Origin of the sequence: Yersinia alsatica, assembly GCF_025133195.1 — a bacterium.
Lineage (GTDB): Bacteria > Pseudomonadota > Gammaproteobacteria > Enterobacterales > Enterobacteriaceae > Yersinia > Yersinia alsatica.
In genome coordinates this window covers 1614800-1672470 of sequence record NZ_CP104006.1, presented here as the reverse complement: position 1 = coordinate 1672470, position 57671 = coordinate 1614800, and the positions used below count along the sequence as shown (strand labels likewise).

Below are 57671 nucleotides of genomic sequence, written 5' to 3'. Positions count from 1 at the left end.
GCAAAAAACCAAGTAACAGAGGCAGTTACGGCACCAAACGCAAACCAAGGCCGAACATCAGGCAGTAGCTGACCTCCGAGGCTCCCCAACACCACAAAGGTATCAAGATAAACATGTGGATTGAGCCAGGTTACTGCTAATAGTGTCACGATGATGCGCCAGCGCCCCTGAGCACCAGCGGCAGCAGAGGAGGCGGTATTATCCCCCCGCCAGGCGGCTAACAGTGCTCCCCAGCCATACCACAGCAGGAATGCGACTCCGCCCCAAGTTACCAGCGCCAGCAGCAATGGTGAGCGGCTCAGTAAAGCACTGCCACCAAAAATACCGGCGCAAATCAAGATGATGTCACTGAGAGCACAAAGCCCGGCACTCATTAAATGGTGTTGCCGCTTAATTCCCTGATTCATCACAAAGGCATTTTGTGGCCCAAGGGGCAAAATCATGGCGGCACTGAGAGCAAAACCTTGCAAATAGACGGCTAACATACTGTTACCTTTGGATAATCCTCAGTATTAACCGAGGGAATAGGAAAGCAATTAGCAGCATATTACGGGGAGATAATCATCAGAGGAAATTGATATTTCTTATCAACTATAAGTAAAACTAATAATTGGTAAATAGGGGTCGATGAGAGGGACGAAAATAAGAGAAACGGGCCGAATGGCAGCCCGTATCAACATCATTTATTTTATGCTGGCTTATTAGATTCAGCGGTTGCTACCTGATGTAAATGCACATCCATCTGCGGGTAAGGAATACCAATTTTATTAGCATCCAGCGCGCGTTTGAAATTCTCCATCAGATCCCAATACACATCCATTGCATCGCCGTTGGTGGTCCAGACACGTACGGTGAAGTTCAATGATGAAGGTGCCATCTCATTCAGACGTATCGTCACCCCTTTGTCGTGCATGATGCGTGAATCAGCGGCGATGATGTCGCCCAATACTTTTTTCACCACATCAATATCAGCATCATAAGCCACACCAACCACCATATCAGTACGGCGATTCGGCTCACGGCTGGTATTGATGATGTTGTTGGCAATAATTTTGCCATTTGGCACCACGATGATTTTATCGTCTACGGTGCGGAGAGTGGTTGAGAAAATCTGCACCTGCACCACAGTACCGGCAACACCGCCCAGATCGACATACTCACCCGCTTTAAACGGACGGAAGGCCACCAGCAACACACCCGCAGCAAAGTTGGACAGCGAGCCTTGCAGCGCCAAACCGACGGCCAAGCCCGCGGCACCGATGACTGCAATCACCGAGGCGGTTTGCACACCAAGACGGCCAAGCACCGCCACAATGGTAAAGGCCAGAATACTGTAGCGCACCATGGCCGCCAGAAAATCAGCAACCGTGACATCAATACCACGTAATTTCATGACTCGGCCAAGCATGCGAGAGACGACCTTGGCAATGATCGACCCGACAACCAGGATCAACAGCGCAGCAACCAGATTGACGGCATATTGAATCAGCAAATCCTGATTATTGATAAACCAAGAGCTGGCCTCATTAATACTATCAACTACATTTAACTCTTCCATTTTAACCATCCTACAAAAAATTCCCCGCAGGGGAGATTACGCAAAAATTACCACCAATTGATGACTAATATGGCAGTCATACCCGTTTAGGGTAACGAACAATAGGATGTGTTGCCAATTTTGATAGTAATAAATAAATATCAATATTCCTGCTTGAAGCTGTATCAGCAAATTTTCAACCCATAGAAAAAATAGAATATTTATAGAATAAACATTAGCTGGACAGATTTAGCATGAGGGGGGTAGGTCATCCTATTCACTCATTGAGAGAAAATCCATGCCTAGAATTAGACCATCCCACCTTACCCTCAACTTGAATCCTATTAAAGATAGTCAGCCCCAAACAGACGCCGAAAAGCTCCTGGAGTCGCTTAAAATCCATCAGCAGGGATTAATATGGGAAGAGAGTAATCAAGCAATAATACCCAAAGAGAATCAAAGATATAGAGACATTACCACACCGAAAACAACCGCTATCATGGCACCTAACAATACTGCTCTACCCGCTAACCATATAGAGCTAGGAACAGATAAGGGGGTGATACGTAGCCAATATCCGACAAAACAATCGGTTACTCCATATATTGAGATGTTGGGAGAAAGGCGAGCAACAATATTGGTGGTAATCGGTGAGGAAAATATATTTAGCAATGACAATATTAAACCAAAACCTTATCCCCCTTACTTTAAAACAGTGGAAAAGGATGCCTCTTACGAGATAGATATTCGGACTGAAATACACCCTGGTGCCGAAGGTTATACAATCAAAATACCTTATGATGAATCACACCCAAAACTCAAGATTGCAGTTCCAGTTATTCACATTACTGATTGGAAGGATAAAACAGCATTACCTGCTAATGAAATGGTGACACTGGCGAAACGTATCGTTGAGTTACACGATGATAAGTTTAATTTTTATGCTAATCCGGAAAAAGAGGGATTCGCCAGTAGAGCGGTTAAAGCTGAATATAAAGCACTTCCAGTAATTCATTGTAGTGCCGGTGTTGGGCGTACCGGGCAACTTATCGCTGCGATGGAATTGATCAACCCAGAATCATCACAAAGCCTGGAATTAATCATTAAAACCCTGCGAGAACAAGGTGGGCCGTATATGGTACAGACCGACGATCAAATGAAGGCATTAATTGCTTTGGCTCAAAAACTCGATAAGCCGCTGATGTAAAGACGAGCAAACATAAAGAATCTTCAATTTACTGACAAAACGGAAAAAGGCCCCGTAGGGCCTTTTAGGTCAGTCAAAGCTAAGCTGAATTACAGTACGTCGACTGCGTTCAGTTCTTTGAATGCCAATTCCAGACGGGTAATCATGCTAGTCTGGGCAGAACGCAACCACACACGTGGGTCGTAGTATTTCTTGTTCGGCTTGTCAGCACCTTCTGGGTTACCCAGTTGGCCTTGCAGATAGCCTTCGTTCTTCTTGTAGTAGTTCAGAATACCTTCCCATGTTGCCCACTGGGTATCGGTGTCGATATTCATTTTAACTACGCCGTAGCTTACTGCTTCTTTGATTTCAGCAGCAGTAGAACCTGAACCGCCATGGAACACGAAGTTCAGGCTGTTGTGCGGCAGATTGTGTTTCTTAGAAACATAATCCTGAGAATCACGCAGAATAGTTGGGGTCAGTTTCACATTACCTGGTTTGTAAACACCATGTACGTTACCGAAAGAAGCAGCGATAGTGAAACGTGGGCTGATTGCGTTCAGTTTTTCGTAAGCGTAATCAACGTCTTGCGGCTGAGTATACAGGGAAGATGCATCCATATGGCTGTTATCTACGCCATCTTCTTCACCACCAGTACAACCCAGTTCGATTTCCAGCGTCATACCCAGTTTTGACATACGAGTCAGGTACTTGCTACAGATTTCGATGTTTTCTTCCAGGGACTCTTCAGACAGGTCGATCATGTGAGAAGAGAACAGTGGTTTGCCAGTGGCAGCAAAATGTTTCTCGCCTGCATCCAACAAACCGTCTAACCATGGCAGCAATTTCTTGGCGCAATGGTCGGTATGCAGAATAACGGGAACACCATAGTGCTCAGCCATCTGATGTACATGATGTGCACCAGAAATAGCGCCCAGAATTGCCGCGCCTTGTGGCACGTCAGTTTTCACGCCTTTACCTGCGATGAATGCTGCACCACCGTTAGAGAACTGAACGATAACTGGCGCACGCACTTTGGCTGCTGTTTCCAGCACTGCGTTGATAGAGTCGGTGCCGACACAGTTAACTGCTGGCAGAGCAAAGTTGTTTTCTTTTGCTACCGCGAACACTTTCTGCACGTCATCACCTGTGATGACACCTGGTTTTACGAAATCAAAAATTTTAGACATGTACGTTGTCCTGTTTCGTCGACTGAAGATAGCAGCTATCCGGGAGGATAGGCCCTAAATGTAAATCGGTTTTCGCACAACTCAAAGCCCGCAGGCGATGAGCTAAAAGCGAAACGGGCGGCTCTCGCCCCCCGTTATCTAAATTACTGCTTAGCGCGCTCTTCCAGCATCACAACCGCTGGCAGTTTTTTCCCTTCTACGAACTCAAGGAAAGCACCGCCGCCGGTAGAGATGTAAGAGATTTGGTCAGCAATGCCGAACAAGTCGATTGCTGCCAGAGTGTCACCACCGCCGGCGATAGAGAATGCTTCGCTCTCTGCGATGGCGCGAGCCACAATCTCGGTCCCTTTACGGAAGTTAGGGAACTCGAATACACCCACTGGACCATTCCACAGAATGGTTTTGGCGTTTTTCAAGATCTCAGCCAGACGTTCCGCAGATTCGTCGCCCAGATCCAGAATTTGCTCATTATCTTTGATTTGGTTAGCAGGTTTCAGTGTTGCAGCTGCAGTTTCAGAGAACTCGGTAGCAACACGAACATCGGTAGGGACTGGGATATCGCAAGTTTCTAACAGACGTTTAGCTTCTGGAATCAGGTCTGCTTCATACAGAGATTTACCCACATTGTTGCCTTGAGCGGCAACGAAGGTATTGGCGATACCGCCACCAACAATCAGTTGGTCTGCAATTTTAGACAACGCACCCAACACAGTCAGTTTGGTAGAAACTTTAGAACCACCAACGATAGCAACCATTGGACGCGCTGGGTTACCCAGTGCTTTACCCAAGGCTTCAAGTTCTGCTGATAACAGCGGGCCAGCACAGGCGATAGGCGCAAATTTACCAACACCGTGAGTAGAAGCTTGTGCGCGGTGAGCAGTACCAAAAGCATCCATTACATACACATCACACAGTGCGGCATATTTCTTGGACAGAGTTTCGTCGTCTTTCTTTTCGCCTTTGTTAAAGCGAACGTTTTCCAGAACAACCAACTCGCCAGCTGCAATCTCAACGCCGTCCAGATAATCTTTCGCCAGACGTACCGGAGCAGACAATTTGTCTTTCAGGTAGTTAACCACTGGCAGCAAGGAGAACTCTTCGTTGTACTCACCTTCGGTCGGGCGACCCAGATGAGAGGTAACCATTACTTTAGCGCCCTGCTTCAGTGCCGCCTCAATGGTCGGCAGAGATGCACGGATACGCGCATCAGAAGTCACTTTGCCATCTTTTACCGGAACATTGAGGTCCGCACGGATCAGCACGCGAAGGCCTGCCAGATCCAGATCGGTCATCTTAATTACAGACATGGTGAATCCTCTTGTTGATTCTCTTTAAAGTTGCATAAGCTGCACATCAACGTTGTAGAGACCGCAATAAACCACGGAAAAACAAAACGTTAACATACCATACTAGAAACCACTTCTGGCCATCGCCAATGTCGTATCCAACATTCTATTGGCGAAACCCCATTCGTTATCGCACCATACCAACGTCTTAATCAGGTGCTGCCCACTGACCCTTGTCTGAGTACAATCGACAATAGCACTGTGCGGATCATGGTTAAAATCCGTCGACACCAATGGTAATTCCGTATAGTCAACTATACCACGAAATGAACCTCTTGCTGCCTTTTGCAAAAGCTGGTTAACCTCAGCCACGCCAACTGGGCTTGTCACGCTGACACTTAAATCGATCGCCGTGACATTGATTGTAGGCACCCGCACCGAGATAGCTTCGAACCTGTCGCAAAACTTCGGAAAAATACGGGTAATCCCTGCTGCCAGTTTGGTATCAACCGGGATAATTGACTGACTTGCTGCTCGGGTACGACGTAAATCCTGATGATAAGCATCAATAACCGGCTGGTCATTCATTGATGAATGAATAGTGGTAACAGTGCCGGATTCAATGCCATAAGCCACATCCAACAACTGAATAATAGGAATAATACAGTTCGTGGTACAGGAAGCGTTGGAAACAATTCGATGCTCTGCCTGTAAATCCTGATGATTAACACCATAAACCACCGTAGCATCCAAATCATGACCACCGGGATGGGCAAACAGTACCTTTTTGGCACCGGAGGTTAAATGCGCCTCGCCATCTGCACGGCTGCCATACACACCGCTACAATCCAGAACAACATCAATTCCTAACTCACCCCAGGGTAACTGCTCAACTTCTGGCTGATGTATCAGCCGGATAATATCGTCCCCGACGTATAATTTGTCACATTCCTGACGAACATCCCAAGCAAACCGCCCATGGCTGGAGTCATACTTCAACAGATGGGCCATCCCTTCTGCATTAGCCAACTCATTAATAGCAACCACTGAAATTTCTGCCCGGCGACCTGATTCATACAATGCGCGTAAAACGCTACGACCAATACGGCCAAAGCCATTTATCGCTATACGGATTGTCATGCTACTCCCTGTTTCTGGTTATTATCATGCAACCCCATAGCGTACTTCAGCGCACCCTAAGATGTTAATCGTCTTATCACAATTCAGCCAGAATACTCCCGGCTTTTTCCTCAGCGAAATGAGCTGAAATGGAAACTGAATTATGACTGAAACGCTTCAGCCAGAATAAACCAAACTAATCATAAAAGGAATATCTGCCTGATAAAGGGCACAATTCATCCATCAATTGGTGAAAAAAAAGACTGCCGAAGCAGTCTTTTAACAGGTGTATTACCGGGATTATCATCACCATTTACACCCGACTATAGCTTCTTACTTAAAGCTACAGCAGGTGTTGGTCGCGTTGCGGCTTATTTCAACAACGCCTGAGCTTTCGCCACCACATTTTCGACGGTGAAACCGAACTCTTTGAACAGCAATTCCGCTGGAGCAGACTCACCGAAGGTGGTCATACCCACAACTGCGCCATTCAGGCCAACATATTTGTACCAGTAATCAGCAATACCCGCTTCAACAGCAACGCGAGCGCTAACCGCTGATGGCAATACAGATTCACGGTAAGCCGCGTCTTGTTTGTCGAATGCATCGGTGGATGGCATAGAGACAACACGCACTTTACGACCAGCAGCAGTCAGTTGATCGGCAGCAGCAACCGCCAGTTCAACTTCAGAGCCAGTAGCAATAAAGATCAATTCTGGCTGACCCGCACAATCTTTCAGCACGTAAGCGCCTTTAGAAATGTTCGCTAACTGCTCAGCTGTACGTGGCTGTTGTGCCAGGTTCTGACGGGAGAAGATCAGCGCGCTTGGGCCATCTTTACGTTCCAAGGCGTACTGCCATGCTACCGCAGACTCAACCTGGTCACATGGACGCCAAGTGCTCATGTTTGGTGTGACACGCAAGCTTGCCATCTGCTCAACTGGCTGATGGGTTGGGCCATCTTCGCCCAGACCGATAGAGTCATGGGTGTAAACAAAGATGCTGCGGATTTTCATCAGCGCAGCCATGCGTACTGCGTTACGGGCATATTCCACAAACATCAGGAAGGTTGCGCCGTAAGGAATGAAACCGCCGTGCAGCGCGATACCATTCATGATGGCAGACATACCAAACTCACGGACACCGTAGTGAATATAGTTACCCGCCAGATCATCGCTCAGTGATTTAGAGCCAGACCAGATAGTCAGGTTACTTGGTGCCAGGTCAGCAGAACCGCCGAGGAATTCAGGCAAGACCTTACCGAAAGCTTCCAGTGCATTTTGTGATGCTTTACGGCTAGCAATCTTGGCAGGGTTTGCTTGCAACTCTTCGATGAATTTCTTGGATTCAGTCGCCCAGTTAGCTGGCAGTTCACCACTTACACGACGCTTGAATTCAGCAGCCAGTTCTGGATACGCTTTAGCATAAGCAGCGAACTTCTCGTTCCAGGCCGCTTCTTTAGCTTTGCCCGCTTCTTTGGCATCCCATGCAGCATAAATATCCTGTGGGATTTCAAATGCCGGGTATTTCCAGCCCAATGCTTCACGGGTTGCAGCAACTTCATCAGCACCTAATGGTGCGCCGTGGGAGTCATGAGTACCGGCTTTCTTCGGTGAACCAAAACCGATAATGGTTTTGCACATCAGCAGTGATGGTTTGTCGGTAACTTTGTGGGCTTCTTCGATGGCCGCTTTGATGGAATCAGCGTTATGACCATCAACACCACGAACAACATGCCAGCCGTAAGCTTCGAAACGGGCAGCAGTATCATCAGTGAACCAGCCTTCAACATGACCGTCGATGGAGATACCGTTGTCATCATAGAAAGCGGTCAGTTTGCCCAGCTTCATGGTACCCGCCAGAGAACAAACCTCGTGCGAGATCCCTTCCATCATGCAGCCGTCACCCATAAAGGCATAGGTGTGGTGATCGACAATATCATGGCCTGAGCGGTTAAACTGCGCGGCCAGTGTGCGTTCTGCAATGGCAAAACCCACCGCATTGGCGATGCCCTGACCCAGTGGGCCAGTGGTGGTTTCTACGCCCGCGGTATAGCCATATTCAGGGTGACCTGGCGTTTTAGAATGCAGTTGGCGGAAGTTTTTCAGTTCTTCCATTGGCAGATCATAGCCAGTGAGGTGCAGCAAGCTATAGATCAACATGGAGCCGTGACCATTCGACAAGACGAAACGGTCGCGATCAGCCCAGTGTGGATTGGTTGGATTATGGTTCAGGTAATCACGCCACAGAACTTCGGCAATATCTGCCATACCCATAGGGGCGCCGGGGTGGCCGGAATTCGCTTTTTGCACTGCGTCCATGCTTAGTGCGCGGATCGCGTTGGCAAGCTCTTTACGAGAGGACATGTTTTACTCCAGGTCGGATTAAAAAAAGCGTTCAAGTTTACCATTTTCTCAGACTCAGCATTGAAACGGCAATCACTAAAACCAAATGAGCTATAACTTCCATATTAATGGCCAATGGAATCTGCTGATTTTCAGAATAAAGCTATAGCTGTAACGCCCAAGGCGCGTTAACCTCGCAACGTTTTTAGCCACACAATGAGCATGTTAAACGCTCGATGGCTGGAAGTGCTCGTTTTTGCAAACAGACCAGTACAAACCATACTTTGCAACAACATTTTTGGGCAAGACCTATTGCCGACAGAGTAGAACAACCGCCGTCGTTTCAACAGCTATTAATGCAATAGATGGTGAGAATGTAAAAATGGTTATAGGCCGAGAAGCATGAATAGATAACCACAGTTAATACGTTGTCCTCACTTATAGAACTGCCCCATCCAATGATAAAAATGGCATAACCACAGGAAGAAAGTGTTATGAAAATTCGTACCTCAATGATTGCACTGAGCCTTACGGCGCTGCTTAGCGGCTGCCAGAATATGAATACCGATGGCTTAATGCAGTCCGGTGCCCAAGCATTTCAGGCGGCAACCCTGAGTGATGCTGATGTAAAAAATCTCAGTGAAAAATCTTGCGCAGAAATGGATCAGAAGGCCCAGATAGGTTCGGCTGATAGCGCCTACGGCAAACGCCTAGCAAAAATCTCAGCCGCATTAGGTGACAATATCAATGGCACGCCAGCCAACTATAAGGTTTACATCACTAAAGAGGTTAATGCCTGGGCGATGGCAAATGGCTGTATCCGTGTATATAGCGGCCTAATGGATATGATGACCGACAATGAAGTGGAGGCGGTACTCGGCCATGAGATGGGCCATGTAGCATTAGGGCATACCCGCAAAGCGATGCAAGTGGCTTATGGCACTACCGCCCTGCGCACTGCGGCCGCCTCCGCCGGTGGCATTGCTGGCCAACTTTCTCAGTCTCAGTTGGCTGACATTGGCGAGAAACTGGTTAACGCGCAATTCTCTCAGAAACAAGAAAGCGAAGCCGATGACTACTCATTCGATCTGCTGAAAAAACAGGGAATTGATCCGCAAGGGTTAGTCACCAGTTTTGAAAAACTGGCAACCATGGAAGCAGGCCGCACCAGCAGCATGTTTGATGATCACCCGTCCTCACAGGCCCGCGCGGATCATATCCGCCAGCGTATTGCCAGCGGCCAGTAACCTGAATCAGCATAAATTCACTCTGCCTGCTCAACGCAGGCATTTTTACCTTCGAGCCCCCCTAGCTTTCACTGAGATCAATCTGGATCTGTCCGGCATCCACTCGTACCTGGTACGTTTGTAAATCGCGATCCCCTGGCTCCCGCAAACATTTGCCAGTTTTCACATCAAATACGGCACCGTGTAATAAGCATTCAATGGTGCCTTCATCAAAAAAACCCGGGCTAAGTAATGCGTTGGCATGAGGGCAAACATCGTCCATCGCGAAATACTCACCATTAATAACATAAACGCCAATACGTTTATCCCCGACACTCGCCGAAAAAGGCGAGTCTGGTTTAACGTACGATGCTTTGCATACGCTGACCCATCCCATACTTAAACCTCCGCAGACATATCATATTGATTAAAGATAGCTGACTAATAGGTAAGCAATAAGAATCTATTTTTCTCATCCTACCTGGCACTGGATAAGTACCCCACATAATAGTACCGGGTCATGCTGTGATGGATTGGAACATTGCATGGATAGCGCATATAGCAATGCCTGACGAAATGATTCGTCATCAAGAATGGGCGATTATCAGGGGGAAAAGAGAGAGAATTGAATAAGATGTGGGTATCCAGATTGATACCCACATTGAGATTATTTATTTACTCATCTTCAAGATAAGTATAACCGTACAAACCAGACTCAAACTCTTCCATAAACTGAGCCTGGAGCTCGGTATCCAGATCGGTTTCTTTCACTTGATCGTGGAACTGTTTCAGTAATTTTTCTGGGTTCAACTGAACATATTCCAGCATATCCGCGACGGTATCGCCTTCGTCAGTCTGTTCAAATTCAACCGTACCATCAGGGAAAACATACACATCGACAGCGGCAGTATCGCCAAACAGGTTGTGCATGTTGCCCAAGATTTCCTGATAAGCCCCAACCATAAAGAAGCCCAACAGCGGCGGATTCTCTGCATCATACGGCGGCATTGGCATGGTGGTTGCTACCCCATCACCATCAATATAATGGTCAATGGTGCCATCGGAATCACAAGTGATGTCCAGCAAGACGGCGCGACGCTCTGGTGGCTTATCTAGCCCTTCCAGTGGCAAGACCGGGAAAAGCTGGTCGATACCCCATGCATCCGGCATTGACTGGAACAGCGAGAAATTGACATACAGCTTATCAGCCATACGTTCTTGCAGCTCATCAATGATTGGCCGGTGTGCTCGGTTGCTCGGATCTAGCTGCTTTTGGATCTCATTGCAGATACTCAGGTATAGCTCTTCAGCCCAAGCGCGTTGAGTCAGTTCCAACATGCCATGAGCGTACTGAGTATGGACATCGTGCAAGTCCATCTGGCTATCGTGCAGCCATTCGCGCAGTGAGCGGCGATTTTCTGGCTCTTGCATTTCCAGCCAGGTATCCCACAGGCTTTCCAGTGCGCGCGGCGCATCAGCAGCCGGTGGTTGTGGCTCGTTGAACTCATTGCGTTCTACGCCGATAACATTGGAAACCAGCACAGTGTGGTGTGCGGTAACGGCGCGGCCCGACTCGGTAATGACGGTTGGATGCGGTAAACCGTGTTCATTACAAGCATCCCCGATACCCCAGATAACGTTGTTGGCATATTCATTCAGGCCATAGTTAACTGAGCAATCTGATTGAGAGCGCGTCCCTTCGTAATCTACGCCTAAACCGCCACCCACATCGAAGCACTGAATATTGACACCCAGTTTGTGTAGCTCCACATAAAAACGGGCGGATTCGCGCACGCCGGTGGAGATATCACGGATGTTGGAAAGCTGAGAACCTAAATGGAAGTGCAATAATTGCAGGCTTTCCAGACTGTTGGCTTCGCGCAGCATATCCACCAACTGCAATACTTGAGTCGCGGACAAGCCAAATTTGGATTTTTCACCGCCGCTGGCCTGCCATTTGCCAGAACCCTGTGATGCCAGACGTGCACGAACACCCAAGCGTGGCACGACATTCAGGCGCTCGGCTTCTTCCAGTACCATTTTGATTTCTGACATCTTTTCGATAACCAGATAAACCTTATGGCCCAGTTTTTCGCCGATCAATGCCAGACGGATATATTCACGGTCTTTATAACCATTACAGACGATAACTGAGCGGGTCATACCGGCATGCGCCAGAACGGCCATCATTTCCGCTTTAGAACCCGCTTCCAGCCCTAAAGGCTCGCCAGAATTAACCAGAGATTCAATCACCCGACGATGTTGGTTTACTTTAATTGGGTAAACCAAAAAGTAATCGCCTTCATAACCAAACGACTCACGTGCACGTTTAAACGCACCATTAATTGAGCGCAGGCGATGCTGTAAGATTTGTGGGAAACAGAATAGTGCAGGCAAGCGTTGCCCTTGCTCAAGCTGCATTCTTTTGACCAGTTGAGCCAAATCAACACGAGCCTCACGAACATCGGGATCTGGGCAGACACTGATATGACCCAGTTCATTGACGTCATAATAGTTGCCACCCCAGTAGGCGACGTTATACGTGCTCAGCATCTTGCTGGCATTACGATCATTCATGGCAACCTCCTGCATGGAGCGTAAAGAAACATGTGCGCCCGCAGCTGACGGACGGTCAATCAAGTTATCATCAGACATAATTCGCCTCTATTGCGATACTGACGATAAAGTCAGCCACTATCGCAGCTACAACCAGCAAGGACAACCCGCGCGAATGCCAAATTGGCAGAATATTACGCTAAAAAGCGCGACTCACGAGCGGTTTATCACCCAGCTATTCATTACCCAACAGGGTAAAACACGTTTAAATGAAGAATACGTTTGACTGTAAATACGTATTGAGATTTTGTGAATCGGATTAGCCGCAAAGTCGCCAGGCCAGTCGGATTCAGTGCTTCAGGCAGTGATTAACCCGCCCGCGAATCCTGAGTTGCACCCATGTGGGTATAACATCGGGTTGATGGCGCACAAGAAAGGAAGGTTGCAAGGGGAGATTGAACGTCAGAACGACGCAGCTGTTGATGTGCAGCAACCAGTAGACAACGGATCATTAATCCAACCACCTCCACGCAAGCCGTTCAAGCTGAACGGACAAGACTTAATATAAATAGACAATTTAGGTAACAGTTCGATGACGCTGCCATTTCAGTGCTTATTTGTGATTACGCCCCTTAAACATTGGGAACCCATCACTAAGTGCAAAACACTGAAAATCTAACAATGAGCTAATGTCATCTTCTGCCATCTTCATCATTGTGTATCAAACAAGCTGCGCGCGCAGTTTATACCTATAACGCGGGCAAAATGCAAAATGAAAATGACCTGTAACTGTATCAAGCGGTAAATAAATCAACTGACAATCAAAGCGAGAAATATCTTGATGCAAAAAGGGCTGGCATTAATAGCAAAAGCTGACCTAAAATAGACGTCCAGATGTTAATACATCCATACGCTTTAATTGCTAGAATGCCTATTGCGCTGTAAATACAACAGGCTTCTTGATAGATAGACTGCTAAAGGCTTTGCCTAAAGGGGCATTGTAAGGCGCAACGCAGCATGAAACTGGTTCAAATTTGGGTTTCTGTTGTCTGCCCTTAATGCTATGCAGTGACTTTTCACTTGTATTCAAGGTAAAGAAAATAATGGCTAAACACCTATTTACGTCAGAATCGGTTTCTGAAGGGCATCCTGATAAAATTGCTGACCAGATTTCAGATGCGGTACTTGACGCAATTCTTGAACAAGATCCTAAAGCACGTGTTGCCTGCGAGACCTATGTCAAAACGGGTATGGTATTGGTTGGCGGTGAAGTAACCACTAACGCATGGGTTGATATCGAAGAGATCACCCGTCGTACTGTGCGCGAAATCGGTTATGTTAATTCTGAGATGGGTTTTGACGCTAACTCTTGTGCCGTCTTAAGCGCAATTGGTAAGCAATCTCCTGATATCAATCAAGGGGTTGACCGTGCGGACCCACTGGAGCAAGGTGCAGGTGACCAAGGTTTGATGTTTGGTTATGCCACCAACGAAACCAGCGTATTAATGCCAGCGCCGATTACTTATGCTCACCGTTTGGTTGAGCGCCAGGCTGCTGTACGTAAAAATGGCATCTTGCCATGGCTGCGTCCAGATGCAAAAAGCCAGGTTACTTTCCAGTATGACGACGGCAAAATTGTTGGTATTGATGCAGTAGTGCTGTCAACTCAGCATTCAGAAGATATCAATCAGAAAGATTTGCATGAAGCGGTGATGGAAGAAATCATCAAGCCGGTTCTGCCTGCCGAGTGGATCACCTCTGCCACCAAATACTTTATCAACCCAACAGGCCGTTTTGTTATCGGTGGCCCAATGGGTGACTGTGGTCTGACTGGTCGTAAAATTATCGTTGATACCTACGGCGGCATGGCGCGTCATGGTGGCGGTGCATTCTCTGGTAAAGATCCATCCAAAGTTGACCGTTCAGCAGCTTATGCCGCTCGCTATGTTGCTAAGAATATTGTGGCTGCTGGCTTGGCTGACCGCTGTGAGATTCAGGTCTCTTACGCCATTGGCGTAGCAGAACCGACCTCCATCATGGTAGAAGCGTTTGGTACCGAGAAGATCCCTGCAGATCAACTGACTGCATTGGTGCGTGAGTTCTTTGATTTGCGCCCATATGGTTTGATCAAAATGCTGGATCTGCTGCACCCGATCTATCGTGCAACCGCCGCTTATGGTCACTTTGGTCGTGAAAGTTTCCCTTGGGAAAAAACCGACAAAGCGGCATTGCTGCGTGATGCTGCTGGCTTGAAATAAATTTCAGCGTCGGAATTTAAATAATAAAAAACCCGCATTGCGGGTTTTTTTTATCCCTAAGGTTCTATTGAGTCCGACGTCGGCGCTCGATAGCACTGAATATCGCCATTCCTGCCAGCATAGCGGCAACAAAGATGATGCCCTTATACATCCCTGCCCCCAATAATACCAAGGCCGGCCCAGGGCATATCCCCGCCAGCCCCCAGCCGATGCCAAATAACAAACTGCCGCCAATTAATCGTTTATCGATGTTTGTCGCCATCGGTAACTGAATAGGTTGCCCCAGCAAACTGGTTTTGCGCTTTTTAGCCCAAGTAAAACCTAGGGTGGCAACGACAACTGCCGCTGCCATCACCAGAGCCAATGACGGGTCCCACGCCCCACTAATATCAAGAAAACCAAGCACCTTAGCCGGATTAGCCATACCCGCAATAATCAAACCCAGCCCAAAAATTAGCCCAGCCATCAATGAGAAAAATAAATTCATATTCCCTTCCTAAGTTATTCTATTGGCTAAGAAAATAGATGGCGAACCAGCCATACCGTGACAAAACCGGTGAACATAAAACTGAGTGTCGCGACCAGTGAGCGCGGCGAAAAGCGCGCCAATCCACAGACCCCATGCCCACTGGTGCAGCCAGCGCCATAGCGCGTTCCGATGCCTACCAGCAATCCAGCCACTATCAGCGTGGGTAAGTTGGCTTCGATCTGGATAACCGGTAGCTCGGCAAAGAGTGAATAAACCAGGGGAGAAATAATCAAGCCGATGATGAAAGCAGCCCGCCAGGCATTATTATCCCCACGTTTTGGCGGTAACAATCCCCCCAAGATGCCACTAATACCAGCAATACGGCCATTCCAGAGCCATAAGATAGTTGCAGCTGCGCCCAATAATGCCCCACCCGCCAATGCGCTATAGGGGGTAAAGTTGGCCCAATCGATAGTCATACGCCCTCCTTCTCTTGCGGGCAGTAAAGCTGATAGAGAACCTCCAGCAGCGCCAATATTTTGCTGTCGGCGATGGAGTAAAATATTCGTTTGCCTTCTCGGCGAGTGTTCACTAACCCATCACTACGCAGCACACCAAGCTGCTGCGAAAGAGTTGGCTGATGAATGCCTAGTGTGGCCTCCAACTCACCAACCGCTTTTTCTCCCTGGCTCAATTGGCATAACAATAACAATCGATCCTCATTTGCCAATATTCGCAGTACGTCACAAGCCTGCCCTGCCGCCAGCCTCATCAAATCTATGCTCATTCTTTTATCGTCATTCATTTGCTTCTCTGATATTCATTTTCATTATATATTTTTATATTATATCTTTTTACATAATGATCAACTAAAAATAGTCCTGTCTACTCGCTTGCATCTGGATATCTGGCGTTTTATTCTTCCGCAATATGAGTTCATTAAGAATCCCCATCGCGTTACAGCAAGCGGTTATGCGCTGTTTACGCCATAAATTACAGCTGGCAAATCAGCATCTTGGCACCGATTATCCGGAGCCAAAAATCAACTATCATCAGCGCGGTACCAGCGCGGGTAGCGCCTATCTGCAATCGTTCGAGATTCGCCTTAACCCCGTGTTGTTACTAGAAAATCAACAACCTTTTATTGATGAAGTTGTGCCCCATGAACTGGCACATTTGCTGGTTTATCGTCAATTTGGCCGCGTTGCCCCCCATGGCAAAGAGTGGCGCTGGATGATGGAGCACGTACTGCAAGTCCCGGCTAGCCGCACTCATCAATTTGAAGTGACCTCAGTACGCAGTAAGACCTTCAATTATCAATGCAAATGCCAGCAGCACGCTTTAACCATTCGCCGCCACAATAAAGTGCAGCGCGGCGAGAGCGAATATCGCTGCCGACAATGTGGCGAAAAGCTGCAATTTATAGCTGCAAAAAACTATTAGTAATTATCGTTACTTGTTATAAAACAGCACGTTAACTTGCTATCCATAATCATTATCTATAACCTGCCTGCTTTTCATCATCAGGCTGTTTTGAGATATGTTACGCAAACTTTTGTTCTTGCTGGTTTTATCCTCCCCACTGCTGGCGCTCCCTGGCTACAGCCAAAGCATTAATAACTTTTCCCAAGCCAAAACGGTCGCCGCGAAAATTAACCAAGATGCACCCGGCAGCTTTTATTGCGGCTGCAAAATTGACTGGCAAGGCAAAAAAGGTATTCCAAACCTGAAGAGTTGCGGCTATCAACCGAGAAAAAATGCCCAGCGTGCAGCACGAATTGAATGGGAGCACGTGGTTCCAGCCTGGCAATTTGGCCATCAACGCCAATGCTGGCAACAAGGTGGGCGCAAGAATTGTGCTAAAGACCCGGTCTATCGCCAGATAGAAACTGATTTGCATAACCTGCAACCGGCTATTGGCGAGGTCAATGGTGATCGCAATAACTTCATGTATTCCCAATGGAATGGTGGCAATGGCCAATATGGTCAATGTGAGATGAAGGTCGACTTCAAAAACAAACTGGCAGAACCACCAGCACGGGCACGCGGGGCAATAGCACGTACCTACTTTTATATGCGTGACCAATATCAATTGCGGCTTTCCAGTCAGCAAAGCAAACTGTTTGATGTCTGGAATCGTCAATATCCTGTCACCCAATGGGAGTGCCAGCGTGACGAGCGAGTGGCAAAAGTACAAGGGAATCATAACCCTTATGTACAACAGGCTTGCCAGCAGCAAAAAGGCTAATCTAGTATACTGGTCAATATTTTCGTTTCGGGACCTAACTCATGCGCATACCCCGCATTTATCATCCACAGCCTTTGCAGGCAAATACCGAACTGGCGCTGAGCGACGAAGCAGCCAATCACGTGGGCCGCGTACTGCGTATGGGCGAAGGACAAAGCCTGCAATTATTTGATGGTAGTAATCAGGTATTCGCGGCTGAAATCATTCGGGTCGATAAAAAAAACCTGATTGTCCGGCTGGCTGAAGGGCAACAAGAAGATCGTGAATCTCCCTTGAATCTGCATTTAGGCCAGGTGATTTCCCGCGGGGAGAAAATGGAGTTTACGGTACAAAAATCCATTGAACTGGGTGTCAACGTGATTACTCCGCTGTTTTCTGAGCGCTGCGGCGTTAAGCTGGATGGCGAACGTCTGGCGAAGAAAATTCAGCAATGGCAAAAGATTGCTATCGCCGCCTGCGAGCAATGTGGCCGCAATACTGTGCCAGAAATTCGCGAAGCCATGCAGCTCTCTGACTGGTGCGCGGAGCAAGATGACAGTCTGAAACTCAACCTGCATCCACGCGCCAGCAACAGCATTAATACCCTTCCCGCATCACTCAATAAAGTACGTTTGCTGATTGGCCCGGAAGGCGGCCTCTCTGCTGATGAAATTGCCATGACCTCGCGCCTTGGATTTACTGATATCCTGCTAGGACCGCGCGTTTTGCGTACCGAAACTACCGCCCTTACCGCCATCACTGCTTTGCAGGTGCGGTTTGGCGATCTGGGATAAATTTCGTTCCCATTAGGAGAGAATAATGATCAAGCTCGGCATCGTAATGGACCCAATCTCGTCCATTAATATTAAGAAAGACTCCAGCTTCGCTATGCTGTTGGAAGCACAGCGCCGTGGTTGGGAACTGCATTATATGGAGATGGGGGACCTTTATCTGCGTGGTGGCGATGGTCGCGCCCGCACCCGCCTGCTGAGTGTGAAGCAAGACAAAGAGAGCTGGTTCAGTTTTGGTGCGGAGCAAGATCTGCCGCTGCATGACCTTGATGTCATTTTAATGCGCAAAGATCCTCCATTTGATACTGAATTCATCTACGCCACCTATATTCTGGAACGCGCGGAAGATAAAGGTACGCTGGTGGTAAATAAGCCACAGAGTCTGCGCGACTGTAACGAGAAGCTGTTTACCGCGTGGTTCTCAGAGCTGACCCCAGATACGCTGGTGAGTCGCAGTAAAGAGCACATCCGCAAATTCCATCAGGAACATGGCGACATTATCCTTAAACCTTTGGATGGTATGGGCGGTACGTCGATATTCCGCGTGAAGCAGGATGACCCTAATCTATCCGTTATTATTGAGACCCTGACCGAACTGGGTAGCCGCTTCTGTATGGCACAAAACTTCCTGCCCGCCATTAAAGAGGGTGATAAACGGGTGTTGGTAGTAGATGGCGAACCGGTGCCTTACTGCCTGGCGCGTATCCCGGCTCAGGGTGAAACTCGCGGTAATCTGGCCGCTGGTGGTCGTGGTGAAGCTCGTCCACTCAGTGAAAGTGACTGGAAAATTGCCCGTGCGGTGGCTCCGGTGCTGAAGCAAAAAGGCCTGATTTTTGTCGGATTGGATATTATCGGTGATCGTCTAACTGAAATTAACGTTACCAGCCCAACCTGTATACGCGAGATTGAAGCCGCCTTCCCGGATGTTTCTATTACCGGCATGCTGATGGATGCCATTGAAGTTCGTTTGGCTAATAAAAAAGCGTAATTCGCCTCTCCAAAGAAATTGAAGTTGCAGTCAATCCCGATGAGCTTACTCCGGTAAGTGATTCGGGTTCTTCCCCAAGCCCCCTGTAATTTGCAGCATCATAAGCATCTAAATATAAAAACAGAGTTAAAATTTCTTTCTAGGAAATATTCTATATTTAATTAAGAAAAAATAGCCTACTAATACCCCCATCGTAATTTTTAATAAATAAAAAGACTGATTCAGCATGATTACTTTCTAGGAAATATTCTCGGTTTTATTGAGAATAATGTCTGAATCAACAACAGCACTTCAATAATTTTATTTTAAAGCTCACTTTTAATGTTCTTTTAATTCCATATAGACACAGAACTTAAATGAAAGAACACTTTTCATCTCTGATATAGCAACCACCTGCACAAAATGAAAAATAAACAAACAAAATCAATATTTTAATCAACATTAAAACTAACAACCATGATGTCACAATCGAGAATTAATCCTGAAAAAAAATATTAAAAAAATATTAAATACAAAAAACAAACTCTGTAGCACACGAGTAACGTGTTGAGTGGGTTATTTTTAACCTATATCTTTGCCGCATCGATTGTTAAGCAATCCTCCCTATTATATTTAATATCTTTAAATCAGGATTAAACGAAACCATGAAAAAGCAAACTGTATTGCATACTCGCGTATTGCCATTATCACTTATTGTCTCTTATTTAGTTTCCGGTAATGCTTTCGCTAATACTGGTATCCCTATTGCGAATAACAGTAACGTTAATATCGTGGCTACAGTAGAAAAAGACCTTACTAATGCAATAGATAATGCCACCGAAGAAATGGAGAAAGCGAAGAAACAAGCACAATCAGCCATCAAAAAATTTGCCGGTATAAAGGCCAAGGCTGATGTCTTGGATGTGAAAATAAAAGAGAAACAACAACAACTGGACAATGCCACTCAGTTAGAAAATGAGGTCAAAGCCCAGTTAGCTAATCACTTGGCGTCATCAAAAGAGATCAAAAGCAGTATCGCCGCCCTGGACGAAAAAAAAGCAATCACAGAACAGGCGATAGCTTCAGCTCAACAGGTTAAAGACAACGCGGATAACCAACTCTATAACACAAGTATGCCTTTGGATTTGAACACTAAGGCGAAAGCAGCAGCAGAAAACAAATTACAACAAGCTGAAGAGACCCTAAATACAAAAACTACCGAGATGGCACAATTACAGTCAACTCTACAGCAAGCTAAAAGTGATAGTCAGCAGGCAGAGATAGCTAGAGCTGACTATCTGGAAAAATTCAGAGCCACCACTGATAGTGCTGAAAAGAAATCGTATGAAGGTCTGTTTAAAGCTGAAGCCGACAAGTTAAGCAACGCACAAACAACCATTAGAACGACAAACTGGCAGATGGAGAACACACAAGAAGAGATTGATGCAGCCATTGCAGATAAAACGTTACATAGCAATGCAATCATCAAGCACAATTCAACCATTGAACAAGCCCAGAAAGAGATCGTATTAGCGAAGCAGGCACAAAAAGAAGCCCAAGCATTGCTAGAAGAGTCAAGCAAACAACTCGCCACACTTGAAGAAGAAAAAAACTCTAAATTGCAGCAAAAAAATGCTATCGATGCCGACTATAAAGTCGCAACTGACAAAGTGGGCGATACCGTTTTTGCACGCAGCAACGCGGAAAATGCATTTAAAACAGCAGAAAACGAAAAGAATAACTATGCACAAACACTCGCTGATGCTCAAACTGCAAGAAATGCCGCATTAAAAGTGCAACGCGACCTTGAGAAAGCAAAAGGCAGCATGGTTGCTACAGAGCAAGATGAAATCGATTTATCCGCCGCGAAAAACGAGGCTTTAACAGTAGCGAAAGATGCCAGCACACTGGATGCCAAAATTAACGGTGGCACTCAAAAGGTGCTAGCCGGTGGCGTAGCCAAAGGCAGTGTTATCACTGACGACGGCAAAGTAGATCTGGGAACTGATTCTCTGGCGGAAAATACCGTCGTTGAAAACGGCACCCTAACCAATGACTCGGGCACTGATATCGGCACTGTCGTCTTAGTTGACGGCAAATATATTCTGACCGGCAGCGCCGTCTCTGAAAATGCCGTGATTTATGGTGACGAAGCCACCTTGTATAGTGGTGATTACACTGTCGATCCCAACTCACTGAATCCAGGGGTGCTGATCTCTGACCAGACCCAGACCAAAGGCATGACGATTAACACCCGTGCCATGGCGATGCTGAACAGTAAAGACGCTAACATGGCCAACACTCAGGTGTCCGGCATGTTGTACAACGAAGCCGGTACTGACACCGGGACAAACATCCTTGCGGGCGGTGTACTTATCGTCAACGGCACTGATGCCCTTTCCGTTAATGCCAATATTGCTCAGGGTGGCGAGGCAGTAGTGGTTAATGGCGGTACGGCCAGCAATATGGTTAGCGCCGGTAAAATCATTGCGGCTGATGGCGGTATCATTAACTCATTAACTATGCACGGCGGCTCCTTTGATTTAGTGAATGGCGCTCAGGCCCGTGACGTAAAAACAACCCGTGGTATGGTGAAAGCTTTCGGCTCATTAAATGGCGCTGAACTGCATGAATCCGCACTGAATATCGCTAACAGCGCGATGGTATCGGGTGTACTGAAGGCGGATAAAAGCAGCATTATCAATATTGCTGCTGGCGCTAACACCGCTAATACCGACCTGACTCTGGCTGGGCAGATGACATTTTTTGCCGCCGAGCCAGAAGAAGCCACAGGTTTGCGCACTAAGCGCAGTATCGCCCGTGCCGCTGCTGCACCGCAAAGCCCGCACCACAGTTTTAAGTCAGTGGTGCTGAATGGCGGGACTGTCGATTTAACTCAGGTAGCCAGCAATACCCAACTGAAAATGGGCACCCTGAGCGGCAAAGGCCACTTTAAGCTGAACACTCTGAGCAATGCCACCGGCGCACCTATTCAGGTAATCGGTAAAGCTGACGGCAGCTTTGATATTGAAATTCAGGACAGTGGTGCCACGCCAACCAACCTGAATGTTATCCAGACCGGCAACGGCAGTAATGCCAGCTTTAAGCTCAACCGCAAAACCAGCCAGGGTAACTACCAATACGACCTGATAGATAATGGTAACGGCACCTTCCGGTTAGTGGCCGATACTCACAAACTGACGGCCAGCACTGCCGGTATTTTGGCAGTGGCGAACACCAGCCCGGTCATTTTTAATGCCGAACTGAGTTCCGTGAATAACCGTCTGGACCGGCTGGCGACCTTCTCTCATGAAGATGGCATCTGGCTGACTTACCTGAACAACAGTTTTAAGGTTAATGGTACCGCGACCAACTTTAATCAAACCTTAAACGGCGTAACACTGGGCGCAGATAAAACCGCCGAGATGGATAACGGCAGCATGACACTGGGTGGCTTTTTTAGTCACAGCAATTCATCAATTAAAACGGATTATCAAAGCTCTGGCAAAGTGGATAGCTATGCACTGGGGGCTTATGCCCTGTATCAGCACCGCAGCGGTTACTTTGTTAACGGCGTGCTGAAAGGCAACCAATTTAGCCAGGATGTTAATGTAGAGATGCGTGGTGCAGACACTGCAAAAGGCAATGCCAGATTTACGGGCTTGGGTCTGGCCATTAAAGCCGGTAAAAACATCGAGCACGGCGCATTAACCGTGACACCTTATGCAGGTATCAGCGGCTTCAATGGCTTTGACAGTGACTATCAGTTATCCAACGGCATGAAGGCGCAGAGCAAAGGTAACCGCTCAGTTATCGGCACTGTTGGCGTGAATACCGGTTACCAAATTAACCTGAAAAATGGTGTCGCTATCAAGCCTTACACCACGTTATCAGTGGATCAGGAATTTGCGAAAGGTAACAAGATGGTGATTAACAATGAACAATTTAGTAATGATCTGTCTGGCACCCGCGCCAATGTAGGGCTGGGGATGAATGCTCAGTTGAGCAAGAATATTTCAGTGACTTCTGAAGTGAAATTCGCCAAGGGCAAGAATATCTCATCCCCAGTCACGGCAAATGTCGGTATCAGCTACAGCTTCTAATCTTACCCAGCAATAAAAGTGGGGGTGGCGTTTCTCTGAGCGCTCCCCCCGTGACTTTATCCTCATTTATCCGCATACTGGCATCAGTTCATCCATTAACTCAGCGAATCCCCTATATAATATAATGAATTTACAGCATCATTTTCTTATAGCTATGCCTTCACTGCAGGACCCTCAATTTATGCGCTCGGTTATCTATATCTGTGAGCATAACGAAGAGGGTGCGATGGGTTTGGTGATTAACAAACCTATGGACCAGTTCACCGTAGAGACGGTGCTGAAAAAGCTGAAAATCACCCCATCGCCACGAGATCCGGCAATTCGACTGGATAAACCGGTATTGGCGGGTGGCCCACTGGCAGAAGATCGCGGGTTTATCCTGCACTCGCCACGGGAAGGTTTCGGCTCCAGTATCCCTATCTCATCAGATACCATGATAACCACCTCCAAAGATGTGTTGGAGACGTTAGGAACACCGGAACAGCCTAAAAATCTGCTGGTAGCACTAGGTTATGCGGGCTGGCAGCAGGGGCAATTAGAACAGGAATTGCTGGACAACGCCTGGTTGACCATTGAAGCAGATACCCAAATTCTGTTTCACACCCCTATTGCTGAACGTTGGCAAGCCGCAGCCAATAAATTGGGTATAAATATCTTTAACATTGCTCCGCAAGCAGGACACGCCTGATGGCTAATCGCACGATTGTTGCCTTTGATTTTGGGACTAAAAGTATCGGTGTGGCCATCGGTCAGGAAGTCACTGGCACCGCCAGAGCACTGACATCATTTAAAGCTCAAGATGGCACTCCGGACTGGCAAAAAGTCGAAAAACTGCTGAAAGAGTGGCAACCAGATTTAGTCGTTGTCGGGCTGCCATTGAATATGGATGGCACCGAGCAGCCACTAACGGCGCGCGCACGTCGATTTGCTAACCGTCTGCATGGCCGATTTGGTGTACAGATAGCCTTACAGGATGAACGTCTTAGCACTGTTGAAGCACGCGCTAATTTGTTTGATAGCGGGGGCTATCGTGCTCTGGATAAAGGCAGTGTCGACGCGGCTTCCGCAGTCATCATTCTGGAAAGTTGGTTTGATGAACAAGCCGGCTGAATAGGTTCATTTGATATTATCACCGGCTATTTTCCACTTTCCATTTCTGCGGCCTAAACCGACAATCCCTGCATAACATGGCACCCAAGCCCGTGGAATTGTATACTGCCTTTATATCTTTCGTACTTGAAGCTGCGGGGTTGTTAGTTTCCTGCATTTACCTGAATAAGCTCATCAGGATTCGTTTGTTTGCCGCCTACCCGCAACACCAAGTTCTGTAGGTAAATGCCAATCAGCGGCTCAAAATATTGCACACCCCACGTGGGTGTTTTTTACATTTATTGAGGTTTTCTCATGACAAAAGTAACTGTTGCTGCGACTCAAATGGCCTGTTCCTGGGATCTGCCTAAGAACATTGAAAATGCCGAGAAACTGGTACGTCAGGCACATGCCAAAGGCGCACAGATAATCTTGATTCAGGAGCTGTTTGCCGCACCTTATTTCTGTATTGATCAAAGCCCGGAACATTATGCACTGGCCCAAGAGCTGGATAATAGCCCGTTGATCCAACACTTTGCCAAGCTGGCAGCAGAGCTGGAAGTGGTACTGCCACTGAGTTTCTTTGAGAAAGCCAACAATGCTTATTATAACTCACTGGTCGTGATTGATGCTGATGGCACCGTTATGGATGTCTACCGTAAAACTCACATTCCTAATGGCCCAGCTTATCAAGAAAAACAATTCTTTATCCCCGGCGATACCGGTTTTAAAGTTTGGCAAACCCGCTACGCTAAAGTGGGCGTGGGCATCTGTTGGGATCAATGGTTCCCAGAAACAGCTCGCAGCCTGGCTCTGCTGGGTGCGGAGGTTATCTTCTACCCAACAGCGATTGGTTCTGAGCCTGCCTATCCTGAAATCGACAGCCAACCGCACTGGACTCGCGTTCAGCAAGGTCATGCTGCGGCAAATCTGGTGCCCGTGATTGCCTCTAACCGCATTGGTACCGAGAAGAGCAAATTTATCGATGGTCTGGAAATGACCTTCTATGGCTCTTCGTTTATTGCTGACCAAACCGGTGCTCTGTTGGCTCAGGCCAACAAAACTGACGAAGCTGTTTTGGTGCACGAATTTGATTTGCAGGAAATTGCCGCCCAGCGCGCGTCATGGGGCTTATTCCGCGATCGCCGCCCAGAAATGTACCAAGCATTAGCCACTTCTGACGGCAAGACCCGGAGATAATTTATGTCGGTACAAGACAAGGTTTTACAAGGTTCACCGGCACTGTCTGGTACCCCACAGCAGGACGGCTTCTATATGCCTGCCGAATGGGCTAAACAAGATGCCGTCTGGATGCTGTGGCCATATCGTCAGGATAACTGGCGCGGCAAAGGCATTCCTGCGCAGCAGACGTTTGCTAAAGTTGCAGAAGCCATCAGCCGCACTACGCCGGTGTTTATGGGCGTGCCAGCCGAATTTATGGCACAGGCAAAAACCACGCTGCCGGCCAGTGTCACATTGGTAGAAATGGCCAGTGATGATGCCTGGATGCGCGATACTGGCCCAACCATGGTCATCAACGGGGCTGGCGAGCGCCGTGCTGTTGACTGGCAATTTAATGCCTGGGGCGGCCTTAATGGCGGTTTATACAGTGACTGGCAGCAAGATGAGAAAGTTGCCGTTCAAGTCAGTGACTTCCTGAATAATGCCCATTACCGCGCGCCACTGATACTAGAGGGCGGCTCTATTCATACCGATGGTGAAGGCACATTGCTCACCACGGCTGAATGTTTGCTCAATCCCAACCGTAATCCGCACTTGAATCAAGCGCAGATTGAGCAGTTACTGCGTGAATATCTTGGCGTCACACATTTCATCTGGCTACAGGATGGCGTTTATAACGATGAGACCGATGGTCATATCGATAATATGTGCTGCTTTGTGCGCCCGGGTGAAGTGGCTTTGCATTGGACTGACGATCAGCAAGATCCACAATACGCACGTTCTGTAGCGGCTTTTGAAGTGCTGTCCAATGCCGTCGATGCCAAAGGCCGCAAGCTGAAAATCTGGAAGCTACCCGCACCAGGCCCGCTGTATAACACCGAAGCAGAGACCTTCGATGTGCTGTCCAGTGATGCAGTACCCCGTACCGCCGGTGAGCGGTTGGCCGGATCTTATGTCAATTTCCTGATCAGCAATCAGCAGATTATTTACCCGTTGCTCGATAGCCGTACTGATGGGTTGGCACAAGACCTGTTACAGCAAATGTTCCCTGACTATGCGATTGTCGGAGTTCCTGCTCGTGAGATCCTGTTGGGGGGCGGTAATATTCACTGCATTACTCAGCAGATCCCCGCCGCATAATGACTCTTTGAACTTAAAGCCGCTACCCCGTTAGCGGCTTTTAATCACGCCCCACTTCCCTGCACCTAACAGCCCGAAGCCACCCTAAACAAAATTTACATCTGCTGCCTGCAAGATTGTCGCCCTAATGACAATTATCACTGCTGGCAAATACTCCCTGCTGTTGCCGCTGCGCCATGCCCTGCTCAAAGCTTTGCATCCCCCATTGCCCACCAGCTTGTATCACGGTAGGTAATTGATAAGTTTTACCTTCACGAATCAAGTGACTGGCTGCAGTGGTTTGCGTCAGGATTTCAAATACTGCAATACGCCCGCCACCTGCTTTTGCACACAGTTTTTGCGCAATCACCCCACGTAAGCTGGCGGCTAATTGCGCCTGAATAACCACTTTCTCTGCTGCGGGAAAAACATCAACCAGCCGATCTACAGCCTGAGTTGCGGTGCGAGTATGTAACGTCGCTAACACCAAATGCCCTGTTTCAGCCGCAGTCAGGGCCAGTCTAATAGATTCTTGATCCCTTAGCTCCCCCAGCAAAATGATATCTGGATCTTGTCGCAGTGCCCCGCTTAAGGCACTGCTAAAAGAGTCGGTATGGCGACCAAGCTCGCGCTGTTGGATCAAACAAGATCTGCTGCTATGAATAAACTCGATCGGATCTTCTAACGTGATGATATGGCGTGCTTGTTTCTGATTGATAGCATTGACCATCGCACTCAAGGTGGTGGATTTACCACTGCCCGTCGCGCCCGTGACCAAAATCAGCCCATTCTCTTGCTCAATAAGCTGATAAATAATGGGAGGAACATCCAATTCCTCCAGCAATGGGCAACAGGCTGAAATAATACGAAAAGCTATCGACAACCCTTGCTGTTGCTGAAAAATATTGGCCCGCAGCCGCTGCCCCGCAACAGTGGTACAGGCACAATCAACCTGCCCCAGATGTCGTAATCGATTTTGTTGCGCCTCACTCAGCAAATGCCGACTTAGCCCATTGAGCCAACCCTCGCTGATTCGAGGCCAATGGCTGAAGGTTTTCAATTCCCCCTCAATGCGTAATACCGGGTGATAACCGGTACAAAGATGCAGATCCGATGCATTATGATTTACACTACTCGCCACCTTATTTTCGAAATCCTGTTCAGTGAAGTTATCGTCGAGATGTTCAGGGTTTTCTAAATCAATGCTTTTGGCGGGAATACCGCTAAATACAGGGTCAGCCGAGTCGGTGTTTTTATCATCCAGACAGGTGAAATCCATATCAAACTCCTGGGTCCATATGAGCACAATTGAGCAAAATCTACAGGATGTCAGAACGCGAATCGCAGCCGCTGCACGCAATTGCGCGCGCTCTCCAGAAGAAGTGACATTGCTTGCAGTCAGTAAAACCAAACCTGTGACAGCTATCGAAGAAGCCATCGCCGCCGGGCAATACGCTTTTGGGGAAAATTATGTGCAGGAAGGGGTGGATAAAATCCACTATTTCGCTGATAGCCCCCATGCAAACAATCTTGAATGGCACTTTATCGGCCCGTTGCAATCCAATAAAAGCAGATTAGTGGCAGAAAATTTTGCCTGGTGTCATACCGTCGACAGGCTCAAAATTGCCCAACGCCTAAGTGCACAACGTCCAAGCGAGATGCCCGCGCTGAACGTACTGATTCAAGTCAATATCAGTGATGAGCAAAGTAAATCGGGCATTGCCTTGGCAGAACTGCCCGCACTCGCAGCCAGTATTAGTGAATTACCTCAGCTGCATTTACGCGGGCTAATGGCTATTCCTGCACCAGAAACAGATTATCAGCGACAACTGGCAGTATTTGAGCAAATGAATCAGGCTTTCTTGACTTTAAAAGCCAGCTACCCTCAGATGGATACGCTTTCCATGGGTATGACGGATGATATGGCAGCAGCCATTGCTGCTGGCAGTACGTTAGTGCGTATTGGCACCGCCATTTTCGGCTCCCGCGCGTAAACATCCAATGTAATTTGAGCCGTTTTTGAGCCGCTAACGCCACTGAGGCTTCAAGTACGAAGGGTAAAGGAGAAATTATTCAATGCAGCATCGCTACATAACATTCATTGGCGCGGGCAATATGGCGCGCGCGATTATCGCAGGTTTGGTTGCCGGTGGTTATCCGGCAGCAATGATTAGCGTTTGTGCACCTTCAGCTAAAAACCGTGATGCGCTGGCTGCTGAATTTGGTGTCATCAGCAGTGATGATAATATTGCTCAGGCACAAAAGGCTGAAGTGGTGGTTTTGGCGGTTAAACCTCAATTAATGGCTGCGGTATGCCAGCCTTTGCAGGAGAGTGTCGATTTCAGCGGTAAACTGGTACTGTCCATTGCAGCTGGGGTACAAGTTGAACGTTTCTATGCATTATTGGGGAGTAATACCCTCAATCTGGTGCGCATAATGCCCAATACTCCATCGCTGGTGGGGAAAGGCATGAGTGGCCTTTATGCTCCAGAACAGGTTGCGCCGGTAGATCGTGATTTCACGGCTTCGCTAATGAGTTCAGTTGGTAAAGTTTGTTGGGTGAATGACGAAAACAGCATTAATAGTGTAATTGCCGCCGCAGGCAGTGCACCGGCTTATTTCTTCCTGTTTATGGAAGCAATGCAGCGAGAGGCTGAGCGACTAGGTTTTGACAGTGAAACCGCCCGCTTGCTGGTGCAACAAGCCGCCTCCGGAGCCACAGCATTGGTGGAGGCCAACCCGCAATTGCCTCTGTCGACCTTGCGCGAGCAGGTCACCTCTAAAGGAGGAACCACAGCGGAGGCAATAAGGGTGTTTAATGAGCAGCATTTGTCAGAAACCGTTGCCAGCGCCATGCAAGCTGCTATCGTGCGAGCAAAAGAGATGGAAAAGCTGTTCTAGCGGCAGCAAAAATTTACAAAATCCGACACTACCCCTGTCACTTTCTCGTTAAGATAGGGGTCTATAAGTATGCGAATACATTTTCATTTATACGTATACCCAAAAAATATTAAGGATAAGGACGAAAGCAACTCATGCTAACGCTGACTTTTTTGGCCAAAACGGTCATTGACCTGTATGTGATGGTACTGCTGTTGCGCATCTGGATGCAGTGGGTTCACAGCGATTTCTACAATCCATTCTCACAATTTGTGGTGAAGATTACACAGCCGATTGTTGGCCCATTACGCCGGATTATCCCCTCACTGGGGCCGATTGACAGCGCATCCTTGCTGCTGGCATTCCTGTTGATGACCATTAAATATCCGCTGCTCGTATTGATTCAGAGCGGCTCAATGTCAGTCAGCCTGTACAATTTACTGTTCGGGGTGATTTCATTGGTGAAGGCTGCCGGTTACCTGATTTTCTGGGTAATGATTATTCGTGCATTAATGAGTTGGGTCAGCCAAGGTCGCAGCCCGATGGACTACCTGCTGCATCAGTTAACTGAACCTTTAATGGCACCCATTCGTCGTATTTTGCCAGCCATGGGCGGCATCGATTTCTCGGCAATGGTGGTTATTCTAATCCTGTATCTGATCAATTATTTAGGTATGGATTTGCTGGGCGAGCTCTGGTTCGTTCTGTGAGTGCAGTGACAACCTTGCTGGACGGGCTGGCGCTCAGGCTTTATATTCAGCCGAAAGCCAGCCGTGATCAGATAGTCGGTTTGCATGGCGATGAACTCAAAGTCGCCATCACCGCCCCACCCGTTGATGGTCAGGCTAATGCCCATTTGGTCAAATTTATCGCTAAACAGTTTAAAGTAGCGAAAAGCCAAGTCATTATTGAAAAGGGCGAGTTGGGGCGGCATAAACAGATCAAAATCGTTAACCCGCAACAGATCCCACCAGAAGTTGCGGCGCTGCTCGAATAACAGAAACTTCCCGCTAGCATTGGGTGACTGATTGTCAGCCCAAATGAAATTCAGGACCCTTCGATGCAAAAAGTAGTATTAGCCACCGGTAACCCCGGCAAAGTGCGTGAGCTGGCAAACTTGCTGGCCGATTTTGGTTTGGATGTTGTCGCGCAAACCGAACTGGCCGTTGAGTCTGCCGAAGAGACCGGCTTAACTTTTATCGAGAACGCCATATTAAAAGCGCGCCATGCGGCACAAACTACCGGTTTACCCGCTATCGCCGATGACTCAGGTTTGGCCGTCGATGCATTAGGCGGCGCACCGGGGATCTATTCTGCCCGCTATGCTGGCATTGATGCCACTGACCAAGAGAATCTTGAGAAGTTACTCGTCGCCTTGAAAGATATTCCAGATGAGCAACGTGGTGCGCAATTCCACTGTGTGCTGGTCTACATGCGCCATGCCGCGGACCCAACCCCACTGGTGTTCCATGGCCAATGGCCGGGTGTGATTGCTCACCAACCTGCTGGTGCAGCTGGATTTGGTTATGACCCTATTTTCTATGTCCCTGAATTGGGTAAAACTGCCGCAGAATTGACTCGCGAGGAGAAACACGCCGTTTCCCATCGTGGTCAAGCGCTAAAACTGATGTTGGATGCGCTACGCAATGCTTAAATTACCGCCGCTCAGTCTCTACATTCACATTCCCTGGTGTGTGCAAAAATGTCCTTACTGTGATTTTAACTCTCATGCCCTGAAAGGTGATGTCCCCCATCAGGAGTATGTAGAGCACTTGCTAGCGGATTTGGATGCCGATGTTCCTCTGGTCGATGGCCGAGAAATCAGCACCATTTTTATTGGCGGCGGCACCCCCAGTTTGCTCAGTGCCGAAGCCATGCAGCAATTGCTTGATGGTGTTCGTGCCCGGTTGCCGGTAGCTTTTGATGCTGAAATTACCATGGAAGCCAACCCCGGCGCGGTTGAAGCGGATCGCTTTAGCGGCTATCAACGTGCCGGTATCAATCGTATTTCTATTGGTGTGCAAAGCTTTAGCGCCCAGAAGTTAACGCGCTTGGGGCGGATACACGGGCCTGAAGAAGCAAAACGGGCCGCGGAACTGGCAACCTCACTCAACCTGCGCAGTTTCAATTTGGATTTGATGCACGGTTTGCCGGATCAATCGTTGGAGGAAGCACTGGACGATTTGCGTCAGGCTATTGCATTGAATCCTCCTCATCTGTCTTGGTATCAACTGACTATTGAACCTAATACCGGTTTCAGTTCACGCCCACCGACACTGCCGGATGACGATGCACTGTGGGATATTTTCCAGCAAGGCCATCAGTTACTGAGTGCCGCTGGATATCAACAATATGAAACCTCGGCCTATGCCAAACCGGGCTATCAATGTCAGCACAATCTTAACTACTGGCGCTTTGGTGATTATCTGGGAATTGGTTGCGGTGCTCACGGTAAAATCACCTTTAGTGATGGGCGGATTTTGCGCACCATAAAGACTAAGCACCCCCGTGGCTTTATGCAGGGTAAATATCTGGATAAACAATACGAAGTGGAAGCCGCTGATCGGCCTTTCGAGTTCTTTATGAACCGTTTTCGTTTGCTGGAAGCTGCGCCGCGTGCAGATTTCACCCATTTTACCGGGTTAGCTGAAAGCACCATTCGCCCGCAGTTGGACGAAGCATTAGCGAAAGAATATTTAATCGAAACAGAGGAATACTGGCAGATTACCGAGAAAGGAAAGTTATTCCTTAACTCACTGTTAGAACTGTTTTTATAACTCTGATTTTATAACTCTGAGAAGTAAAATAACAGGTTCAGACACTCTTTAAGTCTGAACCTGTTTTTACCGCAGCATGAGACTAATTTAATGCTTTAAGTAAATCTTTGCGCTGCTGTTCCAACGCCGTCACACGTCCACAGACCTCGTGCCCAAACTGCTGGAAATCCTGTTCCTGATTATTCCATTCATTTTGGATAGCTTGCTGTAACCCACCCAAATTACCCATAATCGCCTGTAATGGATTATTCCCACCACTGCCACTGGTTGCTTGCTTTACACCCATCTCATTCAGGCTGTCTTGCAGTACACCGCCCATGCTTTGCTGAACCAATTGACGGCCATCTTTTTCCACTTGATCAATGGCCTGATGATGGAACGTTAAGCCATCACTGCGTTTCTCAATAATGCGGCTCATTTGCTGCTTAAGCTGGTCATTCAGGGTTGTCAGTCGGTTACGCACATTACTGCTGCTTCCCAGTTGCTGAACAATGACTTTATCGAGCGACACTCGCGCTTTTTCAAGGCGCTGCTGTGCGCCCTGATCTATCCAAGGCAGGTCTTTACGCAACGCGGTCTGGTAGCGGAAAGCCTGCTGGCGCTGCGCGTCAGTCAGCGTCAATGTCTTACCGTTGCGGGTAACATCACCGTCTGGCGAAATCTGCAAATTGCCACTGGCTCCGACAACTTGCACCGATTGCGGGCTGATAATCACATCATCCTGCGGCTTTACACTGCACTGATAGTCAGCTTGGGCCTGCCAAGCAGTCAGCATCAATACCGCCAAACCCACCGTTCGTAATGCTTTTATTTTAGCTAACATAAAACTCCTAAGAAGCTGCGCCATTTAATATTTCTATGGCTCTATCGCTATTTATAACGTGCTAACCCCCACCCTGCCAGAATTTACCTCAGACATGAAGGGAAGCTGTCCTAAAAAATGGAGCGGCCAATCCGCTGTGCCAGTAGCTCTAAGGCAGCGGTTCCGGCAAGAGAGTTCCCTGCGCGGTCTAATTCCGGTGACCAAACCGCAATACAGAGCTCATCGGGCACAATAGCAATAATCCCACCACCGACCCCCGATTTACCCGGCATACCCACGCGGAAGGCAAATTCACCCGCGCCATCGTACATGCCGCTGGTAATCATTAGCGCATTGATTTGCCGTGCTTGCATCGGCGTAATCAGCGGTTCATGACCACCAATACTGCGCCCCTGATTTGCCAGATAGACAAAACAGCGGGCCAGTTCGACGCAGCTCATGCGCATAGCGCAATAATGGAAATAGGTCTGTAGTACCGTCAACACATCGTTGTTGAAGTTACCAAAAGACTTCATCAGATAAGCAATAGCGGCGTTACGGTCTGAATGTTCGAATTCTGAACGAGCCACGCGAGGATCGTAGCTAATGCTATCGTCGTTCACCAGCTGGCGCACCACTTCCAGCATCCGCTGTTTTGGGGCACTCAAGCGGCTTTGCAACATATCACACACCACCAGCGCCCCGGGGTTAATAAAGGGATTGCGGGGTTTACCCTTTTCTAATTCTAACTGAACCAATGAGTTAAAAGGCTGGCCGGAGGGCTCTTTACCTACCCGCTGCCACACATCCTGCTCAGCATAACGAGATAAAGCCAAAGTCAGACTTAATACTTTCGAAATTGATTGGATAGAGAAACGCTCTTCGGCATCTCCAGCCTGAAATATCGTGCCATCCAAGGTACAAACCGCAATACCCAGCTTATCCGCCGAGATCTCGGCCAAGGCCGGAATATAATCAGCCACTTTTCCCTGACCAACCAGCGGACGCACCTGCTGCAAAATATCTGCCAGCAAAGCATTATCTAAACCCGTTGCCACACCTAAGCCTGTTGTCACAACGATACTCTCCCAAAATCGCCAGTAACTGCTATCGCTAACTGCGCCCAATAAAAACAAAGGCGCCTGCTTAGGCGCCCTTATTGATTATCTGCCGTTAAAACGGAAGATCAATCCCACCAGATATCAAACAGCTCAGTGGTTTCTACATTTTTCAATTTACGAGCTTCCAGCCATTTAGTCACCAACGCGCGGTGCTCATCGGTGCAATGACCGATCTCTTGCAGGCAAATCAAACCTTCCCACTGCATATAGCCACTGCCATCAAATGCCAGACCGTTAGCTTCAATGACTTCATCGATAAAATCATCGACAGTCTTATCAATCACTTCAACACTGGTCCCTTCAGGGAAGGTCCACTGCACAGAAAAACCTAACTCCTGAAACTCATCGATATGCATTTTTTTGCGTAAACGACGACTACGATTCTTAGCCATTATTCTTTCCTCTCAAACATCAGATCCCAAACGCCATGTCCCAGACGCTGGCCACGTAATTCAAATTTTGTCAGCGGACGTGAGTCCGGACGAGGAACATAATCATTCTGTTCTGAAAGATTGCGGTATCCATTCGCACCGGACATCACTTCCAACATATGTTCCGCATAATGCTGCCAGTCGGTCGCCATATGGAACACGCCACCCACTTTTAGTTTACTTTTTACTAATTCGACAAAAGGTGCCTGAACGATACGACGTTTATTATGGCGTGCTTTGTGCCAAGGGTCAGGGAAAAACAGCTGAACCATATCCAGCGAAGCATCCGGGATCATATTTTCCAGAACTTCAACCGCATCGTGGCACATAACCCGCAAATTACTTAGGCCCGCTTCGTGAGCCGATGCCAGACAAGCGCCCACCCCAGGAGAGTGAACTTCTATACCGAGAAAATTCTGCTGGGGATTACTGGCCGCCATAGTGACTAGCGAGGTTCCCATACCAAAGCCGATTTCTAATACCACTGGGGCTTCACGGCCAAACAAGGCAGTTACATCAACAGGGGTTGCCTGATATTCTACGCCCATCACCGGCCAGTAGTTATCGAGCGCCAGTTGTTGGCCCTTGGTCAGGCGCCCCTGACGGCGGACAAAACTACGAATACGGCGCATGGCACGGCCGTTTTCATCAAATTCCGGAGATATGACGTCATTTATCATGGTGCTTTCTGTCTGTTGGTTGCGTGTATGAACGCGCATTATGCAAAGATACGCCAGTTTATCAACTATGGACGTCAGAAGTACAAAATTAAGCTGTAAATAATGGATATATCCCCATAAACCACCATTCAGGTGCCAGTGCCGCTAACACCACGGTGGTTCCAAGTACAAAGGGGAAAGGCGGAAAGTTCCGGTTTACAGCCACTAAACTCTATGCTGCAATCCAGCCCTAATTTATTTATCTGCCGGATATCGATACCTGCTTATGATGCAAGCGCAACAATTCGCGCACGTGGTGCTGGAGTGGTACCAACGCTTTGGTCGCAAAACACTGCCATGGCAGTTGGATAAAACACCTTATCAAGTCTGGCTGTCAGAAGTGATGTTGCAACAAACACAGGTTGCGACTGTCATCCCCTATTTCCAACGTTTTATGCAGCATTTTCCTGATATTCGGGCGTTGGCAGCAGCACCGCTGGATGAAGTTTTACATTTATGGACCGGGCTGGGTTATTACGCCCGCGCCAGAAATCTGCATAAAGCAGCTCAGACCGTGGTTGAACGCCATCAGGGTGAGTTCCCTACAACGTTTGACGAAATACTCGCTCTGCCCGGAATTGGTCGCTCAACCGCAGGAGCAATTTTATCGCTCTCGTTGGGGCAACATTTCCCTATTTTAGACGGTAATGTTAAGCGAGTATTGGCTCGTTGCTATGCCGTTGAAGGATGGCCCGGTAAAAAAGATATCGAAGGCCGTTTATGGCAGATCAGTGAAGATGTCACTCCCGCCAAAGGTGTTGGCCAGTTTAATCAGGCAATGATGGATTTAGGCGCTATCGTCTGTACTCGCTCTAAACCCAAGTGCGAACTTTGCCCGCTGAACCTCGGTTGTCTTGCTTATGCCAACCATAGCTGGGCGCGCTATCCGGGTAAAAAACCCAAGCAGACCTTACCGGAGAAAACTGCCTATTTTCTATTGATGCAGCACGACGCGCGAGTGTGGCTCGAACAACGCCCACCGGTGGGGTTATGGGGCGGGTTATTCTGCTTCCCACAATTTGCAGAGCAAGAAGAACTGAATAATTGGTTACAGCAGCGGGGCCTTGCCCCAAGTGACTTGCAGCAGTTAACGGCTTTTCGCCATACCTTCAGTCACTTCCATTTGGATATTGTCCCGATGTGGCTAGATACTGCATCAAACCGTGGATGCATGGATGATGGCGCAGGTCTCTGGTATAACTTAGCACAGCCACCGTCGGTAGGCTTGGCTGCCCCAGTTGAACGCTTATTGCATCAGTTAGCAAAACAACCGCTAGCAAAGTAATCAGTGGGCACCCAACCATCTACCCAAACAGCTTTATTTGGAGAGGATTTAGCATGAGCAGAACAATTTTTTGCACGTTTTTAAAGAAGGATGCTGAAGGGCAAGATTTTCAGCTCTATCCAGGTGAAATCGGCAAACGTATCTATAACGAAATCTCAAAAGAAGCTTGGTCACAATGGATAACTAAACAGACCATGCTGATAAATGAGAAGAAGCTCAGCATGATGAATGTAGAAGACCGCAAATTGCTGGAACAGGAAATGGTTAATTTCTTGTTCGAGGGGCAAGATGTTCACATTGAAGGTTACACTCCGCCGAGTAAGTAACTACACGGGGCCCTCTTGGTCCCGCTGTTATCCCCTAACTGATTTAAATTGCAGGAAAGCGGCACCCACGCGAATCTTCAGGAGCTTATATCAATAAGTGGCTGAAGTAAGTGAAGGAAAGACACCGCACCAGCAACTTGAAGTTAACGGGGATATTTTTCATCAATATATGGCTCGTAAGATGAAGAAAATTTTAGCTTTGCTGGTAATTGCACCATTATTAGTGTCTTGCTCAGGCAATAAAAATCAGGCAGAAAACGAAGCCTTTATCAAAGACACTAACGGTTTTGAGATTTTAATGGGCCAATTTGCCCATAACATTGAAAATATTTGGGGATTAAAAGAAGTCCTAATCGCGGGTCCAAAAGATTACGTGAAGTATACGGATCAATATCAAACTCGCAGCCATATCAACTTTGATGCCGGTACCATTACGGTTGAAACTATTGCCACGACTGATCCGGCGGCTCACTTACGTCAGGCCATTATTACCACATTATTGATGGGTGATGATCCCGGTTCGATCGATCTCTACTCTGATGCTAACGATATCCAGATCAGTAAAGAGCCGTTCCTGTATGGGCAGGTGCTGGATAACAATGGCGAACCTATTCGCTGGGAATGGCGAGCAGCACATTTCGCCGATTATTTATTACAAACCAAAATGCAAAAACGCACGTCTGGATTGCATGTTATCTGGTCGGTAACCTTGCAATTAGTGCCAAACCATTTGGATAAACGCGCTCATAAATATCTGCCACTGGTACGGCAATCCGCCGAGAGGTATGGGGTGGAAGAGTCATTGATTCTGGCTATTATGCAAACAGAGTCGAGCTTTAACCCATATGCTGTGAGTGGCTCTGATGCGCTGGGTCTAATGCAGGTTGTTCAGCATACTGCCGGACGAGATGTCTTCAAATTGAAAGGTAAAAGCGGTCAGCCAAGCCGTAATTATCTATTTGATCCTGCAAATAATATCGATGCTGGCACTGCTTATTTGGCAATCCTGCAAAATACCTATTTGGGCGGCATTCAAAATGCTACCTCACGGCGTTATGCTGTCATTACCTCTTATAATGGCGGGGCAGGTAGCGTGTTGCGGGTATTCTCCAGCGATAAGAATCAGGCGGTGAATATTATCAACAATATGGCTCCAGGAGATGTATTCCAAACGCTGACCACTAAACATCCATCCGGTGAGTCTCGCCGTTATCTGGTGAAAGTGAATAGCGCGCAGAAGAGTTATCGCCGTCACTAAGTTTGTTGGTACTGAGAAGTCATATAAAAATGGCACAGTTCGCTGTGCCATTTTTTGTAATTAGCTCATTCGAATAACAATCATTCTCAATAAAGTATTATAGTCATACCCACAATCCCATTACTTACACCGGCAGGCTGAATAAATGGACTTCGGACTTACCGTTTTCGAGATGGTGGTAATCTTCTCCACCATGGTCATCGCCTATATTATCTTTGGCCTCACCGGATTTGGCTCTGCACTGATTGCCAGCCCAGTATTAGCACTATTTATTCCCGTGGCTAAAATTGTCCCTTTACTGGCAATTGTCGATATGTTTGCAGCTATTACTAATGTGGCGCGCCATAGCCGCCACGCGGATATAGCAGAGCTTAAGCGGCTAGTGCCCTTAATGATTATTGGCAGCTTGATTGGCGCGACTGTACTGCTGCGCACCCGGCCAGATATTTTGCTATTAGCATTGGGTGTATTTGTCATCCTGTATGCGATTTACTCCCTTAGCCGACGCAAACCCCAAGGGCAATTCAAGCCTATTGCAGCCATTCCTTTTGGCCTAATTGGCGGTATCTTCAGCGCATTATTTGGCAGTGGCGGGTTTATCTATGCCATCTATTTATCCGGACGGATAGCCAGCAAAGACAATTTACGGATCACTCAGACGACACTTATCGGCCTAAGCACCCTAACCAGAGTCATTTTATTTACTCTGGCCGGAGTCTATATGGATTTGTCGATCCTATGGATGGTTTTACTGCTAGTACCGGGGATGTTAGTCGGCTTGGTCATTGCCAATAAAATTAGTTTAGGGCTCAGTCGCGATCAGCTCATTCGCATAATAAATATCTTATTGCTGATTTCCGGCACTGTCTTGCTGGCACGTTATTTCGGTTACTGATAAACCTCATAGTCATCTTTATATTGAGACAGCCGACATGCTCGTCAGCTGTCTATTTTTATTCAGATCACTTGATGACGTAACCAAAAATACGCCGCCACTCCACATCACCTTTTTCAATATAAACACCCTGCAGTTCTGGTGAAAAGCCGGGTAACAAGTTGATGCCCTCTTCTAACGCCAAGAAATAGCGCTGCACTGCCCCACCCCATACTTCTCCAGGCACGACACACAGCACCCCCGGTGGATAAGGTAAAGCCCCTTCTGCAGCAATGCGCCCTTCCGTCTCGGCAATAGGAACCAGTTCGATGTTATCGCGAACAAATTGGATATTGGCATCTTGTGGGTTCATGACCACCGTCGGGAAACCCGCTTTTCTAAACATATCTTTTTGTAATTGCTTAACATCATAACTGACATACAGGTCATGCATCTCTTGGCATAACTGACGCAAAGTATAGCCGCGATAGCGCCCTTCATTCTTACGGTATATGGTCGGCAATACATCACACAACAGTGCATCTTGTTCAATATAGCGCTCAAATTGAACTAACATATCAACTAGATGCGCCATTTTGGCTGGATTCTCTGCCGGGGTCAGTAGGAATAGGATCGAATTAAGATCGCATTTTTCCGGCACAATACCATTCTCACGCAGGAAGGTAGCCAATATTGCCGCTGGCACACCAAACTTAGTATATTGACCACTGCTGGCATCAATGCCCGGCGTCGTCAGCAACAACTTACAAGGATCGACCAGATATTGATCTTGGTTATAACCTTCAAATCCGTGCCAACGTTCATTCGGCACAAAATTAAAGAAGCGAGCATCATTAGCAATAATCTCAGTATCGTAGTCTTGCCAATTCTTACCACCCACTGTCGGTGGAATAAATGGCCGCAACATTGAGCAGCGTTCTAATAATGATTTACGCGTTTCAATACCAAGTTTTACACAATCCATCCACATACGGCGGCCACTGTCACCAGAATGTATTTTGGCGTTGACATCCAGTGCCGCAAATAATGGATAGAATGGGCTGGTCGATGCGTGCAGCATAAACGCATTATTAAAACGCTTATGGTTGCAGTGGCGTTTTTGCCCTTTGATGTGGTTATCTTTTTTATGCACCTGTGACGTTTGTGAGAAGCCAGCCTGCTGCTTATGCACTGACTGAGTCACAATAATCCCAGGATCATTTTCATTTAATTCCAACAACAGTGGCGAGAAATCCTTCATCATCGGAATAAATTGCTCGTAGCCTACCCAGGCAGAATCAAACAAAATGTAGTCACATAAATGACCAATACTATCAACCACCTGACGCGCGTTATATACCGTGCCGTCATAGGTACCTAATTGGATGATTGCCAATCTGAATGGCCGTGCATCATCTGCACGTTCAGGTGCCACTTCGCGCAACTGTTGGCGTAAATAGCGCTCATCAAAGCAATGAGCATCAATGCCACCAATAAATCCAAATGGGTTACGGGCTGTTTCCAAATAGACAGGTGTTGCCCCGGCTTGAATCAGCGCACCATGATGGTTGGATTTATGGTTATTACGATCGAACAACACCAAATCACCACGGGTCAACAAGGCGTTAGTGACAACCTTATTAGCCGATGAAGTCCCATTCAGAACAAAATAGGTTTTATCTGCATTAAAGACCTTCGCTGCATATTTTTGTGCCTCTTTTGCCGCCCCTTCATGAATCAGTAAATCGCCTAATTTGACATCGGCGTTACACATATCTGAGCGGAAAATTGTCTCGCCATAGAATTCAAAAAATTGGCGACCAGCCGGATGCTTACGGAAGAACTCCCCCCCCTGATGCCCTGGGCAGGCAAAAGTTGAATTTTGCATCTCAACATATTTTTTTAATGTTGAGAAAAAAGGCGGCAATAGGTTTTTTTGATATTCACTGGCAGCAGCTTCTACCTGAGCGTTGTAAAACGCTTTATTTGCCTCGCCGAGGGTAATGACACCTTTAATTAGGGGCAAGTAATCCGCTGATACCGTCTGTTCAGCGGTAACAGCAACAAAAGTAGGGATAGCAAAGCCCAAATCATTCAGCTTTGACAATAGACCGGCATTGGCATCTTCAACCGACATCACCACTGCAGCAACATCGGTAAAATCGGTCTGATTGAGGTATACCACTCCCCGCTGACTTTCTACATAAGAAGCCAAACGAGCGCTTGTTGCTATTTTTAACTGTGTCATGTCACTTACTCTCAAACGGTCAGGTATGAGGCTGCCACTTTGGCATATAGATGACATCACACAATATGGGGAAACTTATGTGATGCCGGCAAATTGATATCTTTAACGCGCACTTTTCCAAGCTAAAATAACAGCCGGAATTAATGAGTGGACTGGTCTCAGCATCGACCAATAGACATCAGTAAAATCAGAGGTCAGCTCTATTTTTAATAATGCCTAACAGTGAGCAACAAGTAGCCTTACCGCATGGAGGGGATAAGAGACTTAGCAGAAGTGACACAGAGGAAACAGTGCCTGAGGCGTTTGATATGCATTGGATAGTGTAAAACTGCCATAACCGCCTCCTGCTTAAACTCTTGAAATGATATGGACTAGAGGAATGAATAGTAACGCTAAATTCGCGCAATAATTGCATGTTTCCGGAGGCTATTCAACCCTTAGGAATCAATAAAAATGCACATTTAGTGAATATCTAAGCTATTGTTATCTAACAAACTGTAAAATAAAAAATCTATAAATCAAATAGATGAAACATTGAATTACAGTGCAAAAATAAACATCCCAACAGTTTTTTAGCTATTTTTGCATGAAAAGAGAGCAACTGATCGCCAATCTATGAGAAACTCATTGACGATTTGGTGCCAATACGGTTTAATGCGCCCCGTTGCCCGGATAGCTCAGTCGGTAGAGCAGGGGATTGAAAATCCCCGTGTCCTTGGTTCGATTCCGAGTCCGGGCACCATATTCAGAGAAACCAGCTTAATAGCTGGTTTTTTGCTTTCTGACGTTTGGACTCTTCATCGAACACGTTCGATTATTCGCTCTGCAAGCAGCGCTCACCCCTGCGGGGCCGTCGCCAGCGACGTTCAATCCCGCTGCGCGGGTTGTCCGAGTCCGGGCACCATATTCAGAGAAACCAGCTTAATAGCTGGTTTTTTGCTTTCTGACGTTTGGACTCTTCATCGAACACGTTCGATTATTCGCTCTGCAAGCAGCGCTCACCCCTGTGGGGCCGTCGCCAGCGACGTTCAATCCCGCTGCGCGGGTTGTCCGAGTCCGGGCACCACTTTCAGAGAAACCAGCTTAATAGCTGGTTTTTTGCTTTCTGACGTTTGGACTCTTCATCGATATGCTCAAGAGTCGACTGAATGCTGACTGTAATGTTTAATCTCGCACACAAACTATTAGTTGGGGTTCTCAGTAGCACAACTTCACTGTTCTGTTTATCAGTCTTAATTTTAGTTAACTGCAAAAGTTTGTTATTTAACCTGCGAGGTTGCCTTATCAGCTGGTGGGATAACTCGAATTCTCGCAAATATAGTCATACAAACGCTGAGTATCTTCTAATGAACAAAGGCGAGTGCCGAGATTAAGTGTCGCCGCACTACCGGCAGCTACGCCAAAACGTACAATATCAAAAAGGTCAGCACCCTCTGCAAGTTTCAGTGTCATCGCGCCAACCATGCTGTCGCCGGCACCGACTGTACTCATCTTTTTCACTGGAGGAGGAACTATCTGTACACAATTATCACGATCAACGGCAAGTGCTCCCTGAGGCCCAAGCGATACGACAACCCGTTTAGCTGCACCGCGTTTGACCAATTCTTGAGCTGCATCGCGTACGTCATCAGGATGTATCAATGCTCGCCCTATAAGAGCTGATAGTTCATTCTGATTAGGTTTTACTAGTGCTAACCCTCCCAAATTCAAGCAGGCCTCTAATGCTTCACCAGAACTGTCAACGATACATAGCAACCCCATCGTTTGAGCCTGCTTGACCAGATAAATTAATTTATCAGTCGTAGTATCTGGCGGTAAACTGCCACTAATAACCAGAATCGATCCTGAAGGAATATGTTGTACTTGCCCCACAAGTAGATCAAATTCTGCATCACTCAGTCGTGCTCCTGGCATAACAAAACGATACTGTTCGCCACTATTATCTACATGGACATGCATGTTCTGCCGAGTCCAATCCTGTGTCTTCAGCGTTTCCGTATGAACACCTTCCTGATCAAGCAACTTTTTCAAGTGTTCACCTGTAGGACCACCAATAGGGAAAATAGCATTTGCTTGACCGCCAAGATAAACAACAGCGCGCGCAACATTAATCCCCCCACCTCCTGGCTCAAAAATAGGTGCGGTACAACGTAATTTTCCTTCAGGGTAGATTTTGGGGATCGTCGTTGCGCTATCTAGTGAAGGGGATAAAGTTAAAGTGAAAATCTGAGTCATAATAATACAACCTCCTTTTGGTTTTTACTTCGCCAATCCGACAAGTAACAATGGAAATTGTGTATTGGTAACATACTGATAACTATCACAACAATAATCATAAAGCTCAATTTCTTTATAAATTATTTGCTACAATTTTAGCCAGTATAGTGGCTACACTAAGTAAAGCACATAATATCGAGCTTTGTTTGGGTTGTACTATTTTCACTATTTTTACCGTCATCATGCTTATTTTGTATGACGATTACGCTGCATCTATGAGTAATTTAGGTTATAGATAGGATTATTATTAGTTTTGGATTTTTCTCTGAATAGAGGAAAATGAGCACAACAAGGTAGCTCTGAGATAGAAACAAGGAGGATATAAAATGTATGAATCGAGAAATATGCCGTTGATTTCTTTTAGGGCTTTTTTAAAGCGAATACTGTTACACTTCGGTGGCGCTGTACTGCTAGTGATATTCACCCTGTTTATAGGCATGGTAGGACATATACTCTTTGACGAGAATATAGGTTGGCATGACGCGACATTAAATAGCGCATTCATCGCAAATGGTATTGGTCCCTACATTATGCCGCAGAGTATTGCGGGCAAGATTTTTTTTGCCTTTTACGGTATGTTTACAAGCCTGGTTTTTATGACCACATTGGGGCTAGTCTTGGCCCCGGTGGCGCATCGAGTGTTACATAAGTTTCATTTAGATGATAATCAAGACTAATACCATGATAGGTGGCGGTAAGGCTCTAGGTAAAATTAACATAACTAAGTCAGCGTTGTGTTTTATTCAAGATGAAGGATAAAATGGCCTAGCAATATTTTATCACATACTATCTTCATGTCTGGATTAGATAAAGCCGCCTCTAATATTGGACATGAGGATTTATAAAGCATCAACATTATTCACAACTCTTATCATCTATATTTACTGGGTCAACATGTGTCATGACATTTAAAACACGATAGTTATTTAATACTGTATTTCTGGCAGCAACTGCAATGTCATGCCCTTTTTTTACCGATAAACGGCCATCAATCTCCAAATGGACATCAACAATAATTAAGTCACCCATTCTTCTTGTCTTCAGGTCATGAATACCTTCAATACCCTCAGTTGCCAATAATGTTGCCTTGATTTTATCTTCCGTTTCAGTGTCTACAGCCCTGTCCATTAAGTCGTGTAGTGAGTCTGACATAAATGAATAACCCATCTTGGCCACTATAAGGCCGACGATAAGAGCAGCAACCGGGTCAAGGAATTTAAAACCTAATAAATTACCGATGATCCCGAGAGCGACAACCAGAGATGAAGCCGCATCAGAACGTGCATGCCAGGCATTGGCGACCAACATGCTGGATTTGACCCGAGTGGCAACGGCCAGCATATAGCGAAAAAGCAGCTCTTTGAGAACCAGAGCAGCTAAGGCTACCCAAAGTGCAATAATGTGTACTTGGGGGATAGCTTCGGGGTGCTGAATTTTATTTACTGCAGACCAGAGCATCCCAATACCAACAACAAAGAGTATCGCTCCCAGAATTAGTGATGCTCCATTCTCATATCGATGATGACCATAATGGTGGTCATCATCAGCACCTTTTTTACTTTTATGATTTGCAATAAGCACAACAAAGTCTGCAACTAAATCAGATAGCGAATGAATGCCATCCGCAATAAGCCCCTGAGATCCAGAGAATATCCCGGTAATTATTTGTCCTAATACTAGAAAAAAATTAACAAATACACTTACCCACGTACTTTTGCGGGCTGCACGGAAACGCTCATGAGAATCACTATTAATATCATCGACAGTTTTATTTTCTTGCACTTGATTCTCCAAATAACAACAGACAGCAAATATTAACCAGATGATTGACATTATTAATTACTAAAAATAATTCTTTTTTAAGTCTGGGATTACTGTCCTAAGATGTCACATGTTTTTTAAGTTAAATTTATTTTGTTGTTTTAATAGTGAAATGTAAATACTGAATCAGCTTAATTTTTTCTTAAGCATTTATGATTATGCTTCTTATTATTAGTCATAAAGAGCGATGGTAAGAATATTAGTCTAAAGTTGGCTTCTGCAACGAGTTTCTCAGTAGGGGCAATGTTGCCCTTGTTTGTAGCGATAGTATCTTCGGCGAACTGGGCTTTTAGTTGTACTCACTTGTGCGGCAGAACCAAATTGACACATTCCTGCTTGAACTCATGGCTAAACGTTTTTCTTAGCATTCTCGCGTTGCGCATTATATCTCTAACAAAGTGCCCGGCATGATTAGATCATGACAATACTCAGTTCTGGGATATTTTCTCTCTCGGCTAAAAACCGCCTAAGATTGTGGTCTCAGAACAATGGAACAAGCGTATCTGTCGGCAGGATGGATAGATACCGTCGTTTCGAATGTTTCACCGTTATGATCAACATAACGACGGACAATTCTCAGGGCTGGTGAGCCGGATTCAACGCCAAGGACTTTGGCAATTTTCGGCGACACGCCGACGGCAGTAATCGTCTGACGAACCTCTTTGCTTTTTACGCCATAGTTTTTTTCAATCAGATCACTGATTAAGGCGTAGGGATCACTACGTACCAAGCGCCGTATTTTCTCGTAAATTGCGCTGGTGTAGCTGTCAGTCCAGCAAATTATTTGGGGATGGCACCGCAAATGGTGGATCGAGCTGTGAAATTCTCAACCCATCAGGGTTAATACGAAAGCGAAAGATTCAATTCTTTTATAAGGAGATGATTATGGCCCCGGCAATGCCGTCGGTCACCGCCAGATCGGGAGGAATTATCGTAGGTTTAGGTTTGGCCGCTTACCTGTTTGCGACCCAAGCCGTAAGCTGGAAAGACCTACTTAAAGATCAAGCTGCGTGGGATACCGTTATCTGGTTCAGTGTGATCATCAGCCTTGCTAGCGGCCTATCCAGCCTCCGTTTTATCAGTTGGATGACCACCAAACTTGAAACGACCATCAGCGGTTTTGGTGCAACAGCCATCGCGGCTGGAGCCCCACCAATGATGGTCGCTATTTGCTTCGGTATTTTCAGTAATCTGATGTGGGGAAATACTGAATATGGCGGCGGATCAGGCCCTATTTACTTTGCTCAGGGTTATTTTGAACGGCCACGTTTCTATAGAATCAATTTCTGTGTAGTGACCTTCAATGTCATTCTGATCTTTGTGGTCGGTCTCGCTTGGTGGAAATTGCTAGGATATTATTGAGCCCATAAGTAGAGCTGGCTATACAGATAAAGTGCCTGATTTACTCTATTGAATAGCTAGCCTAAAAAATGCCCATGATACAACTCAACCCTGATAGTCATTTTACAATGGATAACATTGTTCAATCGGGATTGAGTTCCTTTAGTAATCGACTATTTCTATAAATACAGGAACGTCAGAAAAATAGTGAGTAAGTGCAATGACGAATATAGTAACTTCCAGCAAAGTCTGATGATGAATGGACTGAATTCTAAATAAATTAGCTTGTGATAGTTATTAAACCAGCGCCGGTATTTATACGGCCTGGTTTTTTCACAATAGCTAGATAGGACTCAATCGATAACATGCATTTTTAAAGAAAAAATTCAACGTTCCCCTCCGTTAAAAATACCAATAATCACATTCCCTTCCATATCAAGCTACGAAAAATCATTCATTTAATATAAAACCGAGATTACAAATCCATTTTTTCCATTTAAGATTTTACTTGGATAGCGAAAAACCTTTATAACTGCCTTATATTGCTTATTTTTAAATTTTCATTTTTTTGTACTTTCAAGTAGTGCAACGGTTTAAAGATAGATTGTTGTTAAAGATACATTACTCTCTAAACAATACTTCAAACACATCACTTTTTAGACATAAATCACAGTTGTTAAATTCCATAACTCCCGAGTGAAATTACAGAATTCCCTTGCTATCACGGGGAGTCCAACATGACTATGAAACCTAATGTGTCTGTTTAATTTCATTCATTTCTGGAGCGATAGAATGACTTATTTTTCTGAAATAGCAGGTGTTTATTACGAAGGTGCCAAAACAAAAAAACCATTGGGTTTCCACCATCACAACCTAAATCTAATCTCAGAAAATAATATTTACTTCATAGGGTTTAGCTGCCAATCCAGCACTATCCGCTGTTCAAGAATGCCCAAAGGATTGCTGTTTCACTGCCATCCCTAAGATATTGGATTGAGTGCTTTCTTCATTGTCTTTTTTAGGCATGTGCTAGTTATGGCACAAAAAACGTGAAATATGCTGTGCGGATGGGATGAATAATCTATTTTTTGTTCCGGCAAAAGGAAATCATAATGAATACCGCCTTTGTACTCAGTACTAAAGATAAAATAGGTTATGGCCTGGGCGATATGGCAAGCGCTCTGGTCTGGCAAACTGCCACGCTGTTTTTAGCCTATTTCTACACCGATGTATTTGGGTTGCCAGCCGCGATTATGGGTACCATGTTTTTACTGGTGCGGGTGGTGGATGCCTTTATTGATCCCTGTATTGGCGCGCTAGTCGATCGCACCCAAACCAAGCATGGTCGCTTCCGTCCATGGCTATTATGGTTTGCTATTCCTTTCGGCGTCAGTTGCCTGATTACTTTTTATGTACCCGATGTTGGGCCCACAGCAAAAATTATTTATGCCTGTGTCACATACAGCCTGCTCAGTCTGGTCTATTCAGCGATTAATGTCCCTTATTGTGCCATGCCCGGCGCACTGACCCTGAATCCGCGTGAGCGGCATTCTATTCAATCCTGGCGTTTTGCTCTGTCATTTATTGGTGGCCTAATTGTTACCGTGATTGCTTTGCCACTGGTGGACTGGTTGGGAAACGGCAATGCGCAGAAAGGGTATTTCTACGCCATGAGTCTGATGGGGTTGCTTGGGGTGGTATTATTTTACTGCTGCTTTGCCATGACTCGGGAGCGATATTCTCCGCGTAATGATACTTCTGGCTCAATGCTGAGTGATTTAAAACTGCTGACAAAAAATAGTCAGTGGCGCATTATTTTTCTGTTTAATATCCTGCTGTTAACCGCAGTAGTGACTCGCGGCTCGGCGACAATGTATTACGTAAAATATGTTCTGTTACGCCCAGATTTAGTGTTCATGTTTATTGTGTCCGGCATGGTGGCTTCTCTCTTGGGGGCATTACTTTCCGAACGCCTGCTAGGTAAATTTGACCGGGTGCGGGCCTATCAATGGACGATTGTGAGTTTTGTGTTTTTTGCCAGCGCGATATTCTTTATTCCCCCTTCATCAGTATGGGTTATCTTAGCCATCAATATCGTATTTAGCTTTATTCAGAACCTTACCACACCGCTACAGTGGACAATGTTCTCTGACGTCGTGGACTACGAAGAGCACCGCACTGGCCGCCGTTTGGACGGGCTAGTATTTTCTACCGCACTGTTCGCCATTAAATTCGGCTTGGCACTTGGCGGGGCAGTAGTCGGCTGGGTGTTAGGTCTGGTGAACTATGTCCCCGGCGAGGTTTCGCAATCTGCCAGTGTACTGACCACCATCAACGTCTTATTCACGCTCATTCCTTCAGCACTATTTATCGCCATGGCCTTGCTGCTGTTTGCTTATAAACTGAATAGCCGTCTGGTCGCAAATATTGCCAACGAACTGGCTGTTAAACGCCAAAGCAGCAATGGTGCGCCGTCTCTGGCCCCGGCAACACAGGAGTAATTCATGACTGTTATTTATAAGGATGCCCAGTATCCGATTAGTGAACGCGTTACCGATCTGTTGTCGCGCATGACCGATGAAGAAAAGTTCGCCCAGATGCATGCTTTCTGGCTGATACTTTCCGCTGATGGGTTGCATAAAGAGCGCACCGATATGAGTGATGAGTTTTCTGGTGCCGGCGCGCAGGCCTCCCTACAGGAACGTATAAAACTGGGTATCGGGCAAATTACTCGCCCACTGGGAACACATATTGTTGATGCCCGAGAAGGCGTGCGCGCCGCGAATAAATTGCAACGGACGCTCATTGAAGAGACACGTTTGGGGATCCCGGCGCTGTTTCACGAAGAGTGTCTGGTCGGATTATTATGTAAAGATGCCACGCTATTTCCTTCCTCACTAAACTATGGTTCTACCTGGGATCTGGAGCTTGTGGAGCGCGCCGCTGCGGCCATCGGGCAGGAAGCCCGTTCAACTGGATGTCATCAAGGGCTTGCCCCGGTGCTCGATGTTTCCCGCGATGTCCGTTGGGGGCGTACCGAAGAGACATTTGGGGAAGATCCTTGGTTAGTCGGAATGATGGCGACACATTATGTGAAAGGCCTACAGGGGAAGAAGCGAGACTTACTGGCCACTCTCAAACATTATGTTGGCCATTCCTTTAGTGAGGGCGCACGTAATCATGCGCCAGTGCACCTCGGTTTTTGCGAACTCAACGATACTTTTCTGCTGCCATTCGAAATGGCAGTAAAGCTGGCGAATGCTGGCTCAGTGATGCCGGCTTATCATGATATTGATAATCAACCAGGTCATTCGGATTCATTCCTGCTGACCACGGTGTTGCGTGAGCAATGGGGCTTTGATGGAATTATCGTGGCCGATTACGGCGGTGTTAGTCTGCTGCATCAACATCATGGTGTGTCGCACGATGCGGCGGAATCCGCAGCGCTGGCCTTTAATGCCGGTCTGGATGTGGAACTACCGAAAGATGACTGTGCCCGTCATTTGCGTGAAGCCGTCGATCGCGGCCTGATTAGCATGGCAAAAATCGATGAAATCGTTAGTCGCGTGCTGAAAGAAAAATTCAACCTCGGCCTATTTGAACATCCTTATGCCGATGAAAATGCAGTTGAATTACAAAGTGCTACCACCCGTCAAATCGCCCGCGATGTAGCAACTCGCTCAATAACACTGCTGGAAAATAATGGCATCCTGCCGCTAAAAGGTCAGCCACAGGTAGCGGTTATTGGCCCAACCGCCGATGACCCTTTGGCTCTGCTGAGTGGCTACAGTTTCCCGGTACATTTGATCATCAGCGATATGTTGGAGCAAACCACTCAGGTTACCACCCCGCTGCAAGCCATGCGTGAACAGCTTGGCAACGATAATGTTCATTACGCGAAAGGCTGCCATATTATTGAGAAACGTATGGCTGGCGCACCGGTATTCCCCGGCGACAGTAGCAACAAACCAATGCAAAGCTCGCCGGTTTCAACAGATACAAGTCTGATCCCAGAGGCCGTGCGTCTTGCAAGCCACAGTGATGTGGTCGTTCTGTGTGTGGGGGATCTCGCGGGTCTGTTCCAAAGCGGCACGGTTGGCGAAGGTTCGGATACCGATAGTTTGTCACTGCCAGGTGTTCAGCAACAACTACTCGATGAACTGGTGGCTACCGGCAAACCGGTGGTAGTGGTGATGACTGGCGGGCGGCCTTATAACCTCGGTGGACAAGAAGATCAGGTTGCAGCATTGCTGATGGCCTGGGCTCCAGGGCAAGAAGGTGGCTATGCCATTGCCGATATATTGACCGGCAAAGCTGAACCCGGTGGACGGTTGGTGGTATCGGTACCCAAAAGCGCCGGCGCCATGCCTTATTACTACAACCATAAGCTGAAAAGTGGTGGCACACCGTTTGCCTTCCATTTTGGGGCGCGTTATCCGTTTGGCTACGGTAAAACCTGGACAGAATTCGACTATGGACAGTTGGAGCAACTCAGTCACGAAGTGGTAAATGAAGGCGGTGAGGTCAAAGTCAGCTTGACTGTGACTAACCGCGGTGCACAACCGGGTAGTGAGGTTGTGCAGTTGTATGTGCATGACAAAGTGGCCTCAATGGTTCGTCCGGTACAAGAGTTAAAAGCTTTTCAGCGAGTTTATCTGGCACCGGGTGAATCTGCTCGATTAACATTCCACATTCCCACTGACATGCTCAGCTTTACACGGCGAGATGGCCAGCGCGTAGTGGAACCCGGTGAATTTGATATACGGGTTGGCGCTTCAAGTGATGATATCCGTAGTATTGGTTTGATTAAGGTAACAGGTGAAACTCGGGTATTGAGTGGCAACTGGCGCATGGTCAGTCACTGTATAAGTTAAGTTTCGTACTCCGGCAGAGACCCAACATCCTGTGGTGTTGGGTCAAATAGAATGATTCTCACGCCGAAAATTTATCCTCAAAGGGTTACTGGGATACCAAATTTGGAACAAAGTAAGTTGGCTACTTAATTGATTGGGTTAATACACTACCTGACTGATGGGTAGAATTAACATCGGTTGTAAAGAAGGAATTCCCAGCTTACTCAAAGCACTTCTCTTATAGTAACTGACGGTTTTGTTGCTTAACTGCAAGATAGTCGCAATGTTATTATTTGAGTTCCCTTGTAACAACAATCTCATTACCGTTTGTTCTCGTTTTGATAGTGGCAGATGGCGCTTACGATAAAAAAAACGTTTGGTCGGAGTGGCCTGGAAAAAGACATGTGTTAACCGATCGACAAAATGGCTAATCGGGGCTGCTTGCGCAATCATGGTATAAATAAGGTCGATGCCGTAAAAATAATGCTCTAATAGCCGGATATAAGATATATCGGCGATGATAACGACTCGACAAGTTGCTCGATTCTCCTGCAACCAATTGATGATTAAGCCAAAGGTATTAGTGTAACAATAATCGTAACCATACAGACTTAAAACGACCATATGAGTAGAAGGGAAACGAACCAAATTATCATAAACATCATTCAGTGATTCCGCATGATCAACAATATTAACTGGCTCCATAGCTAATACATTGCTTAAAATATCTTTCATACTGAAACGAGTAAATTGACAGGCATGTTGAATAATAACTTGTTTCTCTTCCATAGAATTAATCCCTATTGATATTTAAAATACAACGTTACTAAATCTTAGTATTGAATGTCATCGTTACGTTTAAAAAACAAATAGATCAACAAGATAATGGCAACTGCAAGGATAAGTGATGACCACAATAAAGTAGCAATCAGTGGACCATAAACATCTTCAAAAAAGGCAATGCCAAAATAAGAGGAATATAGATATCTAACTAAGTCAGGCACAAATTCGACACTAAGCAAAGAAATAAAGCAAAACAACCACGAAAACCAGAAAATATAAAAAAATAAAGCACCAGCCATTTTCATGATATTTTCCTCAATGTGTGTTGAGTATTATTTTCCATCTTGGTTTTGATGGATTAAATCATCTAGCAATAACCTCACCCAGCCACTTATTTAAGTAAGTGACTGGGCGTTTATTAGTTGCCGCTATCTTGCAACCCTGAGCTTATCGATATAATTAATTTGTAAAGATTGTGGTAAATGAAACACCCGTAATATAAGTCATACCACCACTATGAGTACGTGAATATGCTGTATATCCTTGAAGAGTATATCCATTCTCAACATTGAAGGTTACCGTTGTATTCCCTGCCGCTCCCTTCCCACAACTGACGCTTGAACCGCCTGACATGTTAAACACTATTTTTGTCAAATAGATATCACTTCCACCATATGCCCATTGACCATACGTCACATCAACACTAACCACTTCATCCATATTCCCTACAACTTTGAGATCTCCTCCAGTACCACCAGATGAGGCGGTCGTCCACATGTCATCAACAATATCACCACACCTCATATTTATCGTATACCCTCCCTCAGGGCTAATGAGGTTAAGCTGCGGCGTATTAGCACCAGCATTTCCAAATAGGCCGCTAGATATTTGTGGGAATACTGTAAGAGTCCCTTGCTCCTCAAAATCGACGTGATTGTACTGGCCTCGGCCAGTGATAATTGAACTTGAACCACCTACTACTGCTGCTAACCCTGTAGCCATTCCACTTGACGTAATTGAAACAATACTACTGTTGCTTGTACCCCAGACAATAGATGCATTCGAACTCGTAAGTATTACGATTTCAGCCGTATCTGTTGTTGTCGCCGTAATACTGAATTGCACGGTAGCATCTTTGGCTATATTTTTAGATATCGGATCAATCTTGAATGTATAACTATAAAAACTCACTGTCGTGTTGGCATCAACAGGTGATTGGCTACCTGCATCAAACACTGCAGAGATCATAACGCTATTGACCAGTACTTGATTGCTTCTTACCTGTACGGTTGCGAGCCCATTCCCGTCAGTGACGGTACTTTCAACAACATTGCCACCAGAATCAGAAAGGATTACGCCATTATTCCCGCTATCCTGGAACCATTTCACCGGTACTCCTGGAACTGGATTGTTCGTATCATCCAGAACAGTTGCGGTGAAAGTAAATACATCCGTATTATTTGCTACCTTACGGATTCCACTCCCGTCTAAACGCACTGAGCGCACTGCCGCCGTGGCCTCATCCACAATAAAGGTCGAGGTTTTGGCTACAGTGGTATAAGTACCCACCTTCGCGGTCACCGTGTTGCCCCCGGCTATCCGACTCACCAGTCCCGCTGTCGCTATCCCACTACTGTCAGTGTTTACTGTCAGGCTGGTCTGGCTGATCCCATCAAAGGTTGCGCCGCCGGTCACCGTGAAGATCACATCCACATTCGGCACCACATTGCCATTGCCATCCTTCACTGTGGCACTCAACCCATTGATGGAGCTGTTGTTCGCCACTGCGCCGCTGTCCACTGCAAAGTCGGTGCTGCCAATCTCTGCCGTAGCCTCATCCGCGATAAAGGTCGAAGTTTTGGCTACGGTGGTATAAGTACCCACTGTCGCGGTCACCGCGTTGCCTCCGGCTATCCGACTCACCAGTCCCGCTGTCGCTATCCCGCTACTGTCGGTGTTTACTGTCAGGCTGGTCTGGCTGGCACCATCAAAGGTCGCACCGCCGGTCACCGTGAAGATCACATCCACATTCGGCACCACATTGCCATTACCATCCTTCACCGTGGCACTCAGCCTATTGGTGGCGCTGTTATTCGCCACCGCGCCGCTGTCCACCGCAAAGTCGGTGCTGCCAATCTCTGCCGTAGCCTCATCCGCGATAAAGGTGGAAGTTTTAGCGGCAGTGGTATTGGTTCCTACAGTGGCGGTGACTGCATGAGCACCCGCTACCAGACTCACCAGTCCCGCGGTCGCTACCCCGCTACTGTCAGTGTTTACTGTCAGGCTGGTCTGGCTGATCCCATCAAAGGTTGCGCCGCCGGTCACCACAAAAGTGACACTCACATTTGGCACCGCATTGCCATTACCATCCTTCACTGTGGCACTCAGCCCATTGGTGCTTGTGTTGTTAGCAACTGCCCCGCTGGCGACACTAAAGTCGGTGCTGCCAATCTCTGCCGTAGCCTCATCCGCGATAAAGGTCGAGGTTTTAGCGGCGGTGGTATTTGTTCCTACAGTGGCGGTGACTGCATGAGCACCCGCTACCAGACTCACCACTCCCGCAGTCGCTACCCCGCTACTGTCAGTGTTTACTGTCAGGCTGGTCTGGCTGATCCCATCAAAGGTTGCGCCGCCGGTCACCGTGAAGATCACATCCACATTCAGCACCACATTGCCATTGCCATCCTTCACTGTGGCACTCAGTGCATTGGTGGCACTGTTATTAGCCACTGCGCCGCTGGCGACACTAAAGTCGGTCTCCATAATCACTGCGGTGGTTTCATCGGCGATAAAAGTCGAGTTCTTCGGTACTGTGACATTGCTTCCCACTGCGGCCGTTACCGGATGATCCCCCGCCACCAGACTCACCAGCTCGGCGGTGGCTACACCGCTGTTATTGGTGGTCGCGGTCAGGCTGGTCTGGCTGGCACCATCAAAGGTCGCCCCACCGGTGACGACAAAAGTGACACTCACATTCGGCACCGCATTGCCATTACCATCCTTCACTGTGGCACTCAGTGCATTGGTGGCACTGTTGTTAGCCACTGCCCCGCTGGCGACACTGAAGTCGGTCTCCATAATCACTGCGGTGGTTTCATCGGCGATAAAAGTCGAGTTCTTCGGTACTGTGACATTGCTTCCCACTGCAGCCGTTACCGGATGATCCCCCGCCACCAGACTCACCAGCTCGGCGGTTGCCACCCCGCTGTTATTGGTGGTCGCGGTCAGGCTGGTCTGGGTGCCACCGGCAAAGGTCGCTCCGCCGGTCACCACAAAAGTGACACTCACATTCGGCACCGTATTGCCTCCGGTATCTTTCACCGTGACACTCAGCGCATTGGTGCTTGTGTTGTTAGCCACCGCCCCGCTGGCGACACTAAAGTCGGTCTCCGTAATCTCTGCGGTAGTTTCATCGGCGATAAAGGTTGAATTTTTCGGTACTGTGACATTGCTTCCCACTGTCGCCGTTACCGGGTGATCGCCCGCCACCAGACTCACCAGTGCCGCTGTCGCCACCCCGCTATTATTGGTGGTCGCGGTCAGGCTGGTCTGGGTACCACCGGCAAAGGTCGCCCCACCAGTGACGACAAAAGTAACACTCACATTTGGCACCGCATTGCCATTACCATCCTTCACTGTGGCACTCAGTGCATTGGTGGCACTGTTGTTAGCCACTGCCCCGCTGGCGACACTGAAGTCGGTCTCCATAATCACTGCGGTGGTTTCATCGGCGATAAAAGTCGAGTTCTTCGGTACTGTGACATTGCTTCCCACTGCAGCCGTTACCGGATGATCCCCCGCCACCAGACTCACCAGCTCGGCGGTTGCCACCCCGCTGTTATTGGTGGTCGCGGTCAGGCTGGTCTGGGTGCCACCGGCAAAGGTCGCTCCGCCGGTCACCACAAAAGTGACACTCACATTTGGCACATTATTACCCCCGGCATCTTTCACCGTGGCACTTAGCGCATTGGTGGCACTGCCATTAGCCACTGCCCCGCTGGCGACGCTGAAGTCGGCCGCCGCAATGACCGCGGTGGTCTCATCGGCGATAAAGGCCGAGTTTTTCGGTCCTGTGACATTGCTTCCTACCGCCGCCGTTACCGAATGTTCACCCGCCACCAGACTCACCAGTGCCGCTGTCGCCACCCCGCTGTTATTGGTGGTCGCGGTCAGGCTGGTCTGGGTGCCACCGGCAAAGGTCGCTCCGCCGGTCACCACAAAAGTGACACTCACATTTGGCACCGCATTGCCATTACCATCCTTCACCGTGGCACTCAGCGCATTGGTGCTTGTGTTATTTGCCACCGCTCCGCTGGCGACACTGAAGTCGGTCTCCGTAATCTCTGCGGTGGTTTCATCGGCGATAAAGGTCGAATTTTTCGGTACCGTAGTGCTGGATCCCACTGTCGCTGTTACCGGGTGATCGCCTGCCACCAGACTCACCAGCTCGGCAGTTGCCACCCCGCTGTTATTGGTGGTCGCGGTCAGACTGGTCTGGGTGCCACCGGCAAAGGTCGCCCCACCGGTGACGACAAAAGTGACACTCACATTCGGCACCGTATTGCCTCCGGCATCTTTCACCGTGACACTTAGCGCATTGGTGGCACTGTTGTTAGCCACTGCGCCGCTGGCGACACTAAAGTCGGTCTCCATAATCACTGCGGTGGTTTCATCGGCGATAAAGGTCGAGTTCTTCGGTACTGTGACATTGCCTCCCACTGCCGCCGTTACCGGGTGATCGCCCGCCACCAGACTCACCAGTGCCGCTGTCGCCACCCCGCTATTATTGGTGGTCGCGGTCAGACTGGTCTGGGTGCCACCGGCAAAGGTCGCTCCGCCGGTGACGACAAAAGTGACACTCACATTCGGCACCGTATTGCCTCCGGCATCTTTCACCGTGACACTCAGTGCATTGGTGGCACTGCCATTGGCGACTGCCCCGCTGGCGACGCTAAAGTCGGTCGCTGCAATCACTGCGGTAGTTTCATCGGCGATAAAGGCCGAGTTCTTCGGTCCTGTGACATTGCCTCCCACTGCCGCCGTTACCGAATGATCACCTGCCACCAGACTCACCAGTGCCGCTGTCGCCACCCCGCTATTATTGGTGGTCGCGGTCAGGCTGGTCTGGGTACCACCGGCAAAGGTCGCCCCACCGGTGACGACAAAAGTAACATTCACATTTGGCACCGCATTGCCATTACCATCCTTCACTGTGGCACTCAGCC

50 protein-coding genes, 1 tRNA gene and 1 pseudogene (2 of these 52 running past the window's edge) are annotated in these 57671 nt (G+C 47.4%); 28 read left to right on the top strand and 24 right to left on the bottom strand.

Annotated elements, in window-relative coordinates:
* Positions 1-485 carry the 5' portion of an arginine exporter ArgO gene (gene argO / locus N0H69_RS07285; RefSeq protein WP_050152285.1) on the bottom strand. The gene continues 133 nt to the left of window position 1, outside the view, so 485 of the gene's 618 nt are visible here — the first part of the coding sequence; the start codon lies at positions 483-485; the stop codon falls past the left edge of the window.
* Between the two features lie 203 nt (positions 486-688).
* Entirely contained in the window at positions 689-1558 is an 870-nt protein-coding gene (gene mscS / locus N0H69_RS07280) for a small-conductance mechanosensitive channel MscS (RefSeq protein WP_050135851.1), read from the bottom strand.
* Between the two features lie 277 nt (positions 1559-1835).
* On the opposite strand from mscS, the gene N0H69_RS07275 reads away from it, so the two are divergent.
* On the top strand, positions 1836-2744 hold the full coding sequence (locus N0H69_RS07275; protein WP_050135848.1) for a protein-tyrosine phosphatase family protein: 909 nt from the start codon (positions 1836-1838) through the stop codon (positions 2742-2744).
* 89 nt (positions 2745-2833) lie between these two features.
* Here the strand turns inward: N0H69_RS07275 and fbaA are convergent, their stop codons facing one another.
* From fbaA to tkt, 4 genes are all read right to left on the bottom strand, one after another.
* Entirely contained in the window at positions 2834-3913 is a 1080-nt protein-coding gene (fbaA, locus tag N0H69_RS07270; RefSeq protein WP_050109878.1) for a class II fructose-bisphosphate aldolase, read from the bottom strand.
* Between the two features lie 143 nt (positions 3914-4056).
* A complete protein-coding gene (gene pgk, locus N0H69_RS07265) occupies positions 4057-5220 on the bottom strand; it encodes a phosphoglycerate kinase (protein WP_050109879.1) in 1164 nt (387 codons plus the stop codon).
* Between the two features lie 102 nt (positions 5221-5322).
* Positions 5323-6339: an erythrose-4-phosphate dehydrogenase gene (gene epd, locus N0H69_RS07260; RefSeq protein WP_050109880.1), complete on the bottom strand. Its 1017-nt coding sequence runs from the start codon at positions 6337-6339 to the stop codon at positions 5323-5325.
* A 350-nt stretch (positions 6340-6689) separates the two neighbouring features.
* A complete protein-coding gene (gene tkt / locus N0H69_RS07255) occupies positions 6690-8684 on the bottom strand; it encodes a transketolase (protein WP_050109881.1) in 1995 nt (664 codons plus the stop codon).
* A gap of 473 nt (positions 8685-9157) precedes the next feature.
* Between tkt and loiP the strand changes: the two genes are divergently transcribed.
* On the top strand, positions 9158-9910 hold the full coding sequence (gene loiP / locus N0H69_RS07250; protein ID WP_050109882.1) for a metalloprotease LoiP: 753 nt from the start codon (positions 9158-9160) through the stop codon (positions 9908-9910).
* A gap of 61 nt (positions 9911-9971) precedes the next feature.
* Here loiP and N0H69_RS07245 read toward each other — a convergent pair whose 3' ends face one another.
* Both N0H69_RS07245 and speA read right to left on the bottom strand, forming a co-directional pair.
* Positions 9972-10286: a non-heme iron oxygenase ferredoxin subunit gene (locus N0H69_RS07245; protein WP_050109883.1), complete on the bottom strand. Its 315-nt coding sequence runs from the start codon at positions 10284-10286 to the stop codon at positions 9972-9974.
* Between the two features lie 278 nt (positions 10287-10564).
* Positions 10565-12544, bottom strand: coding sequence for a biosynthetic arginine decarboxylase (gene speA / locus N0H69_RS07240; protein WP_004706827.1), 1980 nt, complete (start codon positions 12542-12544; stop codon positions 10565-10567).
* Here speA and N0H69_RS07235 point away from each other — a divergent pair.
* Positions 12480-12731, top strand: coding sequence for a hypothetical protein (locus N0H69_RS07235; RefSeq protein WP_172665478.1), 252 nt, complete (start codon positions 12480-12482; stop codon positions 12729-12731). The two genes, speA and N0H69_RS07235, sit on opposite strands and share 65 nt — an antisense overlap.
* Before the next feature lie 82 nt (positions 12732-12813).
* On the opposite strand, the gene yqgG is transcribed toward N0H69_RS07235, so the two are convergent.
* Positions 12814-12957 (bottom strand): small protein YqgG, encoded by a 144-nt coding sequence (yqgG, locus tag N0H69_RS22310; RefSeq protein ID WP_446053755.1) that lies wholly within the window; start codon positions 12955-12957, stop codon positions 12814-12816.
* Positions 12958-13548: 591 nt separating this feature from the next.
* On the opposite strand from yqgG, the gene metK reads away from it, so the two are divergent.
* On the top strand, positions 13549-14703 hold the full coding sequence (metK, locus tag N0H69_RS07230; protein ID WP_050109885.1) for a methionine adenosyltransferase: 1155 nt from the start codon (positions 13549-13551) through the stop codon (positions 14701-14703).
* Positions 14704-14767: 64 nt separating this feature from the next.
* Here metK and N0H69_RS07225 read toward each other — a convergent pair whose 3' ends face one another.
* From N0H69_RS07225 to N0H69_RS07215, 3 genes are read right to left on the bottom strand one after another with little or no spacing between them, the layout of a single operon-like run.
* Complete coding sequence (locus tag N0H69_RS07225; RefSeq protein ID WP_050135838.1) at positions 14768-15190, bottom strand: DUF6691 family protein; 423 nt, start codon at positions 15188-15190, stop codon at positions 14768-14770.
* 26 nt (positions 15191-15216) lie between these two features.
* On the bottom strand, positions 15217-15651 hold the full coding sequence (locus N0H69_RS07220) for a YeeE/YedE family protein (protein ID WP_050124059.1): 435 nt from the start codon (positions 15649-15651) through the stop codon (positions 15217-15219).
* The gene (locus N0H69_RS07215; RefSeq protein WP_050152286.1) at positions 15648-15977 is read right to left on the bottom strand and encodes an ArsR/SmtB family transcription factor; all 330 of its coding nucleotides are present in this window, start codon (positions 15975-15977) and stop codon (positions 15648-15650) included. Before N0H69_RS07215 ends, N0H69_RS07220 begins: the two co-directional genes overlap by 4 nt.
* A 125-nt stretch (positions 15978-16102) precedes the next feature.
* On the opposite strand from N0H69_RS07215, the gene N0H69_RS07210 reads away from it, so the two are divergent.
* The 9 genes from N0H69_RS07210 to aguA all read left to right on the top strand — a co-directional run bounded on the left by N0H69_RS07210 (position 16103) and on the right by aguA (position 26671).
* Positions 16103-16615: a SprT family zinc-dependent metalloprotease gene (locus N0H69_RS07210; protein ID WP_050152287.1), complete on the top strand. Its 513-nt coding sequence runs from the start codon at positions 16103-16105 to the stop codon at positions 16613-16615.
* Positions 16616-16712: 97 nt separating this feature from the next.
* Positions 16713-17420, top strand: a complete 708-nt coding sequence (gene endA / locus N0H69_RS07205; protein ID WP_050109890.1) for a deoxyribonuclease I — start codon at positions 16713-16715, stop codon at positions 17418-17420.
* Positions 17421-17461: 41 nt separating this feature from the next.
* The gene (gene rsmE, locus N0H69_RS07200; RefSeq protein WP_050109891.1) at positions 17462-18193 is read left to right on the top strand and encodes a 16S rRNA (uracil(1498)-N(3))-methyltransferase; all 732 of its coding nucleotides are present in this window, start codon (positions 17462-17464) and stop codon (positions 18191-18193) included.
* Between the two features lie 25 nt (positions 18194-18218).
* The gene (gene gshB, locus N0H69_RS07195) at positions 18219-19178 is read left to right on the top strand and encodes a glutathione synthase (protein ID WP_050124055.1); all 960 of its coding nucleotides are present in this window, start codon (positions 18219-18221) and stop codon (positions 19176-19178) included.
* Positions 19179-19822: 644 nt separating this feature from the next.
* Positions 19823-23260 (top strand): autotransporter outer membrane beta-barrel domain-containing protein, encoded by a 3438-nt coding sequence (locus N0H69_RS07190; RefSeq protein WP_050152288.1) that lies wholly within the window; start codon positions 19823-19825, stop codon positions 23258-23260.
* A 124-nt stretch (positions 23261-23384) separates the two neighbouring features.
* Positions 23385-23948, top strand: a complete 564-nt coding sequence (locus N0H69_RS07185) for a YqgE/AlgH family protein (RefSeq protein ID WP_050124053.1) — start codon at positions 23385-23387, stop codon at positions 23946-23948.
* Entirely contained in the window at positions 23948-24370 is a 423-nt protein-coding gene (gene ruvX, locus N0H69_RS07180) for a Holliday junction resolvase RuvX (RefSeq protein WP_005157116.1), read from the top strand. The genes N0H69_RS07185 and ruvX overlap by 1 nt, the downstream gene beginning before the upstream one ends.
* A 294-nt stretch (positions 24371-24664) precedes the next feature.
* On the top strand, positions 24665-25549 hold the full coding sequence (gene aguB / locus N0H69_RS07175; RefSeq protein ID WP_050152290.1) for an N-carbamoylputrescine amidase: 885 nt from the start codon (positions 24665-24667) through the stop codon (positions 25547-25549).
* A gap of 3 nt (positions 25550-25552) precedes the next feature.
* Positions 25553-26671 carry an agmatine deiminase gene (gene aguA, locus N0H69_RS07170; protein WP_050135825.1) on the top strand — a complete coding sequence of 373 codons (1119 nt, stop codon included), beginning with the start codon at positions 25553-25555 and terminating at the stop codon, positions 26669-26671.
* A 124-nt stretch (positions 26672-26795) separates the two neighbouring features.
* On the opposite strand, the gene N0H69_RS07165 is transcribed toward aguA, so the two are convergent.
* Positions 26796-27929, bottom strand: a complete 1134-nt coding sequence (locus N0H69_RS07165) for a type IV pilus twitching motility protein PilT (protein ID WP_050135823.1) — start codon at positions 27927-27929, stop codon at positions 26796-26798.
* 19 nt (positions 27930-27948) lie between these two features.
* On the opposite strand from N0H69_RS07165, the gene N0H69_RS07160 reads away from it, so the two are divergent.
* The 6 genes from N0H69_RS07160 (at position 27949) to hemW (ending at position 32307) form a co-directional block, all read left to right on the top strand.
* Positions 27949-28644, top strand: coding sequence for a YggS family pyridoxal phosphate-dependent enzyme (locus N0H69_RS07160; protein ID WP_050152292.1), 696 nt, complete (start codon positions 27949-27951; stop codon positions 28642-28644).
* A gap of 82 nt (positions 28645-28726) precedes the next feature.
* A complete protein-coding gene (proC, locus tag N0H69_RS07155) occupies positions 28727-29551 on the top strand; it encodes a pyrroline-5-carboxylate reductase (protein WP_050152293.1) in 825 nt (274 codons plus the stop codon).
* 134 nt (positions 29552-29685) lie between these two features.
* Positions 29686-30240 (top strand): YggT family protein, encoded by a 555-nt coding sequence (locus N0H69_RS07150; protein WP_050111209.1) that lies wholly within the window; start codon positions 29686-29688, stop codon positions 30238-30240.
* Positions 30237-30527, top strand: coding sequence for a DUF167 family protein YggU (yggU, locus tag N0H69_RS07145; RefSeq protein ID WP_050152294.1), 291 nt, complete (start codon positions 30237-30239; stop codon positions 30525-30527). The genes N0H69_RS07150 and yggU overlap by 4 nt, the downstream gene beginning before the upstream one ends.
* Positions 30528-30590: 63 nt before the next feature.
* Positions 30591-31184, top strand: a complete 594-nt coding sequence (locus tag N0H69_RS07140; RefSeq protein ID WP_050111211.1) for an XTP/dITP diphosphatase — start codon at positions 30591-30593, stop codon at positions 31182-31184.
* On the top strand, positions 31177-32307 hold the full coding sequence (gene hemW / locus N0H69_RS07135) for a radical SAM family heme chaperone HemW (protein WP_050124048.1): 1131 nt from the start codon (positions 31177-31179) through the stop codon (positions 32305-32307). The genes N0H69_RS07140 and hemW overlap by 8 nt, the downstream gene beginning before the upstream one ends.
* An 82-nt stretch (positions 32308-32389) precedes the next feature.
* Here the strand turns inward: hemW and N0H69_RS07130 are convergent, their stop codons facing one another.
* The 4 genes from N0H69_RS07130 to trmB form a co-directional block, all read right to left on the bottom strand.
* Positions 32390-33130, bottom strand: a complete 741-nt coding sequence (locus N0H69_RS07130) for a YggN family protein (RefSeq protein WP_050124047.1) — start codon at positions 33128-33130, stop codon at positions 32390-32392.
* Between the two features lie 110 nt (positions 33131-33240).
* Complete coding sequence (gene glsB, locus N0H69_RS07125; protein ID WP_050111218.1) at positions 33241-34167, bottom strand: glutaminase B; 927 nt, start codon at positions 34165-34167, stop codon at positions 33241-33243.
* A gap of 128 nt (positions 34168-34295) precedes the next feature.
* Entirely contained in the window at positions 34296-34622 is a 327-nt protein-coding gene (locus tag N0H69_RS07120; protein WP_050111214.1) for a YggL family protein, read from the bottom strand.
* On the bottom strand, positions 34622-35341 hold the full coding sequence (gene trmB / locus N0H69_RS07115) for a tRNA (guanosine(46)-N7)-methyltransferase TrmB (protein WP_050135818.1): 720 nt from the start codon (positions 35339-35341) through the stop codon (positions 34622-34624). Before trmB ends, N0H69_RS07120 begins: the two co-directional genes overlap by 1 nt.
* A 265-nt stretch (positions 35342-35606) precedes the next feature.
* Between trmB and mutY the strand changes: the two genes are divergently transcribed.
* The 4 genes from mutY (at position 35607) to N0H69_RS07095 (ending at position 39144) form a co-directional block, all read left to right on the top strand.
* Positions 35607-36665, top strand: coding sequence for an A/G-specific adenine glycosylase (gene mutY, locus N0H69_RS07110; RefSeq protein ID WP_050152295.1), 1059 nt, complete (start codon positions 35607-35609; stop codon positions 36663-36665).
* Positions 36666-36718: 53 nt separating this feature from the next.
* Positions 36719-36991, top strand: coding sequence for an oxidative damage protection protein (locus tag N0H69_RS07105; protein WP_004716003.1), 273 nt, complete (start codon positions 36719-36721; stop codon positions 36989-36991).
* 181 nt (positions 36992-37172) lie between these two features.
* Complete coding sequence (gene mltC / locus N0H69_RS07100; RefSeq protein WP_050152299.1) at positions 37173-38249, top strand: membrane-bound lytic murein transglycosylase MltC; 1077 nt, start codon at positions 37173-37175, stop codon at positions 38247-38249.
* Between the two features lie 145 nt (positions 38250-38394).
* Positions 38395-39144 (top strand): sulfite exporter TauE/SafE family protein, encoded by a 750-nt coding sequence (locus N0H69_RS07095; protein WP_050111216.1) that lies wholly within the window; start codon positions 38395-38397, stop codon positions 39142-39144.
* 67 nt (positions 39145-39211) lie between these two features.
* Here N0H69_RS07095 and speF read toward each other — a convergent pair whose 3' ends face one another.
* Positions 39212-41371 carry an ornithine decarboxylase SpeF gene (gene speF / locus N0H69_RS07090; RefSeq protein WP_050152296.1) on the bottom strand — a complete coding sequence of 720 codons (2160 nt, stop codon included), beginning with the start codon at positions 41369-41371 and terminating at the stop codon, positions 39212-39214.
* Positions 41372-42037: 666 nt separating this feature from the next.
* Between speF and N0H69_RS07085 the strand changes: the two genes are divergently transcribed.
* Positions 42038-42113 (top strand) — tRNA-Phe (locus tag N0H69_RS07085).
* A gap of 542 nt (positions 42114-42655) precedes the next feature.
* Here the strand turns inward: N0H69_RS07085 and pfkB are convergent.
* Positions 42656-43606 (bottom strand): 6-phosphofructokinase II, encoded by a 951-nt coding sequence (gene pfkB, locus N0H69_RS07080; protein ID WP_050111221.1) that lies wholly within the window; start codon positions 43604-43606, stop codon positions 42656-42658.
* 368 nt (positions 43607-43974) lie between these two features.
* On the opposite strand from pfkB, the gene N0H69_RS07075 reads away from it, so the two are divergent.
* Positions 43975-44325 carry a hypothetical protein gene (locus N0H69_RS07075; protein WP_050124094.1) on the top strand — a complete coding sequence of 117 codons (351 nt, stop codon included), beginning with the start codon at positions 43975-43977 and terminating at the stop codon, positions 44323-44325.
* Between the two features lie 178 nt (positions 44326-44503).
* Here N0H69_RS07075 and N0H69_RS07070 read toward each other — a convergent pair whose 3' ends face one another.
* Together N0H69_RS07070 and N0H69_RS07065 are read right to left on the bottom strand one after the other, a co-directional pair.
* Entirely contained in the window at positions 44504-45430 is a 927-nt protein-coding gene (locus tag N0H69_RS07070) for a cation diffusion facilitator family transporter (RefSeq protein ID WP_050111223.1), read from the bottom strand.
* Positions 45431-45935: 505 nt separating this feature from the next.
* Entirely contained in the window at positions 45936-46199 is a 264-nt protein-coding gene (locus N0H69_RS07065; RefSeq protein ID WP_253272133.1) for a UTRA domain-containing protein, read from the bottom strand.
* A 203-nt stretch (positions 46200-46402) separates the two neighbouring features.
* Between N0H69_RS07065 and N0H69_RS07060 the strand changes: the two are divergent.
* From N0H69_RS07060 to N0H69_RS07050, 3 genes and pseudogenes are all read left to right on the top strand, one after another.
* A pseudogene (locus N0H69_RS07060) lies at positions 46403-46831 on the top strand (anion permease); the annotation flags it as partial.
* Between the two features lie 1091 nt (positions 46832-47922).
* On the top strand, positions 47923-49311 hold the full coding sequence (locus tag N0H69_RS07055; protein WP_050111225.1) for an MFS transporter: 1389 nt from the start codon (positions 47923-47925) through the stop codon (positions 49309-49311).
* Between the two features lie 3 nt (positions 49312-49314).
* The gene (locus N0H69_RS07050) at positions 49315-51684 is read left to right on the top strand and encodes a glycoside hydrolase family 3 N-terminal domain-containing protein (protein ID WP_050111226.1); all 2370 of its coding nucleotides are present in this window, start codon (positions 49315-49317) and stop codon (positions 51682-51684) included.
* A 138-nt stretch (positions 51685-51822) separates the two neighbouring features.
* Here the strand turns inward: N0H69_RS07050 and N0H69_RS07045 are convergent, their stop codons facing one another.
* The 3 genes from N0H69_RS07045 to N0H69_RS07035 form a co-directional block, all read right to left on the bottom strand.
* The gene (locus tag N0H69_RS07045; protein WP_050111227.1) at positions 51823-52452 is read right to left on the bottom strand and encodes a LuxR C-terminal-related transcriptional regulator; all 630 of its coding nucleotides are present in this window, start codon (positions 52450-52452) and stop codon (positions 51823-51825) included.
* Between the two features lie 44 nt (positions 52453-52496).
* On the bottom strand, positions 52497-52751 hold the full coding sequence (locus N0H69_RS07040) for a hypothetical protein (RefSeq protein ID WP_050111228.1): 255 nt from the start codon (positions 52749-52751) through the stop codon (positions 52497-52499).
* 154 nt (positions 52752-52905) lie between these two features.
* On the bottom strand, positions 52906-57671 hold the 3' portion of the coding sequence (locus N0H69_RS07035; RefSeq protein WP_259705576.1) for an Ig-like domain-containing protein. The gene runs 3175 nt beyond the window's last position; 4766 of the gene's 7941 nt are visible here — the last part of the coding sequence; its start codon lies beyond the right edge, outside the window; it ends in the stop codon at positions 52906-52908.

What these genes read in the sequence shown, in the direction of transcription:
- mscS (WP_050135851.1), bottom strand. Translation starts at nt 1,558, where the DNA reads ATGGAAGAGTTAAATGTAGTTGATAGTATTAATGAGGCCAGCTCTTGG.
- N0H69_RS07275 (WP_050135848.1), top strand. Translation starts at nt 1,836, where the DNA reads ATGCCTAGAATTAGACCATCCCACCTTACCCTCAACTTGAATCCTATT.
- fbaA (WP_050109878.1), bottom strand. Translation starts at nt 3,913, where the DNA reads ATGTCTAAAATTTTTGATTTCGTAAAACCAGGTGTCATCACAGGTGAT.
- pgk (WP_050109879.1), bottom strand. Translation starts at nt 5,220, where the DNA reads ATGTCTGTAATTAAGATGACCGATCTGGATCTGGCAGGCCTTCGCGTG.
- epd (WP_050109880.1), bottom strand. Translation starts at nt 6,339, where the DNA reads ATGACAATCCGTATAGCGATAAATGGCTTTGGCCGTATTGGTCGTAGC.
- tkt (WP_050109881.1), bottom strand. Translation starts at nt 8,684, where the DNA reads ATGTCCTCTCGTAAAGAGCTTGCCAACGCGATCCGCGCACTAAGCATG.
- loiP (WP_050109882.1), top strand. Translation starts at nt 9,158, where the DNA reads ATGAAAATTCGTACCTCAATGATTGCACTGAGCCTTACGGCGCTGCTT.
- N0H69_RS07245 (WP_050109883.1), bottom strand. Translation starts at nt 10,286, where the DNA reads ATGGGATGGGTCAGCGTATGCAAAGCATCGTACGTTAAACCAGACTCG.
- N0H69_RS07235 (WP_172665478.1), top strand. Translation starts at nt 12,480, where the DNA reads ATGGAGCGTAAAGAAACATGTGCGCCCGCAGCTGACGGACGGTCAATC.
- speA (WP_004706827.1), bottom strand. Translation starts at nt 12,544, where the DNA reads ATGTCTGATGATAACTTGATTGACCGTCCGTCAGCTGCGGGCGCACAT.
- yqgG (WP_446053755.1), bottom strand. Translation starts at nt 12,957, where the DNA reads ATGATCCGTTGTCTACTGGTTGCTGCACATCAACAGCTGCGTCGTTCT.
- metK (WP_050109885.1), top strand. Translation starts at nt 13,549, where the DNA reads ATGGCTAAACACCTATTTACGTCAGAATCGGTTTCTGAAGGGCATCCT.
- N0H69_RS07225 (WP_050135838.1), bottom strand. Translation starts at nt 15,190, where the DNA reads ATGAATTTATTTTTCTCATTGATGGCTGGGCTAATTTTTGGGCTGGGT.
- N0H69_RS07220 (WP_050124059.1), bottom strand. Translation starts at nt 15,651, where the DNA reads ATGACTATCGATTGGGCCAACTTTACCCCCTATAGCGCATTGGCGGGT.
- N0H69_RS07215 (WP_050152286.1), bottom strand. Translation starts at nt 15,977, where the DNA reads ATGAATGACGATAAAAGAATGAGCATAGATTTGATGAGGCTGGCGGCA.
- N0H69_RS07210 (WP_050152287.1), top strand. Translation starts at nt 16,103, where the DNA reads ATGAGTTCATTAAGAATCCCCATCGCGTTACAGCAAGCGGTTATGCGC.
- endA (WP_050109890.1), top strand. Translation starts at nt 16,713, where the DNA reads ATGTTACGCAAACTTTTGTTCTTGCTGGTTTTATCCTCCCCACTGCTG.
- rsmE (WP_050109891.1), top strand. Translation starts at nt 17,462, where the DNA reads ATGCGCATACCCCGCATTTATCATCCACAGCCTTTGCAGGCAAATACC.
- gshB (WP_050124055.1), top strand. Translation starts at nt 18,219, where the DNA reads ATGATCAAGCTCGGCATCGTAATGGACCCAATCTCGTCCATTAATATT.
- N0H69_RS07190 (WP_050152288.1), top strand. Translation starts at nt 19,823, where the DNA reads ATGAAAAAGCAAACTGTATTGCATACTCGCGTATTGCCATTATCACTT.
- N0H69_RS07185 (WP_050124053.1), top strand. Translation starts at nt 23,385, where the DNA reads ATGAATTTACAGCATCATTTTCTTATAGCTATGCCTTCACTGCAGGAC.
- ruvX (WP_005157116.1), top strand. Translation starts at nt 23,948, where the DNA reads ATGGCTAATCGCACGATTGTTGCCTTTGATTTTGGGACTAAAAGTATC.
- aguB (WP_050152290.1), top strand. Translation starts at nt 24,665, where the DNA reads ATGACAAAAGTAACTGTTGCTGCGACTCAAATGGCCTGTTCCTGGGAT.
- aguA (WP_050135825.1), top strand. Translation starts at nt 25,553, where the DNA reads ATGTCGGTACAAGACAAGGTTTTACAAGGTTCACCGGCACTGTCTGGT.
- N0H69_RS07165 (WP_050135823.1), bottom strand. Translation starts at nt 27,929, where the DNA reads ATGGATTTCACCTGTCTGGATGATAAAAACACCGACTCGGCTGACCCT.
- N0H69_RS07160 (WP_050152292.1), top strand. Translation starts at nt 27,949, where the DNA reads ATGAGCACAATTGAGCAAAATCTACAGGATGTCAGAACGCGAATCGCA.
- proC (WP_050152293.1), top strand. Translation starts at nt 28,727, where the DNA reads ATGCAGCATCGCTACATAACATTCATTGGCGCGGGCAATATGGCGCGC.
- N0H69_RS07150 (WP_050111209.1), top strand. Translation starts at nt 29,686, where the DNA reads ATGCTAACGCTGACTTTTTTGGCCAAAACGGTCATTGACCTGTATGTG.
- N0H69_RS07140 (WP_050111211.1), top strand. Translation starts at nt 30,591, where the DNA reads ATGCAAAAAGTAGTATTAGCCACCGGTAACCCCGGCAAAGTGCGTGAG.
- hemW (WP_050124048.1), top strand. Translation starts at nt 31,177, where the DNA reads ATGCTTAAATTACCGCCGCTCAGTCTCTACATTCACATTCCCTGGTGT.
- N0H69_RS07130 (WP_050124047.1), bottom strand. Translation starts at nt 33,130, where the DNA reads ATGTTAGCTAAAATAAAAGCATTACGAACGGTGGGTTTGGCGGTATTG.
- N0H69_RS07120 (WP_050111214.1), bottom strand. Translation starts at nt 34,622, where the DNA reads ATGGCTAAGAATCGTAGTCGTCGTTTACGCAAAAAAATGCATATCGAT.
- trmB (WP_050135818.1), bottom strand. Translation starts at nt 35,341, where the DNA reads ATGATAAATGACGTCATATCTCCGGAATTTGATGAAAACGGCCGTGCC.
- mutY (WP_050152295.1), top strand. Translation starts at nt 35,607, where the DNA reads ATGATGCAAGCGCAACAATTCGCGCACGTGGTGCTGGAGTGGTACCAA.
- N0H69_RS07105 (WP_004716003.1), top strand. Translation starts at nt 36,719, where the DNA reads ATGAGCAGAACAATTTTTTGCACGTTTTTAAAGAAGGATGCTGAAGGG.
- mltC (WP_050152299.1), top strand. Translation starts at nt 37,173, where the DNA reads ATGAAGAAAATTTTAGCTTTGCTGGTAATTGCACCATTATTAGTGTCT.
- N0H69_RS07095 (WP_050111216.1), top strand. Translation starts at nt 38,395, where the DNA reads ATGGACTTCGGACTTACCGTTTTCGAGATGGTGGTAATCTTCTCCACC.
- speF (WP_050152296.1), bottom strand. Translation starts at nt 41,371, where the DNA reads ATGACACAGTTAAAAATAGCAACAAGCGCTCGTTTGGCTTCTTATGTA.
- pfkB (WP_050111221.1), bottom strand. Translation starts at nt 43,606, where the DNA reads ATGACTCAGATTTTCACTTTAACTTTATCCCCTTCACTAGATAGCGCA.
- N0H69_RS07075 (WP_050124094.1), top strand. Translation starts at nt 43,975, where the DNA reads ATGTATGAATCGAGAAATATGCCGTTGATTTCTTTTAGGGCTTTTTTA.
- N0H69_RS07055 (WP_050111225.1), top strand. Translation starts at nt 47,923, where the DNA reads ATGAATACCGCCTTTGTACTCAGTACTAAAGATAAAATAGGTTATGGC.
- N0H69_RS07050 (WP_050111226.1), top strand. Translation starts at nt 49,315, where the DNA reads ATGACTGTTATTTATAAGGATGCCCAGTATCCGATTAGTGAACGCGTT.
- N0H69_RS07045 (WP_050111227.1), bottom strand. Translation starts at nt 52,452, where the DNA reads ATGGAAGAGAAACAAGTTATTATTCAACATGCCTGTCAATTTACTCGT.
- N0H69_RS07040 (WP_050111228.1), bottom strand. Translation starts at nt 52,751, where the DNA reads ATGAAAATGGCTGGTGCTTTATTTTTTTATATTTTCTGGTTTTCGTGG.